The 56,401-nt window shown below is 57.2% G+C and carries 55 protein-coding genes, 2 tRNA genes and 1 other annotated feature (1 of these 58 only partly in view); of the genes, 13 read left to right on the forward strand and 44 right to left on the reverse strand.

Annotation, left to right across the window (positions count from 1 at the left end; all coding sequences use genetic code 11):
* Positions 1-30: 30 nt before the first annotated feature.
* The 3 genes from ACZOF8_RS02785 to hydG all read left to right on the forward strand — a co-directional run bounded on the left by ACZOF8_RS02785 (position 31) and on the right by hydG (position 2,598).
* A tRNA-Arg gene (locus ACZOF8_RS02785) sits at positions 31-107 on the forward strand.
* A gap of 200 nt (positions 108-307) precedes the next feature.
* Positions 308-835, forward strand: a complete 528-nt coding sequence (locus tag ACZOF8_RS02790; protein ID WP_487426533.1) for a hypothetical protein — start codon at positions 308-310, stop codon at positions 833-835.
* A 341-nt stretch (positions 836-1,176) separates the two neighbouring features.
* Positions 1,177-2,598: a [FeFe] hydrogenase H-cluster radical SAM maturase HydG gene (gene hydG, locus ACZOF8_RS02795; RefSeq protein WP_154487595.1), complete on the forward strand. Its 1,422-nt coding sequence runs from the start codon at positions 1,177-1,179 to the stop codon at positions 2,596-2,598.
* Positions 2,599-2,680: 82 nt separating this feature from the next.
* Here hydG and ACZOF8_RS02800 read toward each other — a convergent pair whose 3' ends face one another.
* The 5 genes from ACZOF8_RS02800 to ACZOF8_RS02820 all read right to left on the reverse strand — a co-directional run bounded on the left by ACZOF8_RS02800 (position 2,681) and on the right by ACZOF8_RS02820 (position 7,781).
* Entirely contained in the window at positions 2,681-3,463 is a 783-nt protein-coding gene (locus ACZOF8_RS02800) for a TPM domain-containing protein (protein ID WP_154487593.1), read from the reverse strand.
* Positions 3,464-3,493: 30 nt separating this feature from the next.
* Complete coding sequence (locus ACZOF8_RS02805) at positions 3,494-4,048, reverse strand: LemA family protein (protein WP_487426534.1); 555 nt, start codon at positions 4,046-4,048, stop codon at positions 3,494-3,496.
* A 135-nt stretch (positions 4,049-4,183) separates the two neighbouring features.
* Positions 4,184-5,434 carry a sodium/glutamate symporter gene (locus tag ACZOF8_RS02810; RefSeq protein ID WP_154487591.1) on the reverse strand — a complete coding sequence of 417 codons (1,251 nt, stop codon included), beginning with the start codon at positions 5,432-5,434 and terminating at the stop codon, positions 4,184-4,186.
* A 12-nt stretch (positions 5,435-5,446) separates the two neighbouring features.
* The gene (gene serC, locus ACZOF8_RS02815; protein WP_487426535.1) at positions 5,447-6,532 is read right to left on the reverse strand and encodes a 3-phosphoserine/phosphohydroxythreonine transaminase; all 1,086 of its coding nucleotides are present in this window, start codon (positions 6,530-6,532) and stop codon (positions 5,447-5,449) included.
* Positions 6,516-7,781: a DUF1015 domain-containing protein gene (locus ACZOF8_RS02820; protein ID WP_154487587.1), complete on the reverse strand. Its 1,266-nt coding sequence runs from the start codon at positions 7,779-7,781 to the stop codon at positions 6,516-6,518. Before ACZOF8_RS02820 ends, serC begins: the two co-directional genes overlap by 17 nt.
* A gap of 185 nt (positions 7,782-7,966) precedes the next feature.
* On the opposite strand from ACZOF8_RS02820, the gene ACZOF8_RS02825 reads away from it, so the two are divergent.
* The 3 genes from ACZOF8_RS02825 (at position 7,967) to ACZOF8_RS02835 (ending at position 10,611) form a co-directional block, all read left to right on the forward strand.
* Complete coding sequence (locus tag ACZOF8_RS02825) at positions 7,967-8,719, forward strand: AzlC family ABC transporter permease (RefSeq protein WP_195839598.1); 753 nt, start codon at positions 7,967-7,969, stop codon at positions 8,717-8,719.
* Positions 8,716-9,039, forward strand: coding sequence for an AzlD domain-containing protein (locus ACZOF8_RS02830; RefSeq protein WP_022486756.1), 324 nt, complete (start codon positions 8,716-8,718; stop codon positions 9,037-9,039). The genes ACZOF8_RS02825 and ACZOF8_RS02830 overlap by 4 nt, the downstream gene beginning before the upstream one ends.
* 207 nt (positions 9,040-9,246) lie before the next feature.
* Entirely contained in the window at positions 9,247-10,611 is a 1,365-nt protein-coding gene (locus ACZOF8_RS02835) for a radical SAM/SPASM domain-containing protein (RefSeq protein WP_487426536.1), read from the forward strand.
* Positions 10,612-10,653: 42 nt separating this feature from the next.
* On the opposite strand, the gene ACZOF8_RS02840 is transcribed toward ACZOF8_RS02835, so the two are convergent.
* Both ACZOF8_RS02840 and ACZOF8_RS02845 read right to left on the reverse strand, forming a co-directional pair.
* Positions 10,654-11,172, reverse strand: a complete 519-nt coding sequence (locus tag ACZOF8_RS02840; RefSeq protein ID WP_154487581.1) for a folate family ECF transporter S component — start codon at positions 11,170-11,172, stop codon at positions 10,654-10,656.
* Positions 11,173-11,175: 3 nt separating this feature from the next.
* A complete protein-coding gene (locus tag ACZOF8_RS02845) occupies positions 11,176-12,144 on the reverse strand; it encodes an agmatinase (RefSeq protein ID WP_154487579.1) in 969 nt (322 codons plus the stop codon).
* Between the two features lie 199 nt (positions 12,145-12,343).
* Between ACZOF8_RS02845 and ACZOF8_RS02850 the strand changes: the two genes are divergently transcribed.
* Positions 12,344-13,096, forward strand: coding sequence for an IclR family transcriptional regulator (locus ACZOF8_RS02850; RefSeq protein ID WP_022486752.1), 753 nt, complete (start codon positions 12,344-12,346; stop codon positions 13,094-13,096).
* 38 nt (positions 13,097-13,134) lie between these two features.
* On the opposite strand, the gene ACZOF8_RS02855 is transcribed toward ACZOF8_RS02850, so the two are convergent.
* The 11 genes from ACZOF8_RS02855 to ACZOF8_RS02905 form a co-directional block, all read right to left on the reverse strand.
* Positions 13,135-13,515 (reverse strand): RidA family protein, encoded by a 381-nt coding sequence (locus ACZOF8_RS02855; RefSeq protein WP_022486751.1) that lies wholly within the window; start codon positions 13,513-13,515, stop codon positions 13,135-13,137.
* 325 nt (positions 13,516-13,840) lie between these two features.
* Positions 13,841-14,911, reverse strand: a complete 1,071-nt coding sequence (locus tag ACZOF8_RS02860) for an ABC transporter ATP-binding protein (RefSeq protein WP_487426537.1) — start codon at positions 14,909-14,911, stop codon at positions 13,841-13,843.
* A 14-nt stretch (positions 14,912-14,925) separates the two neighbouring features.
* Positions 14,926-16,611, reverse strand: a complete 1,686-nt coding sequence (locus tag ACZOF8_RS02865) for an ABC transporter permease (RefSeq protein WP_481143567.1) — start codon at positions 16,609-16,611, stop codon at positions 14,926-14,928.
* A gap of 109 nt (positions 16,612-16,720) precedes the next feature.
* Complete coding sequence (locus tag ACZOF8_RS02870; RefSeq protein ID WP_154487573.1) at positions 16,721-17,764, reverse strand: ABC transporter substrate-binding protein; 1,044 nt, start codon at positions 17,762-17,764, stop codon at positions 16,721-16,723.
* A gap of 128 nt (positions 17,765-17,892) precedes the next feature.
* Entirely contained in the window at positions 17,893-18,768 is an 876-nt protein-coding gene (locus ACZOF8_RS02875; RefSeq protein ID WP_154487571.1) for an NAD(P)-dependent oxidoreductase, read from the reverse strand.
* 130 nt (positions 18,769-18,898) lie between these two features.
* Positions 18,899-19,654 (reverse strand): hypothetical protein, encoded by a 756-nt coding sequence (locus ACZOF8_RS02880; protein WP_154487569.1) that lies wholly within the window; start codon positions 19,652-19,654, stop codon positions 18,899-18,901.
* A gap of 86 nt (positions 19,655-19,740) precedes the next feature.
* A complete protein-coding gene (locus ACZOF8_RS02885; RefSeq protein WP_022488007.1) occupies positions 19,741-20,721 on the reverse strand; it encodes a bile acid:sodium symporter family protein in 981 nt (326 codons plus the stop codon).
* 85 nt (positions 20,722-20,806) lie between these two features.
* Positions 20,807-21,060, reverse strand: a binding site (T-box leader).
* A 91-nt stretch (positions 21,061-21,151) separates the two neighbouring features.
* The gene (locus tag ACZOF8_RS02890) at positions 21,152-22,591 is read right to left on the reverse strand and encodes a YfcC family protein (protein WP_022488006.1); all 1,440 of its coding nucleotides are present in this window, start codon (positions 22,589-22,591) and stop codon (positions 21,152-21,154) included.
* 21 nt (positions 22,592-22,612) lie between these two features.
* Positions 22,613-23,767, reverse strand: coding sequence for a M20 family metallopeptidase (locus ACZOF8_RS02895; protein WP_154487567.1), 1,155 nt, complete (start codon positions 23,765-23,767; stop codon positions 22,613-22,615).
* Positions 23,768-23,906: 139 nt separating this feature from the next.
* Positions 23,907-24,590: an LrgB family protein gene (locus ACZOF8_RS02900; RefSeq protein WP_154487565.1), complete on the reverse strand. Its 684-nt coding sequence runs from the start codon at positions 24,588-24,590 to the stop codon at positions 23,907-23,909.
* Positions 24,583-24,951: a CidA/LrgA family protein gene (locus tag ACZOF8_RS02905; protein WP_154487563.1), complete on the reverse strand. Its 369-nt coding sequence runs from the start codon at positions 24,949-24,951 to the stop codon at positions 24,583-24,585. Before ACZOF8_RS02905 ends, ACZOF8_RS02900 begins: the two co-directional genes overlap by 8 nt.
* A gap of 287 nt (positions 24,952-25,238) precedes the next feature.
* Between ACZOF8_RS02905 and ACZOF8_RS02910 the strand changes: the two genes are divergently transcribed.
* Positions 25,239-26,642 (forward strand): aspartate ammonia-lyase, encoded by a 1,404-nt coding sequence (locus tag ACZOF8_RS02910; RefSeq protein WP_154487561.1) that lies wholly within the window; start codon positions 25,239-25,241, stop codon positions 26,640-26,642.
* 33 nt (positions 26,643-26,675) lie between these two features.
* Here the strand turns inward: ACZOF8_RS02910 and ACZOF8_RS02915 are convergent.
* Positions 26,676-26,752, reverse strand: a tRNA-Arg gene (locus ACZOF8_RS02915).
* A gap of 169 nt (positions 26,753-26,921) precedes the next feature.
* Here ACZOF8_RS02915 and ACZOF8_RS02920 point away from each other — a divergent pair.
* The gene (locus ACZOF8_RS02920; RefSeq protein ID WP_487426538.1) at positions 26,922-29,180 is read left to right on the forward strand and encodes a LuxR C-terminal-related transcriptional regulator; all 2,259 of its coding nucleotides are present in this window, start codon (positions 26,922-26,924) and stop codon (positions 29,178-29,180) included.
* A 41-nt stretch (positions 29,181-29,221) separates the two neighbouring features.
* On the opposite strand, the gene ACZOF8_RS02925 is transcribed toward ACZOF8_RS02920, so the two are convergent.
* The 20 genes from ACZOF8_RS02925 to ACZOF8_RS03020 all read right to left on the reverse strand — a co-directional run bounded on the left by ACZOF8_RS02925 (position 29,222) and on the right by ACZOF8_RS03020 (position 46,461).
* Positions 29,222-29,830: a porin family protein gene (locus tag ACZOF8_RS02925; RefSeq protein ID WP_022488000.1), complete on the reverse strand. Its 609-nt coding sequence runs from the start codon at positions 29,828-29,830 to the stop codon at positions 29,222-29,224.
* Between the two features lie 77 nt (positions 29,831-29,907).
* A complete protein-coding gene (brnQ, locus tag ACZOF8_RS02930; RefSeq protein ID WP_154487557.1) occupies positions 29,908-31,254 on the reverse strand; it encodes a branched-chain amino acid transport system II carrier protein in 1,347 nt (448 codons plus the stop codon).
* A gap of 9 nt (positions 31,255-31,263) precedes the next feature.
* Complete coding sequence (locus ACZOF8_RS02935) at positions 31,264-32,019, reverse strand: SDR family NAD(P)-dependent oxidoreductase (protein WP_022487998.1); 756 nt, start codon at positions 32,017-32,019, stop codon at positions 31,264-31,266.
* 109 nt (positions 32,020-32,128) lie between these two features.
* Positions 32,129-32,326, reverse strand: a complete 198-nt coding sequence (locus ACZOF8_RS02940; protein ID WP_009015310.1) for a cold shock domain-containing protein — start codon at positions 32,324-32,326, stop codon at positions 32,129-32,131.
* Positions 32,327-32,482: 156 nt separating this feature from the next.
* On the reverse strand, positions 32,483-32,752 hold the full coding sequence (locus ACZOF8_RS02945; protein WP_154487555.1) for a GIY-YIG nuclease family protein: 270 nt from the start codon (positions 32,750-32,752) through the stop codon (positions 32,483-32,485).
* Entirely contained in the window at positions 32,749-33,216 is a 468-nt protein-coding gene (locus ACZOF8_RS02950) for a peptidylprolyl isomerase (protein ID WP_022487996.1), read from the reverse strand. Before ACZOF8_RS02950 ends, ACZOF8_RS02945 begins: the two co-directional genes overlap by 4 nt.
* A 224-nt stretch (positions 33,217-33,440) precedes the next feature.
* Positions 33,441-34,448, reverse strand: a complete 1,008-nt coding sequence (locus ACZOF8_RS02955; protein WP_487426539.1) for a polysaccharide deacetylase family protein — start codon at positions 34,446-34,448, stop codon at positions 33,441-33,443.
* Positions 34,445-35,302: an NAD(P)/FAD-dependent oxidoreductase gene (locus ACZOF8_RS02960; protein ID WP_022487994.1), complete on the reverse strand. Its 858-nt coding sequence runs from the start codon at positions 35,300-35,302 to the stop codon at positions 34,445-34,447. The genes ACZOF8_RS02955 and ACZOF8_RS02960 overlap by 4 nt, the downstream gene beginning before the upstream one ends.
* 26 nt (positions 35,303-35,328) lie before the next feature.
* Positions 35,329-35,904, reverse strand: a complete 576-nt coding sequence (locus ACZOF8_RS02965; RefSeq protein ID WP_154487549.1) for a nitroreductase family protein — start codon at positions 35,902-35,904, stop codon at positions 35,329-35,331.
* 15 nt (positions 35,905-35,919) lie between these two features.
* Complete coding sequence (locus ACZOF8_RS02970) at positions 35,920-36,477, reverse strand: hypothetical protein (protein ID WP_329778244.1); 558 nt, start codon at positions 36,475-36,477, stop codon at positions 35,920-35,922.
* A gap of 94 nt (positions 36,478-36,571) precedes the next feature.
* Positions 36,572-37,924 carry a MocR-like pyridoxine biosynthesis transcription factor PdxR gene (pdxR, locus tag ACZOF8_RS02975; protein WP_487426540.1) on the reverse strand — a complete coding sequence of 451 codons (1,353 nt, stop codon included), beginning with the start codon at positions 37,922-37,924 and terminating at the stop codon, positions 36,572-36,574.
* Positions 37,925-38,028: 104 nt separating this feature from the next.
* A complete protein-coding gene (locus tag ACZOF8_RS02980; protein WP_012937587.1) occupies positions 38,029-38,664 on the reverse strand; it encodes a V-type ATP synthase subunit D in 636 nt (211 codons plus the stop codon).
* Between the two features lie 3 nt (positions 38,665-38,667).
* Positions 38,668-40,059 carry a V-type ATP synthase subunit B gene (locus ACZOF8_RS02985; RefSeq protein WP_022487990.1) on the reverse strand — a complete coding sequence of 464 codons (1,392 nt, stop codon included), beginning with the start codon at positions 40,057-40,059 and terminating at the stop codon, positions 38,668-38,670.
* Complete coding sequence (locus ACZOF8_RS02990; protein WP_367996901.1) at positions 40,052-41,827, reverse strand: V-type ATP synthase subunit A; 1,776 nt, start codon at positions 41,825-41,827, stop codon at positions 40,052-40,054. Before ACZOF8_RS02990 ends, ACZOF8_RS02985 begins: the two co-directional genes overlap by 8 nt.
* A 6-nt stretch (positions 41,828-41,833) precedes the next feature.
* Positions 41,834-42,160, reverse strand: coding sequence for a V-type ATP synthase subunit F (locus tag ACZOF8_RS02995; RefSeq protein WP_022487988.1), 327 nt, complete (start codon positions 42,158-42,160; stop codon positions 41,834-41,836).
* 26 nt (positions 42,161-42,186) lie between these two features.
* Positions 42,187-43,182: a V-type ATPase subunit gene (locus ACZOF8_RS03000; RefSeq protein ID WP_308664030.1), complete on the reverse strand. Its 996-nt coding sequence runs from the start codon at positions 43,180-43,182 to the stop codon at positions 42,187-42,189.
* A gap of 1 nt (position 43,183) precedes the next feature.
* Positions 43,184-43,792: a V-type ATP synthase subunit E gene (locus ACZOF8_RS03005; RefSeq protein WP_308664029.1), complete on the reverse strand. Its 609-nt coding sequence runs from the start codon at positions 43,790-43,792 to the stop codon at positions 43,184-43,186.
* A gap of 16 nt (positions 43,793-43,808) precedes the next feature.
* Positions 43,809-44,285, reverse strand: a complete 477-nt coding sequence (locus ACZOF8_RS03010) for a V-type ATP synthase subunit K (protein WP_022487985.1) — start codon at positions 44,283-44,285, stop codon at positions 43,809-43,811.
* Between the two features lie 14 nt (positions 44,286-44,299).
* Complete coding sequence (locus ACZOF8_RS03015; RefSeq protein ID WP_308664028.1) at positions 44,300-46,156, reverse strand: V-type ATP synthase subunit I; 1,857 nt, start codon at positions 46,154-46,156, stop codon at positions 44,300-44,302.
* Complete coding sequence (locus ACZOF8_RS03020) at positions 46,150-46,461, reverse strand: hypothetical protein (RefSeq protein ID WP_288174763.1); 312 nt, start codon at positions 46,459-46,461, stop codon at positions 46,150-46,152. Before ACZOF8_RS03020 ends, ACZOF8_RS03015 begins: the two co-directional genes overlap by 7 nt.
* Positions 46,462-46,876: 415 nt before the next feature.
* Between ACZOF8_RS03020 and ACZOF8_RS03025 the strand changes: the two genes are divergently transcribed.
* A complete protein-coding gene (locus ACZOF8_RS03025) occupies positions 46,877-48,118 on the forward strand; it encodes an aminopeptidase (protein WP_022487975.1) in 1,242 nt (413 codons plus the stop codon).
* Between the two features lie 39 nt (positions 48,119-48,157).
* Here ACZOF8_RS03025 and ACZOF8_RS03030 read toward each other — a convergent pair whose 3' ends face one another.
* From ACZOF8_RS03030 to ACZOF8_RS03040, 3 genes are all read right to left on the reverse strand, one after another.
* Positions 48,158-49,552: an NAD-dependent succinate-semialdehyde dehydrogenase gene (locus ACZOF8_RS03030; protein ID WP_487426541.1), complete on the reverse strand. Its 1,395-nt coding sequence runs from the start codon at positions 49,550-49,552 to the stop codon at positions 48,158-48,160.
* Positions 49,553-49,712: 160 nt separating this feature from the next.
* Positions 49,713-50,504 carry a 4,5-DOPA-extradiol-dioxygenase gene (ygiD, locus tag ACZOF8_RS03035; RefSeq protein WP_022487973.1) on the reverse strand — a complete coding sequence of 264 codons (792 nt, stop codon included), beginning with the start codon at positions 50,502-50,504 and terminating at the stop codon, positions 49,713-49,715.
* A 13-nt stretch (positions 50,505-50,517) separates the two neighbouring features.
* Positions 50,518-51,501, reverse strand: coding sequence for an alpha/beta hydrolase (locus tag ACZOF8_RS03040; protein WP_022487972.1), 984 nt, complete (start codon positions 51,499-51,501; stop codon positions 50,518-50,520).
* 172 nt (positions 51,502-51,673) lie between these two features.
* Here ACZOF8_RS03040 and ACZOF8_RS03045 point away from each other — a divergent pair, with 172 nt between their 5' ends.
* Both ACZOF8_RS03045 and ACZOF8_RS03050 read left to right on the forward strand, forming a co-directional pair.
* Positions 51,674-52,213, forward strand: coding sequence for a PadR family transcriptional regulator (locus ACZOF8_RS03045; RefSeq protein WP_022487971.1), 540 nt, complete (start codon positions 51,674-51,676; stop codon positions 52,211-52,213).
* Positions 52,214-52,354: 141 nt separating this feature from the next.
* Positions 52,355-53,311, forward strand: a complete 957-nt coding sequence (locus ACZOF8_RS03050) for a M23 family metallopeptidase (protein WP_022487970.1) — start codon at positions 52,355-52,357, stop codon at positions 53,309-53,311.
* A gap of 46 nt (positions 53,312-53,357) precedes the next feature.
* Here ACZOF8_RS03050 and ACZOF8_RS03055 read toward each other — a convergent pair whose 3' ends face one another.
* Together ACZOF8_RS03055 and ACZOF8_RS03060 are read right to left on the reverse strand one after the other, a co-directional pair.
* Positions 53,358-54,971 (reverse strand): putative polysaccharide biosynthesis protein, encoded by a 1,614-nt coding sequence (locus ACZOF8_RS03055; RefSeq protein ID WP_441368813.1) that lies wholly within the window; start codon positions 54,969-54,971, stop codon positions 53,358-53,360.
* A gap of 121 nt (positions 54,972-55,092) precedes the next feature.
* Entirely contained in the window at positions 55,093-55,941 is an 849-nt protein-coding gene (locus ACZOF8_RS03060) for a carcinine hydrolase/isopenicillin-N N-acyltransferase family protein (RefSeq protein WP_154487515.1), read from the reverse strand.
* Positions 55,942-56,167: 226 nt separating this feature from the next.
* Here ACZOF8_RS03060 and ACZOF8_RS03065 point away from each other — a divergent pair, with 226 nt between their 5' ends.
* A protein-coding gene (locus tag ACZOF8_RS03065) for an acyl-CoA dehydratase activase-related protein (RefSeq protein WP_441373725.1) crosses the window boundary here: on the forward strand, positions 56,168-56,401 show its 5' portion. It continues 4,053 nt past the right edge of the window; 234 of the gene's 4,287 nt are visible here — the first part of the coding sequence; its start codon is at positions 56,168-56,170; the stop codon falls past the right edge of the window.

Here is a 56,401-nt window from a genome sequence, read left to right on the forward strand (position 1 = left end):
TTTCCCGTATAATAATGACTGTTCGGTAATGACTCCGTAGCTCAGCTGGATAGAGCGTTTGGCTACGAACCAAAAGGTCGAGTGTTCGAATCACTCCGGGGCCACCAATTGAATGTACAGGAAGCTGTTGCAAATGCAACAGCTTCTTTTTTTGTGCCGTACCATTTTATACAAAAACTGTAACTTTTTCAGCCGCTTTCTGATTTTTCTTGCATATTTTTAGAAAAATGCTATGATAAAGCCAAGAAAGGAAATCCAACCAAAGACAGGGAAGGTTGGAAGTTCCGAAAGACAGGAGGGGTTTCCAATGGGCCTAGATAAAAAGATCGCGAAAGCAATCGTTGCCGGATTGGTTGTTGCTTCCTCTTTTGGTACGGTTGTTCCCGCAATGGCTGCACCAACCGTAAAAGATACCATTGCCAGCAAACAGGCTGCGATTGATGCTGCAGCGAAGGTCGTACCGCCTGAAGCGGTGCTGACAAGTGCGAAGACGGATGATGCAAAGTTTGATCTGGAGTATCTGGTTCCCGATACTCTGCAGCGGTACGAAATCGTTGTGGACCGGGCCACCAGCAAGGTACGGAGTGCCGTCATCAAGACGAGCAACTATCCTGGATCCGTTACGGTGAACAAAACGGAAGCTGATGTGAAAGGAACCATATTGGCAGACTATCCGGATGCCAAGAATATTGTGGTCACGAAATATACAGACGATAAAAGCGGTACACCGTTTGTGATTTACAAAGCCACTTTCGAAACTGCAACCCTTACCGGGACTGCTCTTTTGAACCCGGCAACTGCGTTGATCGGTTATCAGGAATTGAAATTCAAGTAAGCCAATTGGCTTTTGGGGTGAGTCCAAAATACAGGATCGTGTAAGTACGAACAGAAATGATTATTGGGGTGAGTCCAAAATACAATTGAGTGAGAAAGACCTTGAAACTTTGACAACTGAATACAGAGAATGATCCCAGGAGCGGTAAGCTGGCTCCTGGGATCGTTGTTTTATGACCTTGCTTTTTTTTGTTCCACACGTTACAATATCCATAATCTGCTCCCTGCGTACAAGGTGAACCGAGTACTAAGGCAGTACAGGAACGAATCACAGGGGGAGCTGGGCCTTTTTCAGGCCGGGCTCCTTTTTTCTATTTCAGAGGGAGCGAAGGGGAGGAAAAAATGACCATACCGTACAATCCTGCATCTCCGAAAGCGGATGAATTCATCAACCACCAGGAAATCCTGGACACCCTGGCCTTTGCGGATAAGCAGAGCAAAGACCTGGACTACTGCCGGAGCCTGCTGGAAAAGGCCCGGACCCTGAAAGGCCTCACCCACCGGGAAGCTTCCGTGCTCCTGGCCTGCGAAGACCCCTCCATCCTGGAAGGGATCTATGACCTGGCCCGGGAAATCAAGGACAAGATCTACGGCCAGCGGATCGTGCTCTTTGCCCCTCTGTATCTGTCCAACTACTGCGTCAACGGCTGTGTGTACTGCCCCTATCACATGAAGAACAAACACATTGCCCGGAAGAAGCTCACCCAGGACGAAATCCGGAAAGAAGTCATTGCCCTCCAGGACATGGGCCACAAACGGCTGGCCCTGGAAGCCGGGGAAGATCCGGTGAACAACCCCATTGACTACATCCTGGAATGCATCCATACCATCTACAGCATCAAACACAAAAACGGCGCCATCCGCCGGGTGAACGTGAACATCGCCGCCACCACCGTGGAAAACTACCGGAAGCTGAAGGAAGCCGGTATCGGCACCTACATCCTGTTCCAGGAAACCTACCATAAAGAAAACTACGAAAAGCTCCATCCCACCGGTCCCAAACATGACTATGCCTACCATACGGAAGCCATGGACCGGGCCATGGAGGGGGGCATCGACGACGTGGGAGTCGGGGTGCTGTTCGGCCTCAATATGTACCGGTATGACTTTGCCGGCCTGCTGATGCACAAGGAACACCTGGAAGCCATGTTCGGGGTAGGGCCCCACACCATCAGCGTGCCTCGGATCCGTCCGGCCGACGACATTTCCGTCCAATCCTTCCCCAACGCCATTTCCGATGCCATGTTCAAGAAGATCGTGGCCATCCTGCGGATCACCGTTCCCTACACCGGGATCATCATTTCCACCCGGGAATCCGCTGCCACCCGGAAAGCTGTACTGGAAGTGGGGGTTTCCCAGATCAGCGGCGCTTCCCGGACCAGCGTAGGAGGCTATGCAGAAGAGGAAGAAGAAGATTCCGCCCAGTTTGAAGTAAATGACAACCGGACCCTGGACCAGGTGATCAACTGGCTCCTCACCGACGGGTACATCCCCAGCTTCTGCACCGCCTGCTACCGGGCCGGCCGCACCGGGGACCGGTTCATGAGCCTGGCCAAAACGGGAGAAATCTCCAACTGCTGCCAGCCCAATGCCCTGCTGACCCTCCGGGAATACCTGGACGACTACGCCTCCCCGGAAACCCGCCAGAAAGGCATGGAAGCCATCCAAAGAGAACTGAACCACATTCCCAACCCGCAAGTAAGAGCCACCTGCGAATCCTATCTCCAGAAAATCGATGGAGGGGAACGGGATTTCCGGTTCTAATAGTAAAAAAAGGGTGTTGCACGTTGCGTGCAACACCCTTTTTTGTCAGCTGACCGTTGTCCAGGGGGCTGCTCCGCAGCCCCTACCAACTCCTGCTGGAGCCCCCGCCGCCTCCGGAGCCGCCCCCGTAGCTGCCGCCTCCGAAGCCTCCTCCGCCGAAGCCGCCGCCTCCGCGGCCGCCGCCCCGGAAGAAGAACAGATAAAAGAGGAACCGGAACAGGGCGCCTCCCAAAAGCACCCGGTCCAGGAGAAACAGGATCAGGATCCCCAGGAGCCCGGCCCCTGCCATCAAGGGAGATACGGTCACACTGTCCCCCTGTTTGGCCGGCAGGGTCTTTTCCACCTGCAGGTCCTGAGGGGTAAGATTGTACTCTTTCAGCACCGTCTGGAGGATGGCCGAATAGGCATTCAGGATGCCCCGGTCATAATCCCCCTGACGGAAATAGGGCAGCATAGCCTGGTCCTGGATCCGTCCGGTGAGCCCGTCCGGCAGGGCGCCTTCCAGCCCATACCCCACTTCGATCCGGCTTTTCCGATCCTGGACTGCCACCAGCAGCAGGACCCCGTTGTTCTTTTCCTTGTCCCCGATCCCCCACTGACGGAGCACCGTCAGGGAGTAGTCCTCCAGGGACTGGCCCCGGAGGCTGGGCACCGTCAGAACCACAATCTGGGCCTTGGTCTTTTGAGCCAGGGCCGTACTGTAGGCACGGATGGTGTCCCGGGTGCTCCGGGACAGGACCCCCGCCTGGTCCTGGACATAGATGCTGGATGTGGGCCGGGGCGGGACCTGGGCTGCCGCTCCTGCCTGGAGCGGGGCAAAGACCATTTGGCAGACCAGCACCAGAAGCAGCAGCAGCTGTTTCATAGGCCTCCTCCTTTCATGGTGTTCCCCCGGTTAAAACTTCACCTGGGGCGCCTTCTGGGCCTGGGGATCCGCCTTGAAATAGCTCCGTTCCTGGAAGCCCATCACCCGGGCCACCAGCACCGTGGGGAAGCTTTTGATCTTGGCGTTGTAGGCCTGGGCCGCATCGTTGTAGTCCTTACGGGCCACCGCCAGCCGGTTTTCCGTCCCGGCCAGTTCATCCTGGAGCTGGATGAAGTTGGTATTGGCCTTCAGCTGGGGATAGTTTTCGGAAATGGCCAGAAGCCGGCTCAAAGCACTGCTCAGTTCCCCATTGGCCTGGGCCGCTTCGCTTACGTTCTGGGCCCCTGCCAGTTTGGCCCGGGCATTGGCCACATCGGTGAACACCTGGCTTTCATGAGCGGAATATCCTTTCACCGTATTCACCAGGTTGGGGATCAGATCACTCCGCCGCTGGAGCTGGGTTTCCACCTGGCTCCATTTTCCATTGACATTTTCGTTGGCGGTGACCACCCCGTTGTAGGACCCGAAGATCCACCCGGCCAGCAGCAGGACCACCGCAAAGAAAATCACCAGACCTTTTTTCATCTGTCCGTTCCTCCTTGTAAAGAACTGTCAAAATTTCCTTCTCTACTCTGCATGGTATCCGATTTTTGTAACCCTGTCAATATCAAAAAGTCAAACTTCTTGTGAATTAAGGGGGGTGCTGCTCAGCAGCACCCCCTAATCCAGATTCTCCACAAAAAGCTTGATCAACAGCAGGGTGTGGGGCTGATAGGCCAGATCGGCCAGGCAGGACCCCACCACCGGCACGATCAGGAAGGCTTTCCGGCTCATGCCGTACTGGTCCGCCAGCACCGTCATGTTCACCATGGCAGAGGGCACCGCCCCCAGCCCGTGGCCGCAGAGACCGGCGCACATCACCGCCGCATCGTAGTTGCTCCCCAGCAGCCGGAACACCACAAAATAGCACATGGTCAGCATGAAGGCCACCTGGGCCAGCACAATGAGCATGACCCCGCTGAGGATCCCGGCCATTTCCCACAGTTTCAGGGACATGAGCACAATGGCCAGATACAGGTTCAGCATGATTTCCCCGAAGGACCCCACCAGGGATTCACTGAACCGGTATACCTGGAACTTTTCATTCAGATTCCGGACCAGCACCCCCACAAACATGGCGCACACATAACTGGGGAAGGTCATGTTCAGCAGGATTCCCACCCCCTGGGCCAGCCATACCCCCAGGCCCATGCAGATCAGGATCACCGCCACATTGATCAGGATGTCCAGTTTGGCCATCTGCTGATGGGTCAGTTCCCTGGGCTTTTCCGGAAGGGGCCGGACCTCTTCCATATCTTCCGAATGGAGATGGTATTTTTCAATGAGGAAACGGCCCATGGGCCCTCCGCACATCACCGCCGCAATGAGCCCGAAGGTAGCGGCGGAGGCCCCCACTTCCATACTGGCGGGATACCCCATTTTCAGGAAGGTGCTCCCATAGGCCCCGGCGGCCCCATGGCCTCCCACCATGGAAATGGCAGAAGACAGCAGGGCATAGGCCGGTTCCAGGCCGATCACACGGCCTACGGTGAGGCCGATGAGATTCTGGCACAGGGAGATGAAGGCGGTGATCAGCCAGTAGATCAGCAGCAGTTTCCCGCCTTTGTTCACCCCTTTGCTGAAGGCAGACAGCTTGGCGCCCAGTCCCACCGCCGTAAAGAAGGAAATCATAAAGGGGATCTGGAACTGGGTATCGAATTCCATCTGGAACAGCCCGGTTTCGTGGCCCAGGAACACCAGGAGCATGGCCAGGGTGCCCCCTACCACCGGTGCAGGAAGGCAGTATTTCCGCAGCAGCCGGCTCTGTCCCTTCAGCCACACCCCCAAAAGCAGCATCACCGCTGCCAGGGCGGTGGTGCAGATGCCATCCGCCCGGATGGTCAATATTCCCTCGGACAGGGAAATAAACATGGTGTCACGTCCTTAGCGATTTTTCTTCCAGAAATCTTCCATAAAGTCCACTAGCTTCTGGACGCCTTCCAGCGGCATGGCGTTGTAGATGGAAGCCCGGATGCCCCCTACGGCCCGGTGGCCCTTCAGCCCTGCCATACCGCGAGCCTTGGCCTCTTCCACAAATTTGCCTTCCAGATCTTTGGAGGGCAGGTTGAAGGTTACGTTCATCAGAGACCGGCTGCCTTTCTGGGCATGGCCCTTGTAGAAGTCCGGATGGGCATCCAGCACGTCATAGACCTTTCTGGCCTTGGCGATGTTCCGCTGTTCCACCTTCTCCAGGCCTCCCTGGTCCAGCAGCCACTGGGACATGAGATCCACCAGATAGATGCCGAATACCGGCGGGGTATTGTAGGTGGAATCGTGGTCCGCATAGGTTTCGTAGTTCATCATAATGGGCAGCTGGGGATCCCGTCCCTTCAGGAAATCCTTTTTGGCCATGACCACCGTGACCCCTGCAGGGCCGATGTTCTTCTGAGCCCCGTTGTAGATCAGGGAAAACTTGTCCAGGGGGATGGGCCGGCTGAGGATGTCAGAAGACATGTCCACGATCAGGGGCACATCTCCCGTATCCGGATAGTCAAAATATTCCAGGCCTTCTGCGGTGCAGTTCCCGGTAAGATGGAGATAGGCGCAGTTGTCCGGCAGCACCAGTTCTTCCGGCCGGGGCACCCGGTCCAGGCCCGTGGCCTTGCTGCTGTACACTTCCACCGCATTTCCCACTTTATGGGCTTCCTTGATGGCCTTTTCAGAGAAGGTACTGGTAATGGCATAAGCCGCGGTCTTCCCGGGGGTCAGAAAGTTCATGGGGATCATGGAGAACTGCAGGGTGGCCCCGCCGCCCATGAACATTACGCTCCAGCTGTCATCCATGCCCAGAAGTTTTTTGATATGGTCCTGGGCCTGGTCGTTCACTTCCTCGAACAGGGGGCTCCGGTGGCTGATTTCCAGCATGGACATGCCGCTTCCCTTGTAATCCAGCAGTTCCCGCTGGGCCTGTTCCAGCACCGGCAGGGGCATCATGGAGGGCCCTGCCTCGAAATTAAAGATTCTTCCCATCTTGTTCATCTCCTATTAAGTGTACAGTCAGTGCGTCCCGGAGCTTCGGTTCAAACCAGGTGGATTTGGGAGGCATCACCAGTCCCTTGTCCGCCACCGTCATCAGCTGATCCATGGAAGTGGGGTACAGGGAGAAAGCCACGGTGGCATCTTCCCCGTCCACCGCGTCTTCCAGGGCTCCCAGCCCCCGTACGCCTCCCACAAAGTCGATCCGGGGATCCGTCCGGGGATCGTCGATGCCCAGCACCGGTGCCAGCAGATTGTCCTGGAGGATGCTTACATCCAGGGAATGGATGGGGTCAGCGGTGGGATAGGTATCCGGTTTGGCGGTCAGCCGGTACCACTGGCCGCTGATATACATGCCGAAGGTGTGAGGAACCTGAGGTTCCACCGGCCGGTCGTCCTTTTCCAACAGGAAGTTTTCCTGGACCATTTCCAGGAACTTCTCTTCGCTCAGTTCTCCCAGATCCCGGACAACCCGGTTGTAGGGCAGGATATGGAGCATGTTGGAGGGGAAGATCACGGACAGCACGTAGTTGTATTCTTCCTTTCCGGTCTGACCCGGCCGTTTGGCCAGTTCTTCCGCCACCCGCAGGGCTGCGGCGCACCGGTGATGGCCATCGGCGATGTACAGTTCCGGCACCTGTTGGAACAGACGGGTCACTTCCTTTACCTTCAGGGGTTCGCTGATTACATACAGGGTGTGGCGGATCTTGTCATCCCCTACAAAATTGTACACCGGCGTATGGCTGCCCATGTATTCCAGCAGGAAGGCGGTCAAAAGCCCCTTGCTTCGGTAGGCCAGGAACACCGGCCCGGTCTGGGCTTTGGTGGACAGAATGTGATTCACCCGGTCCGTTTCCTTCACCTGGCGGGTCAGTTCATGGCGTTTGATGATCCCTTCTTTATATTCCTTCAGAGAGGCGGCAGCCACCAGACCGATCTGGATATAGGCCCCCATCTGCTGCCGGTAGATATAGTAGCAGGGCTGGGGATCCTGTTTCATCTGGCCTTTGGCCACATAGTTCTCCAGGTTTTCCCGGGCTTTGGCATAAACCCTGGGATCCGATTCTGCCACATTTTCCGGCAGATCCGCTTCCGCCCGGGTGACCCGGACGAAACTCAGAGGATTCTTTTTCAGGATATCCCGTGCTTCCTGGGTGCTCATTACATCATAAGGTAATTCAGCAATCTGACTGACCAGTTCCGGAACCGGACGCAGGGCAGCAAAAGGTCTGATTTCTGCCATAATTATCACTCCCGAATGATAGCTTTGATTTTTGGGTGCTTTTCGTAACAAAAGTCCCTCTGCAATATTGTGTCATAGGTTCATTATACCATATTTGCGTTTTTATAGTAAAAATTCGTAAACTGGTATATAATATGGGACAAAGAATTCTGTATCCATTATACATAGAAAGAGGGGTTTTGTTCATGGCTTATATTACACGACGTGTACTGCAGAAAGACGCTCCCATCATCCTGGGGTACTGGGTGCTGGGAATGGCCTGCGGCATGTTGGGAGAAAAGGCCGGCCTGAATCCCTTCCATATGTTCATTATGAGCGTGCTGGCCTTTGCCGGCAGTTCCCAGTTCATCGGGATCGCCATGATGCTCCAGAGTGCCTCCTATATTTCCATTGCTCTCACCATCCTGATGGTGAACCTCCGGTATTCCCTGTTCACCTCCACTCTGGCTCCTCTGGTCTCTCAAAAATCAGGACTCTACACCGGGCTGTTCGCCTACGGTACCACCGATGAGACCTTTGCGGTGAACCTTTCTTCCTTCCAGGAAGGGCAGGACCACTGGACCCATGAAGAAGCGCTGGGCCTGGATATCCTCAGCATGGGGGTGTGGGCAGTAGCCAACGCCTTCGGCTGCTATGCCTCCCGGCTGATCCACCTGGATCTGTCCCTGGTGTCCTACATCCTTACCGCCATGTTCCTGGGGATCTGGTCCAACTACCTGAAGAACCGGACCATGGTGATCACCGGCCTGACTGCCGGGATCCTGGCTGTGGTGCTGTCCCAGGTGGTACCCTACAAGCTCCATATTGTGTTGGCGTCCCTGATCCCTTCCGGACTGGCCGCCTGGGTATACCTGAAGCATGAAAAGAAAATCCAGCCGGAAAAAGCGCCGGAAGCGGAAGAAGACTGCGGGCCTGTGGAAGGAGGCAGTGAAGCATGAACCAGACTTATATTCTCTGTGTAATCCTGATCATGGCCCTGACCGGCTTCCTGCCCCGGGTGATCCCCATGGCCATTATCCGGAAACATCCCATTCCCCACTGGTTCAAGGTGTGGCTGAATTTTGTGCCTCCGGCCATTTTCGGAGCCCTGGTGTTCCCGGATATTTTCCTGACAGAAGGCCGCCTGAACCTGTCCCTCCACAACATTCCCCTGCTGACCACCCTGCTGATCACTCCCCTGGTATTGAAGACCAAATCCCTGGGCGTAGCAGTGCTGGCCGGAGGCGGCGTGTTTGCGTTGTTGGAGCACTTTTTGTAAGGAGCTGTGAAGAAATGGATCCTCATTTCTTCACAGCTTTTTTTGTAACACCATGTTACACTTTTCTCTTTGTTTATTTTTTAATTGTGAAATTGATTTGTCTTTTTGACTTTTAATCTCCGTCTGCTATACTTATATCTGAAGTTGTAATGAAGGAGATGAGGGATCATAGAAAGCAAGCTGATCCATGATGCTGAACGGAAAGCCGTGGAAACGGTGGTTGATCATGTACTGTCTGTAAAAGATCCGGAAGAACGGAAGAAATCCCTGCTCCGTCTTTCCTATCTGATGGAGAAATTCTTTGGGAGCTTTTTCGCCCCTTCCTCCTTTGCCGGTGCCCGGGAACTGATTCGCCAGGACGGAAAATGGTGGAAGTTTGTGGAACGGGGCCTGGATACCCTGAATCCCCATATCCTGAAAACCGGGATCATGAATCTGGGTTTTGAATCGGGATTTTATGGACTGAAGACCCGGAAAGCCTGCCGGGAAAAATACCACTGCAACATTCCCTGGACCATCCTGTTCGACCCTACCAGTGCCTGCAACATGCACTGCATCGGCTGCTGGGCGGCGGAATACGGCCATACCCTGAACCTTTCCTATGAAACCATGGACAAGATCGTGACTCAGGGGAAAGCCCTGGGGGTCCATACCTTCATGATGACCGGGGGCGAACCTCTGGTCCGGAAAGGGGATATCCTGAAGCTCTGCCGGGCCCATCCGGACTGTGAATTCCACGCCTTCACCAACGGCACCCTGATCGATGAGGATTTCTGCCGCCAGGTAGTGGACGTGGGGAACCTGAGCTTCTCCATCAGCATCGAAGGCTATCGGGAAGTCAATGACAGCCGCCGTGGCAAAGGTGATTTCGATAAAGTGATGCACGCCATGGCTCTCTTGAAGAAATATGGGATTTTCTTCGGGACTTCCATCTGCTACACCCGGAAGAACATCGAAACCGTCACCAGTGACCGTTTCCTCCAGATGCTGGTGGACAACGGAGCCTGGTACAGCTGGTTCTTCCATTACATGCCTGTAGGCAATGAAGCCTCTCTGGATCTGCTGCCCACCCCGGAACAGCGTGCCTATATGGTCCGGCGGATCCGGGAGATCCGCAGCAGCGAAAATCCCATCGCTCTGTTCCCCATCGACTTCCAGAACGACGGGGAATTCATCGGCGGCTGCATCGCCGGGGGTCGGAACTACTGCCACATCAACCCGGCCGGGGATGTGGAACCTTGTGTATTCATCCACTATTCCAGTGCCAATATCAACCGGGACGACCTGCTCACCTGCCTGCGCCAGCCCCTGTTCCAGGAATATGCCAAAGGGCAGCCTTTCAATGCAAACCACCTGCGGCCCTGTCCCATGCTGGAGAACCCTGACTGCCTGAAAGCCATGGTCCATCGCTCCGGTGCCCGTTCCACCGACCTCCAGTCGCCGGAAGACGTGGATACCCTCTGCGGCAGCTGCCAAGCTTATGCCAAAGCCTGGGCTCCTATGGCTGCAAAACTTTGGAAGGAGATCCAGGAAAAGAAAGAAAAAGAAGAAATACCTTTAGGAGCAGATTGAAAAGATGGGTGTGCTGCACAAGACGTGCAGCACACCCATCTTTTATTTTCCTAAGGGAACCAGATGTTTCTTCAATACCGGCAGTACCAGGCTCAGGATCCCGAACTTGATCACGATCCCGGCAGCGCACTGGAACAGCCGGAGAGTGGCCAGGTCTTTCCAGGGGACCTGGAACAATACCGTGAGCCAAAAGGTGTTCAGCAGCAGGCTGATGGCCACCTGGACCACCAGCACCGCCAACAGGATCTGCCGCTTGCCGATGCCCCGGCGGAAGCACCAGCCGTACACCACCCCATCCAGGAAGCTGGACAGGGTAAATCCGGGGAAATAAGCTCCCACCGGAAACAGCAGGGCTCCAATCAGATCCCCCAGGGCCCCGGTGATGCCGCCGGCCAGAGGCCCGCCCCACAGGGCAGCCGCCGCCACCGGCAGAAAGCTGAAGCCGATTTTCAGATTCCAGGTATGGAGAGACAGGAACCGGGCCAGGATCACCTCCATGGCCACACAGAACCCGATCATGGTGATCCACTGTCCGGGCCGCCTTTTCTGCAGCCCTGTCATGGCTTACTCCTGTTTCTTTTCCCGGGCCTTGGTGGCAAACCCCAGCATGTCAGAAATCAGCCGGGCCGCCAGATACCCGGTGGTGCCCCCCACATCGTCAAAAGGAGGGGCCACTTCCGTCAGCACCATCCCCACCAGTTCCGTATGGTTGGCAATGGCTTCCAGGATATCCACCGCATCGTCGTAGTTGAAGCCCCCAAACATGGGAGAACCGGTGGCCGGAGCGTACACCGCATCCATGGCATCGATGTCGAAGCAGAGCACCACTTTGTCCGCCGGCTGGAATTCGTCCAGGATGGCCTCGATGCCCTTTTTCCGCACGTCCCGGACGGAGTAGATCCCGTCCCCGTGTTCCCGGGCTTCTGCAAAGTCTTCCGGGCCGCTGCTGCCGATGCCCCGGATCCCCAGATGGAGGATCCGTCCCACATAGGGCAGGCTGGCTGCGTTCCGCATGGGAGACCCATTGAAATATTTCTGCCCGTCCAGAGGCTTGGTCCAGTCCAGATGGGCATCAATGTGGATGATGTCAAACTTGCCGGCCCCTTCCATGCCCTGAAGCATAGGGAAGTCCACGGCGCAGTCCCCACCCAGCACCACCGGCATGGTACCCTGGCTCTGGATGATCCGGACCGCTTCCCGGAGGTTGGCCATGGTACCCATCAGGTCCCCGGGGATATAATCCGCATCCCCGCAGTCCACCACCTTCCATTTGTCCGTATCCATGTAGAATTCTTTCCGTTCGGAATCGTAGGTGCCGCCTTTTTTGTAGGTAAACCGGGTGGAACCCAGACGGATGCCCCGGGGCCCCAGCCGGCAGCCAGTACGTCCCTGGATAGCCAGGTCAAACGGCGCTCCCAGGATGGCGATATCCGCATTCAGGTTGTAAATATCCGGCGCCAGGTCGGTTTTGGCAAAGGTGGCAATGCCCGTAGGGGCCATATTCAAAGGTTTCTGCAGGCTGAAGTTGTCCATGTGCAATCTCCTCTTCTTTCTGTACTTGGGTTTTCCCTTCTCTTGGGACCATTATAGGAAGACCCCTCTGGGAAGTCAACGAAATTGGACACTATTTCGCAATACGGACACTATAACGAAACAATTTTCCTTGACCCTGTTTTTGGTTCTCCGTATAATGAGGGAAAACAAGATCCATTGGGAAAGGAAGTTCAATGTTATGGCAGAAACCACACCGGCGGTCCATTCCGTCCTCCATGCCATCCGGATCCTTGAGCTGTATGCCGCCCAGCGCCGGGAAACCCTGAGCCTTACGGAAATCAGCAAAGCCCTGGGGCTCCACAAGACCACGGTCTACCGGATCCTCCGGACCCTCCAGCAGGCTGGATGGATGGAACAATCCGCCAAAACCGGAAAGTACTACCTGGGAACCGGGATCCTGCTGGTGGCTTCCGCCGTTTCCGTCCACAACACCTCCCGGGATCTGCTGTCGGAAGAAATGCACCGGCTGGCGGAAAAGTTCAACGAAACCGTGGTACTGTCCGTGCTCCTGGGCCATACGGGGATTTGTGCGGACCTGGCCAAAAGCCGGCACCGTCTGGGGGTGGCGGGAGAACGGGGCTACATCGTCCCTCTGCGCAGCGGCGCCACAGGCAAGACCCTGCTGGCCGCCCAGCCGGAAGAACTGCGGGAGCAGCTGCTCCAGGAACTGGAACCGGACCGGACGAAGCAACGGATCCTGAAGAACCAGCTGCTGAAGATCCTCCAGGACGGATACTGTATTTCGGAAGGAGAAGTGGACCAGGGGGTGGCCGCCATCGCCATGCCCCTCCATCTGAAGGATAAACGGTTCGTCCTGACCATTTCCGGTCCAGTGGACCGGCTTCGGGCCATCACCTACCCGGTGCTCCGGCAGGGACTGGAAGAAACGGTAACCCGGCTGGAGCGGAAAAGTGCATTGTTGGAAGAGTGAAAAAGGGGGCTGTTGCCCATGGCAACAGCCCCCTTTTATCACTTGCACGCAAAAGCTTCGATTTCCACCAGGGCCCCTTTGGGCAGAGCGGCCACCTGGAAGCAGGCACGGGCCGGGCATACGCCGGTGAAGAAGGTGCCGTACACTTCGTTCATGGGACCGAAATCGGCAATGTCGCTGAGAAGCACTGTAGTCTTCACCACATCCTCCATGGTGTAGCCGGCGGCTTCCAGGATGTTTTTCACATTGGTCAGGGACTGGCGGGTCTGGGTCACAATATCTGTCCCGGCAAATTCACCGGTAGCCGGGTCGATGGGGATCTGGCCGGAAACATACACGGTCTTGCCGGACGCTTCGATACCCTGGGAATAAGGTCCGATGGCACCGGGGGCTTTGGGAGTTGCAATCTGTTTGTTCATGGGAAAAACCTCCTTAAAAGTTGGGATAGGGGTATTATACCATGGAAAAGGGGCTGTTGCATGCGCAACAGCCCCTTAGTCGGAAGTCTGGAGTTTGAAGTCGGAAGCCTCAGGACAGGATCCGTCTGGCTGGACGGATCCTTTTGATTATGTAAAACCAGAATCGAAATCAATCTGAGCGATCATTTCATCCAAAGGTTCTACACATTCAAAAAATTTGCCTGCAAATTTAACCTTCGGCTCCAGACTTCCGACTCCAGACTTGAGCCGCTATGCGGCTCTACAGCTAAGGGGGTGTTGCACGAAACGTGCAACACCCCCTCTTTCACGTAATCACATAATTGCTCTTCTCGTTGTTCAGGAGGATCACGTCTTCCAGATCCAGATACAGGGGTTCCCCATCGGCCCACTGATGATAGGCGCTGCCGTGGGTCATCACCCGGAGGACATGGTCTCCCACCTGGATCCGGTAATCCACCGCATCTCCCATGTAAAACCGGTGCTTCACCGTTCCCTGGAGCATCCCACCGGTTTTGGACAGGGTGATGTTTTCCGGACGGACCCCGATCACCGCCGGCCCTTCCGGCAGCCCCGTTTTGTTGGGAAAGGACACCTGGGTTCCCTGGACAAAGACCCGTTCCTCCCGGACTTCCCCAGGCAGGAAATTCACCAGGCCGATGAAATCCGCCACCATCCGGTTCACCGGATGGGTATACACTTCATAAGGCCGTCCCACCTGCTGGACCACGCCTCCGTTCATCACCACGATCCGGTCACTCATGGTCATGGCTTCCGACTGGTCGTGGGTCACATAGATCACCGTGATCCCCAGACGTTTCTGGAGGGAGGAGATTTCGAACCGCATGCTTTCCCGGAGTTTGGCATCCAGGTTGGACAGCGGTTCGTCCAAAAGCAGCAGACCCGGCTGGGCGATCAGAGCCCGGGCCAGAGCCACCCGCTGCTGCTGGCCTCCGGACAACTGGCTGGGATACCGTTCCCCGTACTTGTCCAGATGGACCATGGAAAGAGCCTCGGCCACCCGTTTGTCCCGTTCCTCTTTGGGGACCTTCTGGATCTTCAGGGGATAAGCCACGTTTTCCGCCACAGTCATATGGGGCCATACCGCATAGGACTGAAACACCATGCCGATGTTCCGCTTTTCCGGGGGTACGAACACATGGGATTCCGCACTGCTCACCAGGGTGTCCCCCAGCAGGATGTTCCCTTCCGTAGGCCGTTCAAAGCCGGCGATCATCCGCAGGGTGGTGGATTTGCCGCAGCCGGAGGGACCCAGGAAGGATATGAATTCCCCATCCGCCACCTCCAGGTTGAAATCCCCCACGGCCGTCACGGCGCCGAACCGTTTGTAGAGATGTTCCAATTTTACTTGCGCCACAATAGTCCTCCTCATCAAATGGCAATATTGCCCTTGGATACCTTGTTCAGGATCAGGTTCCCCACCATGACGATCACCAGGATGATCACCGACAGCACCGAGGCATTCTGGGTGTCCGCATAGGTCTGGAGCTCGTACAGCAGCACCCCGATGGTCTGGGTGTCACTGCCGTAGAGCAGATTGGACATGGTCAGTTCATAAAAACTGGGCATGAAGATCAGGAACCAGCCGGCCACAATGGAGGGGGCGATCAGGGGCATGATGATGTCCCGACACACCCGCAGCCAGTCGGCCCCGGCGTTGAGCCCCGCCTCTTCCAGACTGCTGGAGACCTGGCTCAGGGAAGCGGCAATGGTCCGGACACTCATGGTCATGTATTTCACCAGATAGCTGACAATCAGGATCCACATGCTGGAATACAGGTTCAGCCCATAGTTTCCGGAAAAGAAGATGATCAGGGCCAGGGCGATGACCACACTGGGAGTGCTGCCTCCCACCATCACCAGGATATCCGGCAGGGACCGTCCGGGCACCCGGGTCTTCACGGACAGATAGGCTACAAACAGGGCCAGCAGGGTACCCACACAGGCGGAAATGAAGGCATAGCCCAGGGACCGCCAGATGCAGTCCAGGTACTGGCTGTTTTCCAGCACCGGGATCCAGGCGTCGATGCCGAAATTGTCCAGCCGGATGCCCTTGGACATGCTGACCATGAAGGAGGTCATCACAATGGACCCCAGGGGCAGGATCACCGAAAGAAAGGCGTAGAGCCCCACAAAAAAGGTGGCCACTCCCTTCCACCGGCCCAGTTCCACCAGCACCGGACGGGTGCTTTTGCCGCTGATGGTGGTATAGTCCTTCCGACCCATGAGCCAGCTCATGAAAAAAAGCAGCCCATTGGCCAGAAACATCAGAGAAACCGCTAACGTGGTGGCGTCCCGGATCCCCTGGTCATCCCCCATGTACACGAAGGATACGATCCGGGTGGTGAGCACTTCGATGTTCCCGGGCATCCCCACTATGGCCGGGATCCCGAAACAGGAACCGGCACCGATGAACACCAGAAGTCCTCCGGCCAAGATGCTGGGAGCCATAAGAGGCAGAGTCACATCCCACAGGGCTTTAAGGGGAGACGCTCCGGCGATCCGGGAAGCCTCCTCCAGGGTAGGATCCATTTTTTCCATGGCCCGGGAAATGGTAATGAAGGCAAAGGGAGAATAGAATAAGGTCAGGACCCAGATCATCCCGCCCCGGGTATAGATGTTGAAAGGGGCCTGGGACAGGGAAAACAGGGTTTTCAGCAGCTGGTTCAGATAGCCCACATCCGGGTTCAGCAGCTGGGTCCAGGCAATGGCTCCCACATAGGGTGGGATCATGTAGCTGGCCACCAGGATGGTCCGGAACTTTTTCCGTCCCGGCAGGTCCGTCCGGCCGATGAGCCAGGCCAGGGGAAAGGTGATCAGCACGCTGAGCAGCATCACCAGAAGGGAAATCTCCACGGTGTTCCGCAGGGCTTTCAGGTTCACTTTCTGGCTGTACACCGCTGCATAATTGCTCAGGTCAAAGGTCCCCTCCACCATCACGCTGTCCCAGATCAGTACCGCCAGAGGCAGCACGATAAAATACAACAGAGCCAGGACGGTAAGGGCAATGACCGCAAACTTACTGTCGATTCGAGGCAAATTCCACTTTTTCACCATACACTCCTTTGGACACAATGAGGCAGGAAAGGAGCCAGGGCTGGATTCCCGACCCTGACTCCTTTTGTCTCCAGGCATACTTGGGCATCATGTCCCGCAACACGCCGGATCAGGCATCCATGACTCTGGACCGGAATTCTTCCTTGATCTTGGATTCGTCCCGGGTGAGTTTTTCCCAATCCACTTTCAGAGCGTTCTTCAGCAGTTCCTTCAGACTGTACTTGGCCCCTTTGGGTTTTTCCACATCATCCCGCACAGAATGCATCCAGCCGGCGGTTACCGCCGCCTGGCCTTCCTTGCTCAGCCACCAGTCGGTGAGGGCTTTGGCCCCTTCCGGGTTCTTGGTGGCCTTAAAGATCCCGATGGGGGAAGAAATCAGGATGCAGCCTTCCTTGGGATAGACCACTTCCAGAGGTTCCTTCTTGGTTTGCTGGAGCTTCAGGATGTTTTCTTCCAGGATGATGGCGGCCATGTATTCTCCGGTCAGGAGCTTGTTCTGAATGGCGCTGTTCCCTTCTTCCACCCTGAGTCCGTTGGCTTTCAGGGCATCAAAGTATTCCCAGCCGAATTTGTCCGCCAGGGTCCCTACGGCCACATAGGCGGTACCGGACAGCAGCGGGTTGGGCATGGCGATGCGCCCCTTGTACTTGGGATTGGTCAGGTCCTGCCAGCTGGTGGGCACATCTTCCGGTTTCAGTTTGTCCTTGTTGTAGGCGATGATCATGTTGCACACCCGGACGGCAGCCCAGGCTCCGTCCTTGTCCACTTCCATGATGTGATGCTTGGTTTCCGGCGATTTGTAATCCAGCAGCAGACCTTTTTCCTTCAGATAGATGTAATAGGAAGGATCCGCCACCATCAGCACATCGTCGCTGATCTTGTTGGCCTTTACTTCCCCGGCGATCTTGGTCTTGATCTTTTCCGTTCCGCCCTGGAACCAGCTGACTTTCAGATCCGGGAAGGCTTTCTGGACTTTTGGTTTGCACATGGAATTGACGATATCCGGATACATGGAGGTGTAGACCATTACATTCCCGGATACCCCTTTCTTCCCATCCGCCGCCTTTTTGTCTCCCCCGCCGCAGCCGGCCAGGAGGAGGGTTCCGCAGGCCAGCAGAGCCGCTGCCGCGGCCAGCCATTTCTTGCTGCTCATACAATCCCGTCCTTTCCTGATGATTTTTTCTATTCTGATAATTTGTGATGCCCTGATGCCTGTCAGGGATGATTTCTTTCAGTATATCCGTTTTCATCCGGAAAAACGTCAAAAATCAGTTTTGTCCATTACTTTTTTTCATAATAGGTGAACAGAGCCTGGGTCCCCAGATCTCCCTTTCCTTCCTTGGCCAGGGAACGGTATTCCTTCAGCACCTGGTGGAGCACCGGCAGCTTCAGTTCCTTCTTTTCCGCTTCTTCTTCCGCCAGGCCCATGTCCTTGATGAAATGCTTCAGGAAGAAGCCGGGAGCATAGTCTCCCTGGATGATCTTGGGCCCGAAGGCGTTCAGTTGGGCACTGCCCGCCGCCCCGGTGGACACTGCCTTCAACAGGGTTTCCAGATCAAGGCCGTTGGCCTGGGCGTACCGGAGGGCTTCGCAGACCCCGGACAAGGCACCGGCAATCATGATCTGGTTGGCCATTTTGGCGTGCTGGCCCATCCCCGCTTCTCCCATGTAGTTGATGTTGGTACCCATGCCCTGGAACACCGGCTGGAGCACATCGAAATCTTCCTTTTTTCCGCCCACCAGGATGGACAGGGTGCCGTTCCGGGCGCCGGTATCCCCGCCGGTCACCGGTGCATCCAGCACATGGAAGCCCCGTTTGGTCCCTTCTTCATACAGTTTCCGGGCCAGGGTGGGACTGGTGGTGGTCATGTCAATGAGGAAGCTGCCGGGCCGGGCGCTGTCCATAAGAGCCCCGGGGGCCAGATAGACTTCCTCCACATCCCGGGGAAAGCCCACAATGGTGATCAGGCACTGGCAGGCACCGGCCAGATCGGAGATGGAAGGATGAAAGGTAACCCCTTCTGCCTTCAGATCCGCCACTTTTTCCGGATGCCGGGCATAGCAGTGCATGGCATAGCCCGCCTTTCCCAGATTCCGCAGCATGGATTTCCCCATAATACCCGTACCGATAAAACCAATATCACGGATTTCCGTCATACAAACCCCTTCTTTCCGGAAAAATGCAAAACAAAACCACATCATTTAGAATCATTATAATTTATGAGAATGGAGGCGCGCAAGAGGGAATTGGATTGTCAGCTGACCGTTGACAAAACCTCACATCCCCCTATTTCCCCTTGCTGGGGGTGATCTTCAGAGTATTGATGATGTTGGTGAGCTTGTGGGTGTCTTCCTTCCAGTAGCCGTCATCTGCCTTGTTCCACACCACAGTCAGAGTATGGACCCGGTCCAGGTTGAACAGAGTCCACCGTTCCGCGTGGAAGGTCATCAGGTGCTGTCCCTTTTGGAGCACTTCCATGTCATAGCTGGTATGGAGGCTTTCCACTCCGTTCACGATATTGCTGGCCATGGGCTGCCAGTTGGTGAATTTCAGGGAATAGCCTTCCGGCAGCATCTTGGTGTAGATCCCCTGGATGCTTTTTTGGGTAATGTCCCCGAATTCTTTGATCTGGTCCCCTTTCAGGCCGATGTTCTGGCCATATCGGGGCATTTTTTCCGGGCTGGCCACGGTCTTGAATTCCACCCACACCAGGTGTTCATCGGTATTCCAGGGCACCGGATCCAGTTTCCCGCTCTGGACGATGACGGACCCGGGGCTCTTCACCACTTCCTGGTCCGCTTCCAGCCATTTTTTCAGGAGCGGATCCAGGTCTGGAGCCTTCAGCAGTCCATCCCGGGTTTCCTGGCTCTGGAGGATCATTTCCGGAGGCACCGCAAAGGATCCCTGATCCCCGGCCTGGATTTCTACCCAGCCCGGATAGGAAGCCACATGGACCTGTTCTGTTTTATTGGTCTCTTTGCCGCACCCGGCCCCCAGGAAAAGGGCCAGCAGGCAGCCAAGGAGCATGATTTTCTTCAACATACGATTTCCCGCCTTTCTGATACGGGAATATTATAGCATAAAAAAAAAGGGGAGTGCTGCACAGAACGTGCAGCACTCCCTTTAACTCAGTCCCCCACTGCCACCGCTGCTTTTTTGGCGGCTTTTCTGGCTTCGTACCGGTCCATATTCCGGGCGAAGAGGCCGGCCAGGAAGGAACCGGTGATCTGATGGACGGCGGCGCCTACAGCAGCCGGGATGGCCACGGCAGGAGCGAAGTACACGGCGCAGATGGACAGGGCCAGGGCGTCATTCTGCATCCCCACTTCCAGGGTCACGGAATGCTGCTGGGGTTTGCCCATACCCAGTTTCCCGGTGATAAAATATCCCATGCCGAAGCCCACCAGGTTATGGAGCAGCACCAGCACCACCACAAAGGCACCCAGGGCCACGATCTTGGCTCCGTTCACAGCCACCACGCCGCCCAGGATGGACAGCACCGCAAAAGCGGACAGCAGCACCAGCACTTTCTGGATCTGGGCCAGGAACTTTTCCCCTACGGCTTTGTGGACCAGGAGCCCCAGCACCAGAGGCACCAGGATCACTTTCATCACCGTGAGAGCCATGGAAACAAAGGAAACATTCACATATTCACCGGCCAGGGCCCATACCAGGAAGGGCATCATCACAGGAGCCAGCAGAGTGGAAACAGTGGTGACGGATACGGCCAGAGGCACATCCCCTTTGGCCAGGAAGCTCATTACATTGGAAGCGGTGCCGCTGGGGCAGGAACCCAGGAGCACCATGCCCACCGCCAGATCCGGGCTCAGATGGAACACCTTGGTGAGAGCAAAGGCCACCAGAGGCATGATGGTGTAGTGGCACACCGTACCGGCCAGGACTTCCTTGGGCCGCTGGAGCACCAGTTTGAAATCGGACAGATGGAGGGTCATGCCCATGCCGAACATCACCACACCCAGGAGCCATACAGTGTAATGGACGGACCAGGAAAAGGCCCCCGGAACAAAATAGCCGCCCACGATGGTAGCCAGCACCAGCCAGGTGAGATTTTTCCCTACAAAGCCACTTACTTTTGTCAACAGATTCATGTTTTACCCCTCCAAAAAATGTTTTCTGCAAAAATCAAACGGCTGATGGCTTCCCTGGGAGAAAAAGAAAAGCGCTTTGTCTCCTGTAAGAGACAAAGCGCTGTGCTCTGCGGTACCACTCTTGTTGTCGCTGCTGCGACCTCTTTACTAGCATCTCCGGATTTCCCTTCCAATGCCGGACAGGATAACGGCTGTCAGCCGGCCCCACTTACTTGGAATCTTTCAGCGGGCAGCTCCTGGGTGATTTTCCTTCTCCTCTCAGCATCCTGCCTCGCACCAAGCGGCAGGTTCTCTGGAATGTGAGACTGGACAAGTACTTTTCCCATTCAACACTGTCTGATGTTTTGTTATGGGTTTTATTATACGCTTTTGAGAAAATTTGTCAACAAGTTTTTTTCAAGTCCTCAATACGCGGACATCCATACGTCCATCAGAAGGGTCCCAGATGGGTAGCGGAAGCGTACCACATCACCACGAAGGCAAAGATCCATTCCAGCCCCAAAAGAGGGAAGGCAAACTTCCACCAGCGCCGGAGAGGCACACCGGCTACGGTGAGCACGGTCATGGTGGTGCCGCTGGCCGGGGTGATCATGTTGGTGAAGGCGTCCCCCATCTGGAAGGCCAGGACGGCGGTCTGCCGGGTGAGTCCCACCAAGTCCGCCAGCGGGGCCATAATGGGCATGGTGATGGCTGCCTGGCCGGAGCCGGAAGGCACCACCAGGTTGAACACATCCTGGACGATGAACATGCCGAAGCCCAGCAGAGAATGAGGGAATACATTCAGCCCGGCCGCCAGGTAGTAGATAATGGTATCCAGGATCTTGCTGTCCCCCATGAGCAGGGTCACCCCTTTGCACAGGGAAACCATCATGCAGGGCATGGCCATGTTCTTCACTCCGCCGATGAAGGCGTTGGCAAAGTCGTTGACGCTGAGCCGTCCCACAATGCCGGCGAACACCGCCATCATCAGGAACAGGGCGGCCAGTTCATCCATGTAGAAGCCGTATTTGATGACCCCCACCAGGATGGCGGCCACGGTGACCACAAAGCCGCCCATGATGATCTTCTGACGGCCGGTCATGAGCACATTATCCCCTTCATAGGCACTCAGGTCCATCTGGGGACGGTAGATCTGGTCATAATCGTACATGTAGCTGCTTTCCGGATTCTTCTTGATCTTCCGGGCATACCACATGGTATACACCACATTGATCACAATCAGCACCACCAGCATGGCCACCCGGACCTGGATGCCAGAGAACATGGGCAGGCCGGAAATGCTCTGGGCCACCCCTACGGTAAAGGCGTTGGTCACCCCGGCTCCGTAGCCCCCGCTTACAGCGGCCAGAGGCATGGCCACCGCCACAATGGAGTCGAACCCCAGGGCATAGCATACGGCCATGATCAGGGGCACAAAGGCGATGTATTCCTCGCTGCAGCCGGCAAAGGTGCTGAGACAGGTCATAATGGTGAGCAGCACCGGGATCAGCAGCATTTCCCGACCCTTCACCTTGGTGACCACATGGCCCAGAGCCCCGTTGATGGCCCCGGTGGCCGCCATTACGTTCAAAGCTCCCCCGATGATCATCAGGAAACCTACAATACCGCTGGCCCCTTTGACGCCCCGGGGCACCGCCTTGAACACGTCGAAGAAGCCGGCAGGATGCTTGGCGATGAAATGGAAGGTGTTGGGATCCACCACCATACGGCCGCTGGCCGCATCCTTCACCCGGTCAAAGATCCCGGCCGGGATCAGATAGGTGGCAATGGCGGTAAGGATCAGGATAAAGAAGATGATAATGATCGGGCTGGGTACCGATACTTTTTTGTTCACCGGTTTCTGGACGGTGTCCTGTTTGTTTTCTGTCATAACAACTCCCCTTTACAGCAGTTACAGACGGCAGATGGCTGCGGTCAGCAGCATGGTCCGTTCAAACATGGTTTCAACGATGGCATATTCCTGGAGAGTATGGGCTCCATCCCCCTGGACCCCCACGGAATCCAGGATGGGGATCCCCGCCTGGGCCATGAAGGAGGCATCGGAACAGCCCCCGGGATGAGCCGCACCGAAAGCCGGGATCCCGAATTCCGCAGCCGCCTGGTTCACCAGGGCCAGCAGGTGGTCATTGCCTTCGGTCCGTTCAAAGACGGGCATGAAGGCCGGGAATTCCACTTCTGTCCGGGTGCCGGCCACATGGGTCTCGGCGCAGATGGCCCGGATGGCTTCCTGGAGCTTGTCCTTGTCCTCATTGTAATCGTACCGGCAGTCCACTTCGATCCGGCAGGTATCCGGCACCGCATTGGAGGCCGTGCCCCCGGAAATGATGTCCGTGCTGACGATCCGGCCTTTGTCCAGGTCCGTAAGAGCCCGGAGGGCCACGATTTTGTGGGCCATTTCTTCAATGGCGTTGGCGGATTTGGTGTAGGCATTGCCCACATGGCCGGCCTTCCCGTGGACGGTGATCCACACATCCATGCAGCCTTTTCGGCCTACGGTGAGGCAGTTGTCCATCCGGCCGGTTTCCAAGTTGAAGGCGCACAGGCAGCCCTTGGCTTCTTCCGCCAGCAGCTGGTCCGCCCGGGACCCCTGGTGGGTGATTTCCTCATCGGGGACGAAAAGCAGTTTGATGGGATGCCGGTCATAGCCGATTTTTTCCAGCACTTTGGCCAGGTAGACCGCCATGACAATCCCCCCCTTCATGTCGCAGACCCCGGGGCCATAGGCCTTTCCTTCCTTGATGGTGAAGGGATTTTCCGGGTAGCTGCCGTTGGGGAACACCGTATCCAGGTGTCCGCTCAGGAGGATGGGCTGGCCGGCCCTTTCCTTCCCGGACCAGGCCCGGATCAGGGGGACCGCCCCGGTTTCCACCAGTTCGCTTTCCATTCCCAGCTTCTGGAGATAGGCAGACACCTTTTCCATCAGGGTCTCCATCCGTTCTTTTTCCTTGCTGCCGGCCTGGAAGTTGATCAGATCCTTCCAAAAATCCAGCATGTCCTGCCGGAAGCTTTCCACCGCTTCCTGGATTTGTTTGTTTTGCTGCTCCATGGGTTTCTCCTTTGTACAATACAGCAACTTATCATCGATATTTTATACAGATATAGTGTATATTAATTTTTATTTTATCGAAAATCTTCGGAGTTGGCAATAGAAAAAAGGGGGTGTGAATTCTTTCACACCCCCTTTTTCACATAAAAAACAGCGCCATTGCCGTGGTTATGATCCCGCACACACACAGGGATATGGAACTCATGGCACCCTGGATCTTGCCGATTTCCAGGGCCTTGCTGGTGCCTACAGCGTGGCTGCAGGCACCGATGGCCACCCCTTCCGCCACCGGATCCGTAATATGGAACAGTTTGCTCAGGAAGGGAGCCAATACCGCCCCTTCGATGCCGGTGATCACCACCGCTCCTGCGGTGATGCCCGGGATGCCCCCGCCGTTTTCCGAAATCCCCAGGGCAATGGCCGTGGTGACGCTTTTGGGCAGCATGGAGGCGGAAAAGACGGAATTGGTACCGAACAGATGGCACAGGGCCAGAGCCGCAATGATGCTCCCCAGGCTGCCGATGGTGCAGCCCACCAGGATGGGCAGGAAGTTCTCCTGGAGTACCTTCCGCTGCTGATAAATATTCAGGGCCAGCACCGCCGTGGCCGGTCCCAGGAGCATGGTGATCACCGACCCGCCCATATTGAAATGCTTCAGGGGCACCCCGGTGACCGTCAGGATCACCACGATCATCAGGGCTGACGTGAGCACCGGGTTGCACAGGAGCCAGCCGGTCTTTTTCTGGAGTTTCACCCCCAGGACCCAGCAAATGAAGATCAGGGTCAGGCCGAAAAACGGGGTACGGGTAAATGCATCAGGCATGGGAGGCTCCTTTCTTTCTCCACAGTTTCAAACAAATCTGGACACTCCAGCCGGTAATGAAATACACCAGAGGCGTGGTCACCAGGGTGATCACCAGGAAGGGGATCAGATAGTTTTTCAGGGTTTCCACATATTCCAGGGTCCCCACCACCGCCGGGACGAAAAAAATACCCATATTCCGGATGAAGAACCCGCCGGCATCTTTAATCTGCTCCGGTTTCAGGATTTTCCGGTACAGCAGAAAAGTCAGCACCAGCAGACTGATCACACTGTAGGGTACCGTAAAGGGCAGCAGCTCCGCGATGCCGATGCCGATCAGACAGACGCCGAAAATCAGCGCCAATTCCATGACAATATTCATGACTCCCCCCAACTACACTGCAAATACAAGACGTTCCGCAACACACAATATTAATAGTATATAGTATCAACGGCCGGAAGGGAAGATGTTTACTGTAAAATCTGACTTATTTTTACTTAATTAGCTGACAATTCTTCTGTACGAATTCAAATTTTATCGAACATACGTCATTGAGTTTTACATTGCCGTTCAATATTTTTAGAACGCTATGAAGAATTTATGCTTGATTGTTCGAGAAAAAGGTTTATAATGGGACCATAAATTGATTTCCAAGGAGGAAACAGGCAATGAGTGAGCAAAAACTCGAACGTTTGGAAAGTGATTCTATCGGCAAGAAGTACGTCCCCCGGGACGCCTATTATGGGGTGCAGTCTCTCCGTGCCCATAAGAACTTCCACATCACCGGTCAGTCCACTCATCCCGTCATGATCCGCAGCCTGGCGTACATCAAAAAAGCCTGCGCCCTGGCCAACCGGCAGGCAGGCACCCTGACTCCCAAAACCGCAGATGCCATTGTGGCCGCCTGCGATCAGCTCCTGGAAGGGAAATACCAGGACCAGTTCATCCAGGATCCCATCCAGGGCGGCGCCGGCACCTCCCTGAACATGAATGCCAATGAAGTAATCGCCAACATCGCCATCGAGATTTTAGGCGGGGAAAAGGGAGATTACACCCTGGTCCATCCCAACGATGATGTGAACCGGGGCCAGTCCACCAATGACGTGATCCCCACCGCCGGGAAACTGACCGCCCTTTTCCTGCTGGAAGACCTGTACAAAAGCCTGAAAGCCCTGAAAGAGGCCTTTGCCCAAAAAGGAGTGGAATTCGACCCGATCCTGAAAATGGGCCGGACCCAGCTCCAGGACGCAGTGCCCATCCGCCTGGGCCAGGAATTCAAAGCCTATGCCACCGCCCTGGACAGAGGGCTCAGACGGATCCAGTCGGCAGCCAGAGAAATGACCGAAATCAATATGGGCGGTACCGCCATCGGTACCGGAGTCAATGCAGCCCCTGCCTACTCCCGCCATATTGCCGAAGATCTTTCCCGGCTGACCGGCTTTTCTTTTACCCAGGCCGCGGACCTGATCGATGCCACCCAGAACATCGACAGTTTCGCCGCCGTATCCGGCAGCCTGAAGGACTGTGCCATCGCCCTGTCCAAGATTTCCAATGACCTGCGGCTCATGTCTTCCGGTCCCCGGACCGGCCTGGAAGAGATCAACCTGCCTGCCAAGCAGAACGGATCTTCCATTATGCCCGGGAAAGTGAACCCGGTGATCCCGGAAGTGGTGAGCCAGGTGGCCTTCCGGGTGGTGGGCAACGACACTTGCATCGCCATGGCCGTGGAGGCGGGACAGCTGGAACTGAACGCCTTTGAACCGGTGATCTTCTATTCCCTGTTCCAGAGCATCGACATGCTCCGGGAAGCGGCGGACACCTTGCGGATCAACTGTGTGGAAGGGATCACCGCCAACCGGGAACACTGCCAGCACCTGCTGAAAATGAGCGCCGGCATCGTAACGGCCCTGAGCCCCTACATCGGCTACGTAAAAGCCGCCAAGCTGGCCAAGGAATCCCTGGCCAAGAACATCCCGGTGGTGGAACTGGCCCGGAGCCGCCATTACCTCAGCGACACCCAGCTGGACAGAGTCCTGGATCCCTATAAGATGACCACGCCGGTGGCGAAATAAAAAAGCTGCCTTGCGGCAGCTTTTTTTATCATATGGTGCGATTGGCGCGAGTCGAACGCGCGACCCTCTGCTTAGGAGGCAGATGCTCTATCCAACTGAGCTACAACCGCATAACATGATTATTATAACAACTGCCGTCCCCGGAAGCAAGGTATACCCCTGCTTTTGTCAGGAAATGTAGACATTTTTCCTGATTCTCCCTTATAATATAAATTAACAGTTTATTCCGTCCTTTTATCCCAGGGGCGGTCCTCTGTATCCCTGAAAGGAGGAATTCCCATGACAGCCATCGAACAGGAACTGCTCCAGCTGGCCCGCACCATCCTCCATGCCTATTTTGAAAAAACGGATCCGGATCCTCTGCTGGCCCATCTGGCTCCTGATGTGATCTGGCTGGGGGCCGGGCAGGAAATGGAGGTGGAAGGCCGGGACAGGGTTGCCGCCATTTTCCGGAAGGGCCAGGATCAGCTGATTCCCTGCCGGCAGAGCCAGGAACGGTCCCTGGTGCGTCCTCTGGCAGAGGGACTGTGGCTGGTCCAGGTGTCTTCCCTGGTGGAAACGGATCCCTCCTACAAAATGTATCTCCAGGGCTACCAGCGCTGTGCCTTCTGTTTCCGGAAAAACGCCGCCGGCCGCTGGGAAATCACCTATCTGAACCATTCCATGGCCTATGAGGCCGTCCGGGAAAACGAGCTGTTTGCCATCAGCCAGGGAATCCGGAACTTCCGGAAGCTGAAGACGGCGGATCCGGACCTGTTCACCCCCCACGACAAGGAACTGATGTACCAGCTGATCCGGAAACTGTTCCATCCCCTTTCCCGGGAAGAACAGCAGGTCTGCCTGATTCTTTCCCTGTTCCCCCGTTTTTCCCGGGCCCAGGCGGAATTCCTCTGCCCCCACCCGGACACCCTAGCCCGGCTGGAAGAACACTGGAAGCGCAGCCCCTTCCTGACCTACGAGCCTTTCCAGGGGACCTTTGCCTTCCATCCGGTGTTCCAGGAATATCTCCAGAGCCAGTTCCAGTGTGAAGCCTGGAACTGGCAGAAGAAAGCCTGTCTCCAGGCCGCCCGGTGGCAGCTCCGCAGCCGAGATTTTGCCCAGGCCCTTGCCCTGGCTCTCAGGGGAAAAGCCTGGCCCCAGGCCCTCCAGGCCGTAGAACAGGCGGGCCTTGCCATTTTATACCAGCAGCCTCCCTCCCTGCTGATCCAGCTGCTCCGGAAATGCCCTCAGGAGGAAAAAGCCCGGCATTTTGCTGGCTGCGGCCTGATCCTCCTGGCCCTGAACCTGCTCCAGTCCCCTCAGACCGCCCGGGAAGAACGGGAAATCCTGCTGGCCTCCCTGCCCGATGCCTGGACCTGTACCCCGGAAGACCAAGCCCGGATCCTTTTCCTTACGGCCCTGGACAGCCTGCCGGACCTGGGCGCCATGGAGCCGGCCTTCCGGCAGTTCTTCACCTATTGCCGGGAGCACCGTATCCGGCTGCCCCGGGATTATTTCCAAGGCATCCACCGGGGTGTCTCAGGTCAACTGGTGCTGTACTACCGCCGGGCCGGCAGCCTGGCCCGGAACACCCGCCAGCTCCAGGCCCTCTATGACGGCTGCGGAGAAGCCCTCCAGGGCGTCAGCGGTCCCCTGTGGCGTTCCACAGTGGCGGCGGAGCTGGCCTATCTCCAGGGGGAACTGTCCACGGCCGAAGAAGTGCTCCAGGCTTTTCTGGATGCTCCCTGCCGGACCCTGGATGAACAGCAGCGGGCCATCATCGCTCTGTTCCTGATGCCCCGGATCGCCCTGATCCGGCAGGACCAGGAACAGTTCCTAGGCTGGAAAAAGCATTACCAGAAGCTGTCTCAGCTGATTACAGACCCCCTGACCCGGACGGACCTGGATCTGGTGGGGATTTTCGTCCAGAGCCTTTTGGAACAGCCTTCTCCCAGCCTGGCAAAACATCTGGAACGGATGAACAGCCTGCCGGATTATCCTTCCCTCCAGGGGATGCGCCAGTCCACCCGGCACCGTCTCCAGCTGACCATGGGCAGATACCAGCTGCTGCTCCTTTCCACCCGTCCCCAGGATGCCGTCCCAGCTCCCACTTCTTCCCAAATGTGCCGGTGCTACGATGCCATTGTCCAGATTGCGGCCCTGGAGCATACGGGCCTTGGGGAAGAAGCGGCCGCCCTGCTCCGGTCCACCCTGGCTGAAGCCCTGAAAGACAGACTGTACCTGCCTTTTGTTGAGCACCAGTCCCTGCTGGGTCCCCTGCTGGTGAAAGCCGCCCGGCAGCCGGAATTTGCCGCATTCCTGCAGGCGGTCCTGTCCTATTCCCTCACTCCGGCCAAAGGCCGCCCGTTGAAGGAGGCATCCTTCACTGCCCGGGAAAAGCTGGTGATCCGGCGGGTGAAAGAAGGCCGGACCAACAAAGAAATCGCCCAAGAACTGAACGTGGCGGAAATCACCGTAAAAAAACAACTGAGCCTGCTCTATCAGCGTTTCCAGGTAAAGAACAGGACCCAGCTGCTCCATGCGGTGGAGAAAATGTGAAAAAAGGAGATGTCACACAGGACGCATGACATCTCCTTTTTTTAAAACTTGTACGATACCCCCACATTCACTTCATGGGTCTTGGCATCGATGTCTCCTTTGAAATCTTTGTACTTGCTGTCGTTGTAGGAGACGTTGGCTTCCCAGTTGTCGGTGAAGGCATAGCCCACGCCCAGTTCATATTGGGTGATGTTGTTGCCGGTGCCGAACTTGGCCCAGCCGGTGGTCTTGTCCGTAATGGGCAGCCGGCCTATGGCCCCCACCTGATAGCCGCTGTTGTTGTCATGGTAGCCATGCTGTTTCAGCCGGTTCCGCACATAGCCCCCGTACCCGTACAGATAGGGATTGAACTGATAGATCAGGCTTACCTGATGGGACTGGGCCGAAGCATCATGGTCCCCTTCATGGGCTGCATACCGGTAATCCAGACCCAGGTTGTCGGCGATCCCGATGGTACCCCCCACCCGGTACCGGGAATCACCTCCAAAGTCTTTGGTCTCTCCATGCTGTTTCCATTTGAGAGTATTGCCCACCGTGACGTTGGCATCGACTTTTGCAGCGCCAGGAGCAATCTTGGCCAGGGGAGAAGCACAGGCCACGGTCAAAGGCAGCAGGCTCAGCACTGCAGTGGCCATCATCATTTTTTTCATGGGAAATCCCTCCTTCAATGGATTCAATCATTCATCATTCTTTCATTATACACTTTTTCATCAATTTTCGCAAAATTTCACTGTTTTCCCCCGGAGAGCTTCACGGCCGCTGCGGCTGCAGCCAGGGCCGCCAGGGTGGGCAGCAGCCAGCTCATCCCCAGGGAAAACAGGGGAAGCTGATGGTAGCAGCCCAGCAAAGCCTGGACCGGCGCCGTCCCCTGGAGCCCTTTGGGCAGCACGCTGAGGGCATCCCCAAAAGCCGCCACACCGGCCAGCACCATGGGCCACCGGTACAGCCGCCGGTCCTTCCCCAAAAGAGCGGAGGCAAAGGAGGACAGGATCAGGGTAATGGCCATGGGATACAGGAACATGAGGATGGGCACAGCCAGCACAATGATCTGGGTGAGCCCCACATTCCCGATCAGGAAGGAAATCCCTGCAAAGACCACACAGTAAGCCTTGTAGCCCAGTGTCCCGGGGAACAGTTCCTGGAAGGTGTTGGCGCAGGCAGTGATCAGGCCGATGGCGGTCTTCAGGCAGGCGAAGGTCACAATGGCCGCCAGCAGCATGCCTCCTACCGGTCCAAAATAGCCATGGGCGATCTGGGCCAGAGCAATGCCCCCGTTGGCGGATACCGCCAGCTGTCCCAGGCTGGAGGTGCCCAGCCAGGTGATCAGAGTATAGATCAGGGACATAAGGAACACCACAATGCCCCCTACCTTCAGCAGATCCACAGAAATGGTGGCCACATCCCGGACGCCCAGATTCTTCAGGGTATCGATCACCACCACGGAAAAGGCCAGCATGGCCAGTACGTCCATGGTATTGTACCCTTCCTTGAACCCGGTAAGGAAAGCATGGTCCACATAGTCTCCCTGGGGAAGGCTTCCGGCAATGGACCCCATGGGATGGACCAGGGCCACTGCCACCAGGATGGCCAGGAAAGCCAGGAACACCGGGTTCAGGAATTTCCCGATGTACACCACCAGTTTGGATGGCTTCAGGGAAAACAGCAGGGCCACTCCCATGAACAGAAAGGTAAACCCGGCCAGGATCAGGGTCTGGTTCTCTCCTACAAAGGGCACGATCCCGATCTGGTAGGACACGGTGGCAGTCCGGGGCAGGGCAAAGGCCGGCCCGATGGTCAGATACAGCAGTACTGTAAAGACCCGGGCAAAGACAGGGTGCACGTTTCCGGCCAGTTCTTCCAGGCTGCCGCTGCCGGAAAGGCCGAAGGCAATGAGCGCCAGGAAGGGCATCAGCACCCCGGTGGCAATGAAGCCGATGTTGGCGCTCCAGAAATGGGCACCGGCCAATTGGCCCATGTGCACCGGGAAGATCAGGTTCCCGGCTCCGAACAGCATCCCGAACAGCATGGAGCCCACAAAAAGATATTCAGCAGAAGTCAGTTTGTGATTGTTCATGGTGCCTCCTTATTTGGCGGTCAGGCCGCCATCCACGGAAATGATGGCGCCGGTCATGAAGCCGTTCATAGGGGACAGCACCGCACAGATCATATGGGCCGCTTCCTCCGGTTTTCCGATCCGTCCCATGGGATATACAGAAGCCATGGATTCCCGGGAATAGCCCCCTTCCGCCAGCTGTTTTTCCACCAGAGGGGTATCCACATCCCCCGGACACAGGCAGTTCACCCGGATCCAGGGGGCCAGATCCAGGGCCAGGGACCGGGTAAAGGCCACCACAGCTCCCTTGGAAGCGGCATAGAGACAGCAGCCGTAATTTCCTTCCAGGGCTGCATCAGAAGCAATGTTCACAATGGACGGACCGTCCTGGACAAAAAGGTCCAGCAGGGCCTGGGTGAGGAAAATGGTCCCCTTCACATTCACATCCATCAGCTGCTGATAATCCTCTTCTGTTACGTCCTGGAAAGGCTTTTCCTGGTAGATCCCGGCGCTGTTCACCAGAAAATCCAGTTCCTGGTGCTGTGCCTGGAGTTCCCCGGCGATTTTCCGGCAGCCTTCCACGGTGCTTACATCTCCCTGGAGATACAGGGCTTCTCCCGGCAGCCCTGTGAGGCTCTCCACTGCCTTTTGGCCCCGTTCCGGATCCCGGCCCACCAGCCACACTGTGGCTCCGTCCTGGACCAGCAGCCGGGCTGCTGCCAGGCCGATGCCGGACGTGCCACCGCTGATGACCCCTTTTTTCTTCTCCATTCCGTATCCGATCATATCCACGACTCCCTTCCTGCAATTTGTTCCCCAAACAGAAAAAAAGGAGATACCGTTTCCACGATATCCCCTCTTTGTTGCGCTTGTTGTTCTTGCAGATATCTATATCTTACAGTTTCACAACGTTGGCAGCCTGTTCACCACGGTTGCCTTCGACAACGTCGAATTCTACAGCCTGGCCTTCTTCCAGAGTTTTGAAGCCTTCACCCTGGATTGCGGAGAAATGAACGAATACATCGCCGCCATCTTCCCGTTCAATGAAACCATAACCCTTTTCAGCATTAAACCATTTAACTTTGCCAGTCATCTTTACTTGGCCTCCTAAAAATTATTGCGAAAAACGATCCAACTATATGTGATACCTGCGTGAGTTCAACATTCAGTAAGTCCGTTGTTTCTGTGTTCCATTCTAGCATAACCCCTGGACTTTTACAAGCAAAAGAATTGCGAGAGTACAGACGACTCAGGGTATTTTCAAAGATTTTCGAGGAAATTGACGGACCAGCTCTTCTTTTTGTTTTTTTGCCAGTTGTTTCAGTGCATATTCCCGCTGAAGGGCCGTCCTTTTGTCCGGCAGTTCCTCAAAATAGGCCAGGTCCACCGCCTTGAAGGCCCGGGTGTATTTGGCCCCGGACCCGCGGCGGTGCATGGCCAGCCGGTGGACCAGGTCGTTTGTCCAGCCGGTATACAGGGCGCCGTTGGCACAGCGCACCATATAGACGTAGGCAGTCATTCTGTTACGATTTCCACCTTTTCCATCACCACGTCCTTCAGGGGACGGTCGGCGAAATCCGTGGGGGTGGAGCCGATTTTATGGACCACATCCATCCCTTGGGTGATTTTCCCGAAGACCGCATGATGGCCGTCCAGCCAGGGGGTGGCATCCAGGGTGATGAAGAACTGGCTGCCTCCGGTGTTGGGGCCGGCATTGGCCATGGACAGGATCCCTTCCCCGCTGTGGGCCAGGCCGGGACCGAATTCGTCGTCGATGGTGTAGCCCGGGCCGCCCATGCCGGTGCCGGTGGGATCCCCGCCCTGGATCATGAAGCCGTCGATGACCCGGTGGAAAATGACCCCGTCATAGAATCCCTTCTCCACCAGCTCCCGGAAGTTCCCGGCGGTTTTGGGAGCCTTGTCCTCAAACAGCTCCGCAGTAAAATCTCCCAGATTCGTATGGAAATGCACTTTTTTGTTCATGTTGTTCACCTCGTTGTTGTGGGGCTGCCTTCAGCAGCCCCTGGAAATCGTTTCTGTAGGGGCGGCAGGCCCGCCCGGCCCCCCGCCAAATCACCGTTTGTCCGCAGGGTTTGCGGGCCGCCCGGCGTGCGGCCCCTACGGTTCAGGGTTCAAAATCAATTGGCAAAATTGATTTCCAACGGCCGTTGACCGTTGACAGCTGACAGGAGGTGCACCGCACCTCCCTAAAACTCCCTGATCACCAGATCCGACAGATCCAGATCCACCCGTCCTTTGCCCGGGACGGAGGCCAGGGCCACCAGACGTCCCTGGGTGGTGATGTAGAAATCATCCTTCTGGAGCCGGGCTCCTTCGCCCAGTCCGGCCAGCCGTTCCTGGAGCTCTTCCTGCCGGTTGGCTCCCAGGAAATAGTCCAGGGTCAGCCGGCTGCCGGTGGCCAGGTCGAATACCAGGGCATAGTGGAGGTCCGTGATCCGGGCCACCAGCAGGGTGGGATCAGCTCCTCCCTGGAGGGAGGATACATAAGCGTAGTTCTTCAGCCGGGTCCAGCTGGCCAGGCTGTTCACTTCCGACACCGGATAGCTCCGGTACAGGATATGGGTCCCCTGGAACACCAGGCTCAGGATCTGCCGCCGGTTGTAGGTGACCTGGCACTGGAGCTCGCTTTCCACCGGGCCGGTAATGTGCCGGTACACGGACAGGTAGTTCCCCAGTTCCTGGTTGATCCGGTCCTGGACCTGAGGAGCCACACCGCCGGTCACCTGGGGAAAGGTGGTCTCATACCCATCGTTGGTGATCTTCAGGGGATTCCGTTTGTCCCGGGGCCCGGCCCCTTCTTTGGCCGGCACCGCATACCAGCCGGTGACCCCGTCCCGGGTGGCCACCTTGGCCCATTCCAGTCCGTTGATCTCCCGTTTCCCGAAGATCATCCCCTGGGCTCCCTCCGGGGCCGGCCGGAGGATGGTTTCCGGCTTTTCTTCCGGCAGGCTGCGCAGGTAACCTCCGCTGAATATGACCCGTTCCATTTTGTGTTCCCGGTTGACGAATTCCACCCTTGCTCCCTGTTCCCCCTCCCCGGGAGCCAGGGCCTTGGTTTCCGAAGCCGCTTCCGTTTCTCCGGCGGTCTGGCTGCTTTCCGCCGTCTGGGACCGGCTGCACCCGCCGGCCAGGCAGCCCAAAAATGCCAGAACCGTCAGGACCAGCAGGAAATGCCGGATCCTGCCACCAGTCATACCGGGTTCTCCCGGAGCCAGGAAGCCGCAGACAGCAGAGCTTTCTGGCCTTCTCCCGCCGCTTTGTTGATCTGCCAGGGATAGCCCACCGCATCTCCGGCGGCAAAAACTCCCTCCACACTGGTGGCCAGGTTGTCATCCACCCGGATGAAGGGACCATCCAGCCGGAGTCCCGGCAGGAGCCGGTCCAGAGGATCCGTTTCCCGGAGCAGGAACAACCCCTCCAGTTTTTCCGTGCCGGCAGTGGTTTCCAGGGCTTCCACCCGTTCCTCTCCCAGCACCTTCCGGGGTTTGCCTTCCATGATCTGCACATTGGCAGGCCGTTTTTCCGGCAGGGGGAAGTCCGCCCACAGCTTCACTTCCCCAGCCACCCCCGCCAGGAATTCCACTTCTTCCCAGGCAGAGGGCAGATTGGTCACCACCCCGATGGTCTTTCCCCGGTACAGGTACCCGTCGCAGGTGGCACAGTAGGTGACCCCCTTCCCCACAAGGGCCGTTTCTCCCTCCAGGGGCTTTCCGTGGGAGGCTCCCGGGCACAGCAGGATGCTCCGGGCCTCGTACACTTCTCCCGGGGTGGCCAGATAGAAGTGCTTTTCCCGGGGCAGGATGCTCAGCACCTTGTGGGGGACCACCGTGGTCCCGGCGGCCTTCATGTGGGCGGTAAAGGCGTCCATCAGTTCCGCTCCCGACCGGTCCGGCATCCCCAGGTAGTTTTTCACCAGGGCGCTTTTCCGCAGGGCCAGGCCGAAATCCCCGGTATCCAACAGCAGGGCGGACAGGGACCGGTTGGCGGCGGTCACCGCCGCACTGCAGCCTGCAGGGCCGCCCCCTACAATGGCAATGTCATACAGCATAGCTTTCTCCTTGTTTCCTCATCCGTTTATTTGAAATCCGCCACTTTTTCCAGGGGCAGTTTGGGCACATAATAATCCCGGGCCTCATCCACATAGTAGGCCAGTTTCCCTTCTTCCCCGGGCACCAGGGTGCTTTTGTGGGCGGGATAGCCCAGGGCCAGCACGGTGACCACTTCCCGGTCTTCCGGGATCTCCAGCAGAGCGGCGATCTTTACCCGGTCCACCGCTGCCAGGATGGCGCTGCCCACCCCCTGGGTCCAGGCGGTGATGGCCATGGCATCCAGGGCGATGCCCACGTCGATGCTGGTGATGGTGGGGTTGGCCTCCTTGGGCCGGGACACTACCACAAAGGCCACCGGCTGTTCCCCTTCCCTGGGGGTGCCGATTTCTTTGGGCAGGGCCGCCGCCCACCGGAGCAGCGGCTGCATGGCCTTCACGTTGGCGGGGCTTGCCACCACCGTGAACCGGAGGCTCTGGCCGTTCCGGCCGCAGCTCCGTTTCCGGGCCACATCCGCCAAAGTCCGCAGCAGGGCCGGATCCACCGGTTTCTGTTCAAAACGCCGGTAGGTCCGGCAGGTATCATACAGGGAAGCCAATTCCATTCCAATCACTCCTTTTTATTCCACTTCGGCCACATAGCCGTTTTCTCCGTCCGCCCGGAGGGCCAGCACATGGGGAGCCTGTTCCAGGAACAGCACCGCTTCCTGCTGGCGGATCTGGAGAGGACTGTTGAACACATCGGTGGGCACAAAGCCGTTCACCGGCAGCTGCCGGATCACCCCCAGGGAATCCTCCCCGATGACGGCCACTTCATTCAGATGGGTCTTGCCGGTGCCCCGGCGGCCGTAGCTGAGCACCAGGATATCCTGTTTTCCCGGACGGAAATCCAGTTTGTACAGGGCGTATTCCACCCCTTTCTGGAGGGTGCACAGGCCTACTCCGTCTCCCACCTGCCAGCCCAGCACCAGCACTTTTTCTCCGCTGGCAGGGCCGGTAAGGCTGGCGCTGATCTTCAGAGGAATCCCTTTCTGGAATTCCACCGTCAAAGGGGGCTGCAGCTGGCCGTTGGCGCTGAGGCTGTAACGGGGAGCAAAATACTGGGCCGCTTCCCCGGCCGCCGGCCCGCCCATCCCCAGCATCACGGCCAGAAGGGCAATTTCCCAGGTATTTTTCATACATCCACCTCCCCCAATGTTTGGGCTTTCATGATTTTTCTGTATCCTTTTTATTATACCCTACCCAGAGGAAAGAAGACAATTGTCTTTTCCCTTACTCCTCCAAGGCTTCCCGGAGGGCCTCCACTCCTGCCCGGATCTTTTCCTCTCCGATGCCGGCAAAGGACAGGAGGAATTCCGGAGGCCGGCCCGGTTCCGTACCCCGGACGGGGATCACCCGGACGCCTTTTTCCAGGGCCCGGGCGGCCAGTTCTTCTGCTGTCCCCGGCCGATCCAGGGCAATGTGGAGATGGAGCCCGGAGCCGTAGCCCAGCAGCCGTACCTGGTCCCCGAACACGGCAGTCAGAGCTTCCTGGAGCAGCCGGCTCTTGGTCCGATACAGGGTCCGGAGCTTCCGGATGTGCCGGGTCAGGTGCCCTTCTTCAATATAGGCCGCCAGGGCCAGCTGTTCCACAGTGGACGAGGTCTGGTTGTACCGGCCGGCAATGGCCCGGTAGGCAGGCAGCAGTTTTTCCGGCAGCACCAAAAAACTGATCCGCAGGGAAGGCAGCATGGTCCGGGAAAAGGACCCCAGATAGATGATCTGTTCCCGGTTCCCGAAGCTGTGGAGGGCAGGGGTGGGCCGGTGGAGGTAGCGGAATTCCCCGTTGTAGTCGTCTTCCAGCAGGTACACCCGCTCCAGCTGGGTGGCCACGATCAGGTTGTTCCGTTCTTTTTCCGTCAGGGCCCGTCCCTTGTAGGGATTGGCGGGAGAGATCATCAAAAGGCCGGGCCAGTCCCCTTTGGGGTCTGCCGGATCGTAGGCACAGGTTTCCCAGCCCATGAGATGGAAAATCTGTTCCGCCTGGGGGAACCCGGGGGCTTCCAGTCCCGCCACCTTCCGTTCCAGAGGCAGCAGGGGCAGCAGCACCAGCAGCAGGGTCTGGAGACCGGCTCCCACCAGGATCTGTTCCGGCCGGCACACCACCCCCCGGGAAGCGTAGCTGTACCGGGCCAGCACCTTCCGCAGTTCCGGTTCTCCCTGTGGATCCCCGTATCCGGCAATGGAGGCGGGATTCCGGAGCACCTGGTTCAGGCACCGGCGCCAGAGCACCGTGTCGAAAGTGGAGGTATCGATGTAATTGTTGGAAAAATTGTAAAGGACAGTCGGCCGGGCCGGATCCGGCGGGGTTTTCGGTTCCTCTCCCTCTTCCCGGGGCCGGTAGGCAGCCACCCGGTACCCCCGGTTGGGCAGGTTTTCCACCACTCCCTGGTCGATGAGGATCTGATAGGCTCCCTCCACGGTAGTCCGGCTCAGTTTCAGGTCCCGGGTCAGCTTCCGGATGGAAGGGAGGAAGTCCTGGGATCCCAGGTGGTGGAGCCGGATCTCACGGCAGAAATAAGCGGCCAGCTGCCGGTAAAGGGGACCCGCCCCCGGCTGTGCCCGGAAATTAAAAGTGGTCAGCAAAGAACCGTGCTCCTTTCAGTGCTGCTTTTCAGCAGGATATATGGTCACGGATATTGTAGCATAAAAAAACAGAGTGCTGCAGACAATCTGCAGCACTCTGCTTTTCACGCCTGTTTCGCCATGATTTCCTTGGCTTTCATCAGGCGTACGGTGCTGGCTCTTTCGTTTTCGCTGAGCTTCATGGTGATGTACTTGATGCTTTCCTGCATTTCCGGGATCATGACATATTCCAGGGCGTTGACCCGCCGGCGGGTCTTTTCGATTTCATCCGCCAGCATGTTGCAGGTCTTTTCCACTTCCGCCAGTTCCAGGAGATCCGGCAGGCAGGTGGTCAGTTCCGTCACCGCCGTATCCAGTTCCCCGGTGGTGAAGGCGAAGGAATAAGGCACCTGGGCCGCATCATCCGCCGTGGCCCCGGTATAGGTCAGGGTGGGCACATCCACGCTCATCACGTTCTTGCTTCCCACTTCGAACTCGGCACTCCGTGCCGGGTACAGCAGGGCTTCGTTCATGGTCAGGAATCCCATATGGGCCCGGGCCACCACGAAATGGTGGGACACGTTCTGGAGAGCTTTTTCCATTTTCAGCCGCAGTTCGTGGTTCCGGCGGATGTAGATCATGAACTGCCGGACCATTTCGTCCCGTTTGTCTTTCAGCAGTTTATGCCCCCGGACGGCGGTGGCCAGCCGGCGTTTCAGACGGGTCAGCTCCATCCGGGTAGGGTTTACGTTGGTAGCCATGGGTTATTCCCCCTTGGTGCCGTCCGCCGGTTTGTAGTACTTGTCCAGGTATTCATCCCGGATCCGTTTCAGCTCGCTGCGGGGCAGGATCCCCAGCAGCTTCCAGCCCAGATCCAGGGTCTCTTCGATGGACCGGTTGGTCCGGTACCCCTGGGACACGTATTCCTTTTCAAAGGCATCGGCGAATTGGGCATACAGCTTGTCCACTTTGCTGAGGGCCGAATCCCCCAGGATGGTGGCCAGTTCCTTGGCCTGTTTCCCCCGGGAATAAGCGGCGAACAGCTGGTTCATGGTATCCGCATGGTCTTCCCGGGTCTTGCCCTTGCCCACCCCTTTATCCTTCAAACGGGACAGGGAAGGCAGCACGTCGATGGGAGGGGTCAGCCCCTTTCGGTACAGTTCCCGGGACAGGATGATCTGGCCTTCGGTGATGTACCCGGTCAGGTCGGGGATGGGATGGGTCTTGTCGTCTTCCGGCATGGACAGGATGGGGATCATGGTAATGGACCCCTTCTTGCCCCGGATCCGGCCGGCCCGTTCGTACATGGTGGCCAGGTCCGTATACAGATACCCAGGGTAGCCCCGGCGTCCGGGGACTTCCTTCCGGGCAGCGGACACTTCCCGGAGGGCATCGGCATAGTTGGTGATATCGGTGATGATGACCAGCACGTGCATATCCAGCTCAAAGGCCAGATATTCCGCTGCGGTAATGGCCATACGAGGGGTGGCGATCCGTTCTACCGCCGGGTCGTTGGCCAGGTTGATGAACATCACCGCACGGCTCAGAGCCCCGGTCCGGTTGAAGTCCTGCATGAAGAAGTTGGCTTCTTCGAAGGTGATCCCTACGGCGGCGAACACCACGGCGAATTTTTCATCGGTTCCCCGGACTCTGGCCTGCCGGGCGATCTGGGCAGCCAGCTGGGCATGGGGCAAACCGGAGCCGGAGAACACCGGCAGCTTCTGGCCCCGGACCAGGGTGTTCAGGCCGTCGATGGCACTGATCCCGGTCTGGATGAATTCCGAAGGATATTCCCGGGCTGCCGGGTTCATAGGCTCCCCGTTGATGTCCTTGTATTCTTCCGGAATGATGGCCGGGCCTCCGTCAATGGGGTTGCCCATGCCGTCGAACACACGGCCCAGCATGGCAGGGGATACCCCCAGCTGGATCCCGTGGCCCAGGAACCGGGCTTTGGCGGTAGCCGGCTGCAGCCCCTGGGAGTCCTCGAACAGCTGGACCAGGGCTTTGTCCCCGTCCACGGTAAGCACCTTCCCGTTCCGGACTTCCCCGTTCTGCTGGTGGATTTCCACCAGTTCGTCATAGGTTGCGCCTTTTACCTGGTCCACCAGCATCAGAGGGCCCACCACTTCACGGATGGTTTTGTAATCCTTACGCATTTTCTTCACCCTCTTCCGTCAGTTCTGCAAAAGCCTGCTCCAGTTCCCGGTTCAGCTGGCCGAACTTTTCCTTCCGTTCTTTTTCCGGAATGTACTTGGCACGGCCAATCTGTTCCCGGATGGGCATGTCGATCAGCTTGTCCAGCTTCACATGCTTGGTCATGGCATCCAGGGCCTTTTCATACCAGGTGATGATCAGCTTCAGCATATCGTACTGTTTTTCCAGGGAAGTGTAGGTATCCACTTCGTGGAAAGAGTTCTGGTGCAGGAAGTCTTCCCGGATGGACCGGGCACATTCCATGGTGATCCGGTCCTTGAAGCCCAGGGCATCGATCCCTACCAGACGGACGATTTCGTTCAGGTTGGATTCTTCCTGGAGGATTTCCATGGCGGTCCCCACCAGTTTGGACCAGTCGGGAGCCACTTTGGCATCATAGTAGGCCCGGAGCCGGTCGGAATACAGGGAATAGCTCTGGAGCCAGTCGATGGCCGGGAAATGCCGGGCATAGGCCAGGGCCGAAGACAGGCACCAGAACACCTTCACGATCCGCAGGGTGGCCTGGGAAACCGGTTCGGAAATATCCCCGCCGGGAGGGGACACGGCCCCGATGGCGGAAACGGCGCCTACCCGGTCGTCCTTCCCCAGACATTCCACTTCCCCGGCCCGTTCGTAGTATTCGGCCAGACGGGAAGACAGGTACGCCGGGTACCCTTCTTCACCGGGCATTTCTTCCAGACGGGAGGACATTTCCCGGAGGGCTTCTGCCCAGCGGGAGGTGGAGTCAGCCATAATGGCCACTTTGTACCCCATGTCCCGGTAATATTCCGCAATGGTGATGCCGGTATAGATGGACGCTTCCCGGGCGGCCACCGGCATGTCGGAGGTGTTGGCGATCAGCACGGTCCGCTTCATCAGAGGCAGGCCGGTGCGGGGGTCGTTCAGGGCCGGAAATTCGTTCAGCACGTCGGTCATTTCATTCCCACGTTCTCCGCAGCCCACGTACACGATGATGTCTGCATCCGCCCACTTGGCCAGCTGGTGCTGGATTACGGTCTTGCCGCTGCCGAAAGGACCGGGCACAGCCGCCACACCGCCCTTGGCAATGGGGAACAGGGTATCGATGACCCGCTGGCCGGTAACCATGGGTTCTTCCGGAGGCAGCTTGGTCTTGTAGGGACGGGCCACCCGGACCGGCCACTGCTGAAGCATGGGATAGTCCTTCACATTCCCCTTGCTGTCCTTCAGTTTGTACACCGGGTCCAGGATGGTGGCTTCCCCTTCATAGACCCATTCCACCGTGCCGCTTTGGCCGGGAGGCACCATGATTTTGTGGAGCACGGCGGGTGTTTCCTGGACGGTACCGATCACATCGCCGCCGGACACCTGGTCCCCGGGTTTGGCCACCGGCACGAACTGCCATTTCTTTTCCCGGTCCAGTTTGGGGACTTCCACCCCACGGCTGATCCGGTCCCCGGCCAGTTCATAGATTTTTTCCAGCGGGCGCTGGATTCCGTCGAAGATACTTTCGATCAGCCCGGGAGCCAGTTCCACGCTCATGGGAGAGCCGGTGGATTCCACCGGTTCCCCAGGCCCCAGGCCGGCCGTTTCTTCGTATACCTGGATAGAAGCCTTATCATCACGAAGCTCGATGACTTCACCGATCAGGCGCTTGTCACTGACGCGGACCATATCATGGAGCTGCACGTCCTTCATGCCTTCGGCGACAATCAGCGGGCCGGATACTTTCACGATCTTTCCACTCACGATTGTTCCCTACCCTTCCTTGAATAGAATATCGGCGCCTACTGCTTTTTCCACATTTTCCCGGACACGCTTCATGCCCAGTCCCAGGGATTTGTTTCCTGCCGGGATGGGGATGATAGCGGGAAAGGTAGCGGTAGCATATTCTGCGATCACGGTCTGGGCCTTCTGGGCTGCGGTTTCCGTAATGTAAATCACGGCATAGCCCTCATCGGCCAGACGGTGGATCCTGCGCTCTATCTGTTCCTGTTCTTCCTCGTAGAATACATCGAACCCTACGGCCTTGAAGATCATCACAGAGCTGGGATCGCCGATCACTGCAATTTTCTTTTTATCCATCTTGCTGCCTCCCATGCTTCCTGTGATCAGGCATAGACGCTGGGCAGCTGGGGTTCAAAACCGCCCTGGATGGCTCCGAAGATCATCCGCAGGGCTTCCGCCTCGGTTTCCCGGGCTTCCAGATACCCTACGATGGGTCCCAGGGTATGGGTGTCCCATCTGGCCCGGCGGAGGATCAGGCTCAGGCCCTCTTCCATCCGGCGGGGAATGACCCCCAGCTCATTGGTCTGTGCAAATTCGTTGATGGCCTGGACCAGTTCGGCTCCATGGCTCCCCTGGTTCAGCCGGGCTCCCAGCTGTTCCGGAGGCACATCCAGGCTTTCCTCGAACACCGTTTTGGGGATATCCCCACAGTCCACCAGGACCAGACGCAGCTGGGACAGCTCCCAGTGGAGGTTCTGGGCCCGGATCAGGCTGATGGTGTTCTGGTAATCCGCCCACAGGGAGAAGTAGTTCCGGATGAAGCCCCGCTCCTTTTTCCGGTCCAGCACCTCTTTGGCCTGGCGGAACAGGGCTCCGTCCAGGAGCGCGCTGAGCCGGAACGGATCCGCTTCCCGGGCCAGGTCCCCTTCGATTTCGTTGAGCACCTGGCAGTAAATGGGCGGCAGGTCTTCATAATACTTGGTATGGACCATGTCCTTCAGCAGGTTCAGGTCGAAATTGCCTCCCTCCCGAAGGATGTCATCGGCCTGGATCCCCAGCAGCCGTGCCTTCAGCAGGCATTTCAGGTTGTGGGTATCCACCGGCAGCAGGAACAGGCCGGTAAGCTCCGGATCCGGGGTCAGTTCCTTGATCCGTTTCCGGGTCAGCTGCATCTGGGCCCGGATGATCAGGTCGATTTCTCCCCGGACCACTTCCTGTTCCGTGGCCACGTTTTCCCCATAGCCGGTTTCCAGCAGCAGCTTCATGGCTGTCTTCGTACTGTCCGCTTCCGCGATCCGCCGCAGCTGGGCGGCGGTGAGCAGATGGGTGGACAGGACGCTGATCCGGCCCAGGGCATATTCATAACTGGGCTGGGGCATATTACTTCACCTCCGCGCCAAACAGGAGCTCTGCCACGCGGTATTCCTCCCCGGTCCGTACGTCTTCCAGCAGGGTGGCGAAGGAGCCGTCATAATCACAGGTCTCCCCTTCGATGAGCACACCGTCGGTGAACTCCGCCTCTTTGTCCGAAAGGGTCAGGGACCCGTTCCGGCCCTGGGCCTTCAGCTCTTTGTTCAGCCGGTCCAGGAATCCCTTTTCATACCGGGAGCGGTCCTTGGCAGGCACCACCAGGGTTTCCCGGCCGGTAAGATCCGCTTCCAGGATGATCCGCCCGATCAGTTTCTCCCATTGTTCCTGGGGCAGGGCTTCCAGCTGCTCCCGGGCCCGGTCAAAGGCCTCCTGGAGCACTTTCCGCTTGCTGGCCAGGTTCTCTTTCCGGCTCTGCAGTTCGGCAATCAGCTGCAGACGGCCTGCAGCCTCTTTGGCATCCACCTGGGATTTGGCCTGGATTTCCCGGACCTGTTCCTGGGCTTTGGCCAGGATCTGTTCCTTTTCCTTCCGGGCCTTTTCCTGGGCTGCTGCTCCGATGGCTGCCGCGTCCCGCTTCGCTTCTTCTTCTATTTTCTGAATGATTTTATCGCCAGACACGACGGGTCACCCTTTCTTATAATTTGATCCCGTTCACCATGATGAAGGAAATCAGCAGACTCAGCACGGCGTAGGTTTCCACCATAGCCGTCAGGATAATGCCTTTACCGGTTTCTTCCGGCCGTTTGGCGGTCAGGTAGATGCCGGAGGCAGCCACTTTCCCCTGGTAAATGGCGGACAGCAGGCCCCCGATGCCCATGGGCATAGCGGCGAACAGATAGGCCAGGCCCTGGAAGGTGGTCAGGTCCTTTACGTTCCCGTCGATGACTCCCAGGTTCAGGATGATGATAAAGGCGATCAGCAGGCCATAAATGCCCTGGGTACCAGGCAGAGCCTGGAGCACCAGCACGTTACCGAATTTGTCCGGATCTTCGCTGACCACGCCGGAAGCGGCCTGCCCGGCAATCCCTACACCAATGGCACTGCCAACCCCTGCCAGAGCTGCAGCCGTTGCTGCTCCACCAAATGCCAGCGCTGTTCCTAAAGTAATCATAATGAAATCCTCCCTTATTTCGTAATATCCGTATACTTGGTCCGGAGTGCCAAAGGCAGGAACGCCCGGCCGCCGGCTTCATAAAACTTGCCGAAGAACTCGATGTACTGCAGACGGCTGCTGTGCACGAAGGCACCCAGCACGTTGATGATGATGTTGAAATAGTGACCGGCCAGAAGCACCAGGATGGCGGCCACAATGCCCACCGGTCCTGCACTCCAGAGCATCTGGGCCACCGTGTTGATGACCATGGCGATGACCCCGGTGGCCAGTCCCAGGGCAAAGATCCGGGAATAGCTCAACAGATCGCTGAGATAGCCGCTGATGTTGTACAGAGTCAGCAGCCCTCCCAGGAGCCGGCTGACGATGCCTTTTTTCTCCCGGCCTCCAAAAAGGATGATGATCCCGGCACCCAGCCAGGCCAGGTATTTGCCCACAGGCCCCGGAACCAGAGCCATCAGGAAAAAGCCCAGGAACATGATCAGCCAGCTGATCTGGTCACAGACCGCTCCCACAATGTCTCCCTCCCGGAAGAGCATGTAGACCTTCACCAGCATGCCGGCCACCAGATGGATGGCCCCCAGGCCGAAGCACAGGGCCAGCATCTTCAGGGGTTCCTTCATGGGGACAAAGAGCAGAGGTTTCCACTCCAGCCCGAACCAGCCTCCGAACATGGCCCCCCACAGGATGGTGGAAATGCTGCCGAAGAAAATCACCATGGCCAGCTGCCGGGCAAAGCCCGTAGGCCGGAACTTCTTCAGAGCGAAATACAGCATCACCGTGAGCACCAGCCCGTAGCCTGCGTCCGAAAGCATCATCCCGAAAAAGATGAAATGGAAAGGAGCCATGATCAGGTCCGGATCGATGGACCCGGCTTTGGGCAGAGAGTACAATTCCACTACGCTTTCGTAGGGTTCTACCAGCTTCCCGTTTTCCAGCACCGTGGGAGGGATCTCCCCTTCTGCCGGGTCGGCAAAGGTCAGCTGGTAAGCATCGGTGACGCCCTGGACCACTTTTTCCACCCGCTGGACCCGGTCCTTCCGGACCCAGCCCTGTACCTTGAAGGCACTGACGGTTTCCACCCCGCCGTTCTGGAGACGGTCATGGGCGGCGTTCAGCTGGTCGTAGTACAGTTCCACCTGCTGTTTCTGAGGGATGCTTTGCCGGGTTTCCTCTTTCAGCCGGGTGATCCGACTTTCCTTTTCTTCCGCTTCCTGGAGCAGTTCCTTCCGGACATCCGCTGCCAGGCCGCTGCGCTTGGGCAGCACCGCCTCGCTGAAATCATGTTCCTTCAGGAGATGCTTCACCTCATTGTCAGCGTCTTCATAAGCCAGGATCACCATGGCCTGGCCGTCCTGGGTCAAGTCATAGAAGCTCACATCCGCCAGGAGGCTGCTGATGGCCTTCTGGAATTCCGGCAGTTCCTTTTCCGGCAGGAAACCCACATGGCAGCGGGTGGTTTCCGTAAAGCTCAGCTGCTCCAGGGGAATATCCAGTTTCAGCCAGGGATCCAGGCTTTCTGCCTGAGTCCGGAGGGCGGCCGCTTCACTTTCCAGGGAAGCGATCTTGCTGGCCGTAGTATCCAGTTTCTCCGTCAGCTGCCGGCCTTCCTGGGTCTCTTTCAGGAAATTTCCATAGGAAATGGCTTCTTTTTGGGGAAACAGAGGATTCTTGGCACCGTTCTGGACCAGGAACTGGAGCACCTGGCCGGTTTTATCCAGCTGGGCGCTGACTTTTTCTGATCCGGGCAGGGCCTTGGTTCCCGCTTCCGGTTCCAGCATCACACTCCCGTCCTTCTGGAGGGCCAGGAGCAGGGCATCGCGATCGGCTTTCAGAGCATAGAGGGTCAGTTTTTGCATGGGTACTAACATTCGATCACGACCTTCTTCATAATATACTGGACTGCCCCATCCAGATTTTTCCGGGCTTCCGCCGCCTGGGCCTCATCCCGTTTCCGGTTTTTCTCCACCAGAGCGTCTGCTTCCTGTTTGGCCTGGGCTTCCGCCTGGGCAATGGCTGCGGCGGCCTGTTTCCGGGCTTCCGCGATCAGGGCGTCCGCCTCCTTGTGGGCTTCTGCCTGGGCATCCCGTACGGTGTTCCGGGCTTCCAGGGTGGCCTGTTTCTTCAGGTCATCCGCCTTCTGTTCGGCATTTTTGATGTCTTCCAGCATGGACATGGTATCACCACCTTTGCACAGGGAAGGCTGTGCCTTCCGGATTTCAATGAAAAATAAAATTGCGGTAACAATATAGTATTTCAACAAAAACAGAGAAATTCCTGCTGGTATACTATAGACCCATTATACTATACTGTATCTATTTTTGTAACATAAACTTTGTGGAAATTTAAGAGTTTTTCCTGACTTTGTTCCATTATCAAAAGTTTTTGTATCATTTGGTACAAATATAAAAAGAGGCGCTGCCTGCACAGCAGCCTTCTCAACGGTCAGCGGCCAAAAGAAATCCATTTCAGCAAATTGATTTTGAGCCAGTACAAACCGTAGGGGCGTTGGCCCCGCTCCCTTCCATTGGCCTGTTCCTGTTTTTCCGCTATAATAGATTCATACTGACACAGTAAAGGAGAGATTTTCCATGGATATACAGGAAACCCTGACCCGGCAGCTGCCTTTGTATGCCCGGGTGCTGGTGAAAAAAGGGATCTGCCTCCAGAAGGACCAGATCCTGGTGATCAACGCCCCGGTGGAGGCCAGTTCCTTCTCCACTCTGCTGACGGAAGAGGCCTACCGGGCCGGTGCTTCCCAGGTGGTGTTCAACTGGTACTGCAACGGCACCACCCGGCTCCGGTACGAATATGAAACCCAGGACAAGTTTGAATCCGTCCCGGGCTGGCGCAGCGAATTCAACCTGTACTACTACCGGAAGGGAGCGGCCTTCCTGAGCCTAATCTCCGCAGACCCCTATGCCATGAAGGGCATCGACCGGAACAAGATCATGGCCTGGCAGAAGGCGTTCCACCAGGCGGTAAAGGAGTATTCCGACGGGATGATGGCTTCCAAGACCAACTGGCTGGTGGCCGCCGTCCCCAGTACCGTTTGGGCCCGCCTGCTGTATCCGGATCTGCCGGAACAGGAAGGAAGGGACCGGCTGTGGATCCAGCTGCTGGATGCGGCCCGGTGCCTGGGAGAAGACCCGCTGGCGGACTGGGACAAGCATCTGGCAGAGCTGAAACAGCGGCGGGAATGGCTGACCGCCCAGCAGTTCACTGCCCTGGAATATAGAAACAGCCTGGGCACCCATCTCACCGTAGGCCTGCCAGACCGTCACATCTGGCAGGGCGGAGCCGAAACTACCGGCCGGGGCTTTTTGTTCAACGCCAACATCCCCACGGAAGAAGTCTATTCCGCTCCCCAGGCGGACCGGGTGGACGGGGTGGTGTGCAGCACCCGGCCTCTGGTGTACAGCGGCAATCTCATTGAAAATTTCCGGCTGTCCTTTAAAAACGGAAAAGTGGTGGAAGCCACTGCAGAAAAAGGAGAAGAAATCCTGAAAGACCTGCTGAAAATGGACGAAGGAGCCTGCCGGCTGGGGGAAGTGGCTCTCATCCCCTACCACTCCCCCATTTCCCTTATGGACAGGGTTTTCTACGAAACCCTCCTGGACGAAAACGCCTCCTGCCACCTGGCCCTGGGAGATGCCTACCCCACCTGTGTGGAAAAGGGAGCGGACATGAGCGAAGAAGAGCAGAAAAAAGCCGGCCTCAACGATTCCATGATCCACGTGGACTTCATGGTGGGCAGCCCGGATCTTTCCATCACCGGGATCCGGAAAGACGGCACCCGGGTGCCCGTGTTCGTGGACGGGGATTGGGCGTAAAAAAAGGGGGTGTGAAAAAATCACACCCCCTTTTAATTTTTACTTCCCGTGCCGTTCCCATACAGCCTGAGGAATGAACACCAGGTGCTGATTCACGAAGGTATCGAATCCGCTCCGGGACAGTTCGTGGCCGTAACCGGAATTCTTTACGCCTCCGAAGGGCAGTTCCGGCAGAGAGGTCCAGCCATGATTGATGAAGCTCATACCGGTTTCGATCCGGGCCGCCACCCGGCCTGCATGGTCCATATCACTGCTGAACACCGTGTTCCCCAGTCCATAACTGGAATCATTGGCCAAGGCAATGGCTTCCTCTTCGTTCCGGACTTTGTATACCACACCTACCGGGCCGAAGACTTCTTTGTTGTAGAGGGGATTGTCTTTCGTCACATCGGTCAGGATGGTGGGCATCACGAAATAACCGGGGCTCTCGATAGGCTGGTTCCCGTACACCACCCGGGCACCGGCCTGGACAGCCTGGTCAATGGCGGCCAGCACATCCCGCTTGGCCGTGGCGGAGGACAGAGGTGCCAGCGTGGTAGCCGGATCCATGGGATCCCCCCATTGGGCGGAAGCAAAGACTTCCGTCAGATCCTGGAGGAACCGGTGATAGTTCTTTTCCGTCACGATAAACCGTTTGGAAGAAACACAGACCTGCCCTGCATTGTACAAACGGGCGGCAAACAGCTGGGACTTCACTTCGTCCATATCCGCATCATCCAGGACAATGAAGGCATCGTTGCCCCCCAATTCCAGGGAGGAAGGCTTCAGGGCCTTTCCGGCATGTTCTGCTACAGAGGAACCTCCCCGTTCCGATCCTGTCAGGCAGGCTCCGGCCACCCGGGGATCCTCGATGATCCGGGAAACCTGATCATAGCTGGCAAACAGATTCTGGAAAGCTCCTTCCGAAGCCCCCGCTTCCCGGACCAGGGCTTCAAAGGCCAGGGCAGAGCCAGGACAGTTGGAGGCATGTTTCAGCAGCAGCGGATTCCCTATGATGAAGTTGGGAGCAAACACCCGCATCACCTGATAGAAGGGAAAATTCCAGGGTTCCACCGCCATGATCACACCTCGGGCCTGTTTCAGGATATAGGCTTTGCCGGCAGGGGTTTCCACCGGTTCCCGAGCCAGGAATCCATCCGCCTGGTCCGCATAATATTCGGCAATGGCGGCGCAGAGGGCCACTTCTCCCTGGGCTTCCACAAACAGTTTGCCCATGTCTTTGGTCATGGTTTCCGCATACCGGTCCAAATCCCTCCGGAGCAGTGCGGCTACCTGACGCAGGACAGCTTTCCGGCCTTCCACATCATTGTCTTGCTGCCAGGCCTGATATTGTCCATAGGCCCGTTCCAGGGCTTTTTCCACCCCAGCATCGGACAGATTTTCATAGGACTGGAGCACTTCATTGGTATAGGGGTAAATCGTCTGATAAGCCATCTTTGTTCCTCCTTTATTTTTTCAATTGTATTTATGCCGTTTACAGTTAGCCATATTATACGATATAGCTTCCAGAAGCGCAAGTATTTTTAAGAATTTTTATTAATTAAAAAGGAACTGTTGCATATGCAACAGTTCCTGCAGCAGCCCTGTATTCTCTTTATTTCTCCATCCCCCAGGCATACCCGGTCATAGCCATGGATCCCAGGTTGCAAACTTTGTTGAACACCTGGGCCCGGTCGCTTCCGGCGGCTCCCAGGCACACCAGAAGGGGCAGGTAGTGGTCCGGAGTGGGTACGGCATACGCCGCATCCGGATGGGATCCGAACCCGATCACCTTGTCCGTGTCTCCCTGGAGCACCGCTTCGGTAATATAGTCATTGAACCGGAGAGTGGCGGCAGAACCGCCCTTGTTGTCCCATTCCACTTCCCGGAGGTTGTGGACCACGTTGCCGCTGCCCAGGATCAGATATCCCTGTTTCCGGAGATCTGCCAGCTTCCGGCCCAGCTGAAATTCTTCCTCATGGGAAATATCCCCGTCCACGGACAGCTGGACCACGGGAATATCCGCCTTGGGGAACATATGCACCAGCACCGTCCAGGCCCCGTGATCGATGCCCCAGTCGTCATTGACGGCCACGGCGGAACCCAGCAGTTCCTGCACCTTCCCGGTCAGTTCCCGATCCCCTTTGGCAGGATACTTCACTTCATACAATTCCTTGGGGAAGCCGTACATGTCATAGATCTGCCGGGGTTCCGGGGCGCTCTGGACGAAGGTCCCGTGGGTGTACCAGTGGGCGGACACCATGAGGATGGCCTTGGGTTTGCCGAACTGCTTTTCCACGGCCCGGCCGATCCGGTCCATCCCTTCCGTGATTGCATTGTGTGCCAGGGCAATCATGGGGCTGCCATGGCCGGAAAACACCACCGGCATGATTTTCTGATCTTCCATGGTTTCTCTCCTTTTATTTCAGATACTTGTCAAAGAAATCTCCAATCACCTGGAGCACATTGTCCTGAACCCAGTACACGCCTCCATGGGCGGCTCCCGGAATCTCATACCGTTCTGCCGGAACTCCCTTGGCTTTCAGGGCCTGGTACAGCAGGTCCGTCTGGCCCGGGGACACCACTTTGTCCGCCGTCCCGTGCATCAGCAGCATGGGGGCGCTGTTTTTCCCGATATAGGCAATGGGGTTGGCTGCTTCCGTGGCTTTGGGATCGGCGCTGACCCCGCCGTCTTTTCCGCCGAACACCGGGCTGCCATTGATCCACAGGGCTTCCGTGGCTCCGGCGGACTGATGGAGCTTCTGGTTTTCCGGGCTGTAGTCCATGCCCACCCGACTCAGGTCGGAGAGCCCGTAGAGATCCACGGCACAGTTCACCTGGCTGGATTCCTGGAGATTTTCTCCTTTGTCAAAGGTCCTGGTGCCGCTGGTGGTCCCTGCAAAAGCGGAGAGATAACCCCCGGCGCTGCCTCCCACGATGCCGATCCGGTTTTTGTCGATGTTCCATTTGTCCGCATGGGCCCGAAGATACCGGATGGATGCCTTCACATCTTCCAGAGGTTCCGGGAACCGGGCGGTGGGCGCCACCCGGTAGGTAATGCTGGCTACCACATAGCCTTTTTCCGCCAGGTAGTTCCGCAGCTGGACCCCGTTGTCCCGGTTGGCGTTGATGAAGCCCCCACCGGTTACAAAGACGATGGCGGGCATTTTCTCTTTTTTCTGGGGCTGGAGCAGATCCATGGCCATGGGCACATTGGGATAGCCCCGGGTGGGCACCTGTTCATAGACCACACCGGAAATCTGCTTCACTTCCGTTTTCACCGGAGTCACCTCCAGGGTCTTGCTGGCATAATGCTCTGCCCCTTCTGCCCCGGAAAATCCCGTCATGCCCAGCAGCAGCAGACTGGACAGCACCAGCCGGCTCATTTTTCCTTTCATTTTCATAAAACTGCCTCCCTTGCTCGCTCTCAGACTGTCTTCCTCCTGCTGAAGGAAAACATGTAAATATTTACATATTTTGGTTGTCACGAGTGTAGCATGTTGGCAGACAGGCTGTCAATATGCCTGGATGTCCTTTTTTCTATGATATAATACAACGGAAGAAAGGAGCCCTCCCATGACGAAAGAAAACACCCTCCAGTATGTTCTGCTAGGCCTTTTGGCCAAGCAGGATCTCACCGGCTACGACATCAGGAAGATCTTTGCCCAGGAAGTGGGAGACTTCTGGAGCGCCCGGCACAGCCAGGTCTATCCGGAACTCCGGAAGCTGGAAGAAAGTGGACAGATCACCAGCTATACCGGCACCGTGGGCACCAAGCTCCAGAAAAAATACTACCGCCTGGCCCCTTCCGGCCGCCAGCGGCTTCGGGACTGGCTGGCCCAGCCTTTGGGCAGCATCATGCCCACCCGGGACGAATTCACCATGAAACTGTACCTGATCCGCAGCCGGAAAGATCCCCAGCTCCGTCAGCTGTTCCTGGAAGACATCCAACGCCACGAAGAACGGCTGGCCCACCTCCGGCTCCGCTGGCAGCTGCTGTTCCCCACCCAGGAAGACCGGGAAAAAGAATACGGCCACGCCCTGATCCTCCAGGAAGCCATCCAGCGGGAAACCCGGAAGCTGGAGTGGGAAAAGAAGCAGTTGGCGGAGATTTAACAATTTGTAAATTTTTTGGGGAAACGGTTGAAGGCACCGGATTTTCGCGATAAAATATTGACCCGGTAGTCAAGATGTGCAGAACAATCGAAGAGTTGTACAGGACGTGCCGCCGGCACGTCCTTTTTGTAAGGAGCAGGTATGGAGAAAAAGGAACTGACGGATAAATTGAAAGGAATCAAGGGGATCCTCCCTTCCGGGCACCTGGTGGGAGCCGGTTTTTCTTTCCAGTGGAAAGATGCAGACGGGCAAATCCAGGAATTCCATGCAGGGCCCAAGCTGCTGGTGGGCTTCTGCGGTGCCTTCCTGGCCAGCCTGATGGGGCTGGCGGTGTGTGCCGGGCTGCTGTTCAAGGCCTGGGACGAACAGACGGAACTGGCCAACTACCGGGCGGACTATGGGGTCTATACGGAACGGCTGGCCAAGCTTATGGATGACAACGAAAAGCTCCAGCGGGAACTGGCCCAGGTGGTCCAGGTGGAAAACGCCGTCCGTCAGAAGCTGGCCAAGGACGGAGTAAAAATCGGAGAAGATGCCGTGGACAAAAAGTCCAAGGAACTGGACAAAGGGGGCCAGGGAGGCTCCACCACCGCTGACCAGCTTTCCGTACTGGAAGTCCAGGATGAAATCAACTGGAAAAAGCTGGCCTACAAGAAGGAAAACCTCACCAACATGCTGCTGGCCCTGTCGGATACCGGGGACGGCACCTACGGCTGGCCGGTGAGCGGCGGAGAAATCAGTTCCTTCTTCGGGCTCCGGGCAGATCCTTTCGGGAACGGCAGTGATTACCATCCCGGGGTGGACATCGCCGTGGATTACGGCACCCCCATCAAGGCATCCGCTGCCGGAACGGTGGAAGATGCCCAGTGGAACGGGGGCTACGGCCGGTTCGTCAGCATCAATCACGGCAACGGGCTCACCACCTGCTACGGCCACATGAGCGCCATCGCCGTCCAGCCGGGCCAGACCGTACGCCGGGGAGACATCATCGGCTACGCCGGCAGCAGCGGCTACAGCACCGGCCCTCACGTGCATTTCGAAGTGCGCCAGAACGGGAGTCCGGTGAATCCGCTGAATTTTGCAAGGCCGGTGGGATAAAAAAGGAGCTGTGAAGAAATGAATCCTCATTTCTTCACAGCTTTTTTTATAACAACTTCAATTTCTTCCCCACCATCACCATTCTCCTTCCCAGGAAGGGGATCTGGTTCAGTTCTTCTTCGGGCATGGTCTTCAGCACCAGCAGCAGGATGCCGTAGACGGGCACGGCCACGGCCATGCCGCCCAAGATGCTCCAGGCACCCCAGTTGGGCACCAGGGCCAGGAAGCCTTTCACCGCCGCTCCCATGACCAGGGCAGCCAGGGCGGTTTTTCCCAGCTGCTTCAGTTCCAGGGAGAAGCCGGTGTACTTTTTAATGAAGAAAAGGTTCAGGATGGCGGCGATCCCGATATCCGCCACAGTGGCCCAGGAGGACCCCACGATTCCCAGGGTGGGGGTCAGGTTCCAGTTCAGGAGCACTTTGGAAGCCGCCGCAATGATCATATTGATCACCGGGATCTTGGTCTTCCCCAACCCCTGGAGGATCCCGGTGCTCACCTGATGGAGCCCCAGGAGGAAAATGGCCCAGCTCATGGTCTCAATGGAGGGCCCGGCCTTGGGGGCGTTATAAATCAGGGCCGCCACCCGTCCTCCCAGTACATGAAGGCCGATGCTGCAGGGAATGGTGATTACCGCCGCCACGGAGAAGGCCGCCGCCACTTTTTCCCGGATCCCTTCCCTGTCTTCCAGCACCCGGGATTCACTGATGGCAGGCACCAGACTGATGGACAGAGCCGCCGTCAGGATGGTGGACATGTTGATGAGAGGCACCGCCATGCCGGTGAGATACCCGAACAGAGTGGTGGCTTCGGACATGGACCAGCCTCCCACCATGAGCCGCCGGGGCACGATCATCATGTCCAGGTTGGACACAATGGGCAGCATCAGGCTGGACATGGATACGGGCAGGGCCAGGGCGATGAGCCGGCGGATGATTTTCCCGGCCGGTTCCTGTTCCGCTTCCGGCACCTTCTGTTCCCCTTTGGGGAAGAATTTGTGCTTCAGCCGGAGGTAGAACACCTGGAGGAGCAGGAGGCCGCACAGGGCCCCGGCCCCAGCCCCCATGCTGGCCCCGGCTGCCGCATAGGTGAGACCGTAGGGCATCAGCAGATAGGAAAAGGCGATCATGGTGACCACCCGGACCAGCTGCTCGGTGATTTCCGAACAGGCGGTGGGAGTCATGATCTGCCAGCCCTGGAAGTACCCCCGGAAGCTGGAAAGGAAGGTGACGAAGAACACCGCCGGTGCCAGGGCGATGATGGAATAGTAGGCCCGGGGATCCGGGATGATCCCGGAAGACACCAGCCATCTGGCCATCACCAGCAGGCACAGGGAGAAGAACAGCCCGGTGCAGAACAGCATCCGCAGGGATACCCGGAACACCCGCTGGGCCCCGGTATAGTCCTCCTTGGCCACTTTTTCCGCGGTGATGATGGAAATGGCCACCGGGATCCCGGCGGAAGAAACGGTGATGGCCATGAGATAGATGGGGAAGCCCATCTGGTACAGACCAATGCCTTCGCCCCCCATGACCCGGGAGAGGATCACCCAGTTCAGGGCCCCGATCACCTTCACCACGATGCTGGAAATGGTGAGAATCAAAGTACCCTTCAAAAATTTTTTCGTCTTGCTGTTGCCGGAAGTTTGTCCTTGCTGTTCCATACTGCCCTTCCTTTATCGGTTTCTGCAGGAACCCCGACGGGTCCGCCGGGCTCCTGGGATTTGCACTGTAATTGTATTATTTTATCATATTTTGGCAGGTTGTGGGCATTTCTCCCATGGATCAGGGAAATAAATGTTCTCCATCCAGCTGATACTCATCCTCCCTTCCCTGGTCTCCGGGGCTGTAGCGGATCTTGACAAACACATCCGGCCGGGCTCCCGGATGCAGCCACACCCCAAAAGCAGCAAGGGTCTGAGGTCCGTCCGGCCGGCTGCCCAGCCGCCAGATGCTGTTGTCCGGTCCTTCCGCCTTGTCTTGGCTGAAGCGGATCAAATCTTCCAACACATACGGGGTCTGCTGGCTTGCCAGCAGTTCTTCGATCCGGCGGTACCGGTGCCGAGCCGAAACGCCCTCTTTCAGATTCAGACGCTGGAACTCCGGGCTCAGATAAAAATTGGTATGGGAAAGGGTACCGTTGCTGACCCGGCGCACAGCCACCTGGTCATGATCCCCCACTTCCACCCAGGCCAGTTCAGAAGCATCTGCCAGCAGCAGGAATTTGGGACCTCCCAAATCCGTACCCCTGGCCAGCGCCTCTTCTACTGTGGCACAGCTGCCCAGAAGTTCTTTCAGCGCCCCCTTTCCCCAAGGCCCCATGGCCAGCCGTTCCTTTCGCGGGATGCTGCTGGCAGATGCTGAGAACACCGCCAGGCCGGCTTCATTAACCCCGCCTTTGAGAGCCATATGGTTTTCCGCTCCCCCATAGATTCCATAATACCGGTATAAAGGTCCCTGGACCAGCCGCATTTCCTGATATTCCGGCCGCCAGTCCCGATTCTTTACAAGCAGACTTCCCCCTCCCAAGACCCGGCTCCCCTGAGCTCCGAACAGGGTACATCCCCAGGCGGCAGCCGCCGGCAACCAGGCGGCCAGGCAGACTGGGAGAAGTTTCCTTACTGAAATTCCCATGATGGATTCCTTCCCTTTCTTTGTTTTCTGTCATTGTATCACAATTATCCTTTCAGTGCCTTATGCCCCCAACACCGGGCTTGGAGGGAATCCTCTGCCCCCTTCACTCTGCACTGCGATAAGGGTTTCATTCAGGACCTGCTGCCACATACCCTATGTTGGATTAACCACTGGAGTTCTCCGGGATTTGTGCTATAATTAAATACACTTTAAGATGAGGTGCATTATGAGTACGTATCGTGTAGGTTTAGACATCGGGTCCACCACGTGCAAAATCGTCGTGCTGGACAATCATTCCCATGTGGTGTTTTCCCGCTACAAGCGGCACCAGGCCAATGTGGCTGGCGTTTTGCGGGAAGAACTGCAGACTTTGCGTTCCCAGATCGGAGCCGCCAGCCTGAAGCTGAAGATCACTGGTTCCGTGGGCATGGGGGTGGCGGAAAAATTCAACATTCCTTTT

It is taken from the genome of Acidaminococcus sp. (genome assembly GCF_057597765.1).

Excerpts from the sequence above, each read along its gene's own strand:
- ACZOF8_RS02790 (WP_487426533.1), top strand. The coding sequence starts at position 308 with ATGGGCCTAGATAAAAAGATCGCGAAAGCAATCGTTGCCGGATTGGTT.
- hydG (WP_154487595.1), top strand. The coding sequence starts at position 1,177 with ATGACCATACCGTACAATCCTGCATCTCCGAAAGCGGATGAATTCATC.
- ACZOF8_RS02800 (WP_154487593.1), bottom strand. The coding sequence starts at position 3,463 with ATGAAACAGCTGCTGCTGCTTCTGGTGCTGGTCTGCCAAATGGTCTTT.
- ACZOF8_RS02805 (WP_487426534.1), bottom strand. The coding sequence starts at position 4,048 with ATGAAAAAAGGTCTGGTGATTTTCTTTGCGGTGGTCCTGCTGCTGGCC.
- ACZOF8_RS02810 (WP_154487591.1), bottom strand. The coding sequence starts at position 5,434 with ATGTTTATTTCCCTGTCCGAGGGAATATTGACCATCCGGGCGGATGGC.
- serC (WP_487426535.1), bottom strand. The coding sequence starts at position 6,532 with ATGGGAAGAATCTTTAATTTCGAGGCAGGGCCCTCCATGATGCCCCTG.
- ACZOF8_RS02820 (WP_154487587.1), bottom strand. The coding sequence starts at position 7,781 with ATGGCAGAAATCAGACCTTTTGCTGCCCTGCGTCCGGTTCCGGAACTG.
- ACZOF8_RS02825 (WP_195839598.1), top strand. The coding sequence starts at position 7,967 with ATGGCTTATATTACACGACGTGTACTGCAGAAAGACGCTCCCATCATC.
- ACZOF8_RS02830 (WP_022486756.1), top strand. The coding sequence starts at position 8,716 with ATGAACCAGACTTATATTCTCTGTGTAATCCTGATCATGGCCCTGACC.
- ACZOF8_RS02840 (WP_154487581.1), bottom strand. The coding sequence starts at position 11,172 with ATGACAGGGCTGCAGAAAAGGCGGCCCGGACAGTGGATCACCATGATC.
- ACZOF8_RS02845 (WP_154487579.1), bottom strand. The coding sequence starts at position 12,144 with ATGGACAACTTCAGCCTGCAGAAACCTTTGAATATGGCCCCTACGGGC.
- ACZOF8_RS02850 (WP_022486752.1), top strand. The coding sequence starts at position 12,344 with ATGGCAGAAACCACACCGGCGGTCCATTCCGTCCTCCATGCCATCCGG.
- ACZOF8_RS02855 (WP_022486751.1), bottom strand. The coding sequence starts at position 13,515 with ATGAACAAACAGATTGCAACTCCCAAAGCCCCCGGTGCCATCGGACCT.
- ACZOF8_RS02865 (WP_481143567.1), bottom strand. The coding sequence starts at position 16,611 with ATGGTGAAAAAGTGGAATTTGCCTCGAATCGACAGTAAGTTTGCGGTC.
- ACZOF8_RS02870 (WP_154487573.1), bottom strand. The coding sequence starts at position 17,764 with ATGAGCAGCAAGAAATGGCTGGCCGCGGCAGCGGCTCTGCTGGCCTGC.
- ACZOF8_RS02875 (WP_154487571.1), bottom strand. The coding sequence starts at position 18,768 with ATGACGGAAATCCGTGATATTGGTTTTATCGGTACGGGTATTATGGGG.
- ACZOF8_RS02880 (WP_154487569.1), bottom strand. The coding sequence starts at position 19,654 with ATGTTGAAGAAAATCATGCTCCTTGGCTGCCTGCTGGCCCTTTTCCTG.
- ACZOF8_RS02885 (WP_022488007.1), bottom strand. The coding sequence starts at position 20,721 with ATGAATCTGTTGACAAAAGTAAGTGGCTTTGTAGGGAAAAATCTCACC.
- ACZOF8_RS02890 (WP_022488006.1), bottom strand. The coding sequence starts at position 22,591 with ATGACAGAAAACAAACAGGACACCGTCCAGAAACCGGTGAACAAAAAA.
- ACZOF8_RS02895 (WP_154487567.1), bottom strand. The coding sequence starts at position 23,767 with ATGGAGCAGCAAAACAAACAAATCCAGGAAGCGGTGGAAAGCTTCCGG.
- ACZOF8_RS02900 (WP_154487565.1), bottom strand. The coding sequence starts at position 24,590 with ATGCCTGATGCATTTACCCGTACCCCGTTTTTCGGCCTGACCCTGATC.
- ACZOF8_RS02905 (WP_154487563.1), bottom strand. The coding sequence starts at position 24,951 with ATGAATATTGTCATGGAATTGGCGCTGATTTTCGGCGTCTGTCTGATC.
- ACZOF8_RS02910 (WP_154487561.1), top strand. The coding sequence starts at position 25,239 with ATGAGTGAGCAAAAACTCGAACGTTTGGAAAGTGATTCTATCGGCAAG.
- ACZOF8_RS02920 (WP_487426538.1), top strand. The coding sequence starts at position 26,922 with ATGACAGCCATCGAACAGGAACTGCTCCAGCTGGCCCGCACCATCCTC.
- ACZOF8_RS02925 (WP_022488000.1), bottom strand. The coding sequence starts at position 29,830 with ATGAAAAAAATGATGATGGCCACTGCAGTGCTGAGCCTGCTGCCTTTG.
- brnQ (WP_154487557.1), bottom strand. The coding sequence starts at position 31,254 with ATGAACAATCACAAACTGACTTCTGCTGAATATCTTTTTGTGGGCTCC.
- ACZOF8_RS02935 (WP_022487998.1), bottom strand. The coding sequence starts at position 32,019 with ATGATCGGATACGGAATGGAGAAGAAAAAAGGGGTCATCAGCGGTGGC.
- ACZOF8_RS02940 (WP_009015310.1), bottom strand. The coding sequence starts at position 32,326 with ATGACTGGCAAAGTTAAATGGTTTAATGCTGAAAAGGGTTATGGTTTC.
- ACZOF8_RS02945 (WP_154487555.1), bottom strand. The coding sequence starts at position 32,752 with ATGACTGCCTACGTCTATATGGTGCGCTGTGCCAACGGCGCCCTGTAT.
- ACZOF8_RS02950 (WP_022487996.1), bottom strand. The coding sequence starts at position 33,216 with ATGAACAAAAAAGTGCATTTCCATACGAATCTGGGAGATTTTACTGCG.
- ACZOF8_RS02955 (WP_487426539.1), bottom strand. The coding sequence starts at position 34,448 with ATGACTGGTGGCAGGATCCGGCATTTCCTGCTGGTCCTGACGGTTCTG.
- ACZOF8_RS02960 (WP_022487994.1), bottom strand. The coding sequence starts at position 35,302 with ATGCTGTATGACATTGCCATTGTAGGGGGCGGCCCTGCAGGCTGCAGT.
- ACZOF8_RS02965 (WP_154487549.1), bottom strand. The coding sequence starts at position 35,904 with ATGGAATTGGCTTCCCTGTATGATACCTGCCGGACCTACCGGCGTTTT.
- ACZOF8_RS02970 (WP_329778244.1), bottom strand. The coding sequence starts at position 36,477 with ATGAAAAATACCTGGGAAATTGCCCTTCTGGCCGTGATGCTGGGGATG.
- ACZOF8_RS02980 (WP_012937587.1), bottom strand. The coding sequence starts at position 38,664 with ATGGCTACCAACGTAAACCCTACCCGGATGGAGCTGACCCGTCTGAAA.
- ACZOF8_RS02985 (WP_022487990.1), bottom strand. The coding sequence starts at position 40,059 with ATGCGTAAGGATTACAAAACCATCCGTGAAGTGGTGGGCCCTCTGATG.
- ACZOF8_RS02995 (WP_022487988.1), bottom strand. The coding sequence starts at position 42,160 with ATGGATAAAAAGAAAATTGCAGTGATCGGCGATCCCAGCTCTGTGATG.
- ACZOF8_RS03000 (WP_308664030.1), bottom strand. The coding sequence starts at position 43,182 with ATGCCCCAGCCCAGTTATGAATATGCCCTGGGCCGGATCAGCGTCCTG.
- ACZOF8_RS03010 (WP_022487985.1), bottom strand. The coding sequence starts at position 44,285 with ATGATTACTTTAGGAACAGCGCTGGCATTTGGTGGAGCAGCAACGGCT.
- ACZOF8_RS03015 (WP_308664028.1), bottom strand. The coding sequence starts at position 46,156 with ATGTTAGTACCCATGCAAAAACTGACCCTCTATGCTCTGAAAGCCGAT.
- ACZOF8_RS03020 (WP_288174763.1), bottom strand. The coding sequence starts at position 46,461 with ATGTCCATGCTGGAAGACATCAAAAATGCCGAACAGAAGGCGGATGAC.
- ACZOF8_RS03025 (WP_022487975.1), top strand. The coding sequence starts at position 46,877 with ATGGATATACAGGAAACCCTGACCCGGCAGCTGCCTTTGTATGCCCGG.
- ACZOF8_RS03030 (WP_487426541.1), bottom strand. The coding sequence starts at position 49,552 with ATGGCTTATCAGACGATTTACCCCTATACCAATGAAGTGCTCCAGTCC.
- ygiD (WP_022487973.1), bottom strand. The coding sequence starts at position 50,504 with ATGGAAGATCAGAAAATCATGCCGGTGGTGTTTTCCGGCCATGGCAGC.
- ACZOF8_RS03040 (WP_022487972.1), bottom strand. The coding sequence starts at position 51,501 with ATGAAAATGAAAGGAAAAATGAGCCGGCTGGTGCTGTCCAGTCTGCTG.
- ACZOF8_RS03045 (WP_022487971.1), top strand. The coding sequence starts at position 51,674 with ATGACGAAAGAAAACACCCTCCAGTATGTTCTGCTAGGCCTTTTGGCC.
- ACZOF8_RS03050 (WP_022487970.1), top strand. The coding sequence starts at position 52,355 with ATGGAGAAAAAGGAACTGACGGATAAATTGAAAGGAATCAAGGGGATC.
- ACZOF8_RS03055 (WP_441368813.1), bottom strand. The coding sequence starts at position 54,971 with ATGGAACAGCAAGGACAAACTTCCGGCAACAGCAAGACGAAAAAATTT.
- ACZOF8_RS03060 (WP_154487515.1), bottom strand. The coding sequence starts at position 55,941 with ATGGGAATTTCAGTAAGGAAACTTCTCCCAGTCTGCCTGGCCGCCTGG.